Genomic DNA, 57671 nt, shown 5'->3' on the forward strand with positions numbered 1-57671 from the left:
TACCGCGGACGCAGGGCAGGTCTGCTCCATTATGGCTGCGCATCTCCTCGGTGGTGGCGCGTAGCGACGCCAACGACAGCGCCGCCGTTTCGGCCCCTGCGAACTTGGCCCGGTCGCGGGCCTCACGCGTCAGCGCCTCCATGATCGCGGTCAGGCGGGGGTGTTGCAGGTGATGCAGGTGATCGGCCTTGGTGGCGGCAAAGAGGATGCGCTCGACCCGTTTACCCAGCAGCAACTGGCTGAGCCATGCATTGCGACCCGGACGGAAGGCGGACAGAATATCGCCCATCGCGCGGCGCATATCCTCGACCGCCTGCGGTCCCCGGTGGATCGCACCCAGCGCGTCGACCAGAACCACCTGTCGGTCGATCCGGGCGAAGTGGTCGCGGAAGAACGGTTTGACGACCTGAGACTTATAGGCCTCGTACCGCCGCTCCATCTCACGCTGCAGTGTGTTGCGGCGCGAGGGGCCAGATATGCGCAGCGGCGCGAAAGTCAGAACAGGCGATCCCGCCAGATCACCGGGCAGCAGGAACCGCCCTGGGGTGCAGTCATAAAACCCGGCCTCACGCGCACTATTCAAGTAAGCGGTGAAGGCCGCAGCCAAAGCCTGCGCTGTTGGTTCGTCATGTGCGCTGGTTGGATCGGCCGCGCTCAGGGCCGACAGGAAGGCCTCCGCCTCGGCGCGCTGTTCAATGCGGGTCAGAGTTTCCTGCGACCACTCCGCGTAGGACTTGTCCAGCAAGGCGAGATCCAGCAGCCATTCGCCCGGATAATCCACGATATCCAGATGAACCGTGCGCGGCCCCTGCAACCCGGCCAGCAATCCGGCTGGGCGGGCTTTGAACGACAGGCGCAGTTCCGACACCGCGCGGGTGCTGTCAGGCCAATGCGGGTTGGGGCCAGTCAGGTCGGACAGGTGGGCTTCATAATCGAACCGGGGCACCGTATCGTCGGGCTGCGGTTGCAGGTAAGCGGCGTTGATCCGCCCCTCTTGTTGCGCGGCAAGACCGGTCATCCGGCCCCGGTCCAGCAGGTTCGCCACCAGCGACGTGATGAAGACGGTCTTGCCCGACCGCGCCAGCCCGGTGACGCCAAGACGGATGACCGGCTCGAAAAACGTCTCGGACACGCTGTCGCCGATGGACTCGACGCCGCGCACAAGACTGTCTGCCAGTGAGGAAATGACCAAGCTGTCGCCCCGCAATTATCGTTTTGCCCAAGATAGGTAGCGGGTGCACGACATACCAGCGCTTTCGCCCCCTTGCCCGTTCCCGCGCCGCGCTGTACCAGCGCCTCATGCCCAGATACGCGTTGAAAGTCGAATACCAGGGGGAGCCGTTTGCCGGATGGCAGCGGCAAAAGGAACTGCCGTCGGTGCAGGGTGCCATCGAACAGGCCCTGTCCCGCATCCAGCCCGGACAGCACACGATTGCCGCTGCCGGGCGCACCGATGCGGGCGTGCACGCGTTGGGGCAGGTCGCGCATTGCGACATGGCCAAGGACTGGGACCCGTTCCGCCTGTCCGAGGCGCTGAACTATCATCTCAAGCCGCAGCCCGTCGCCATTGTCGCGGCGGCGCAGGTCGAGGATGACTGGCACGCCCGGTTCTCGGCCATCGAGCGGCAATATCTGTTCCGCATCCTGATGCGCCGCGCACCTGCGACGCATGATCGGGGTCAGGTCTGGCGGATCAATCACCAGCTTGACGTGGGCGCAATGCAGGCAGGCGCGGATATGCTGATCGGGCGGCATGATTTCACCACCTTCCGCTCCTCGATCTGTCAGGCCGCCAGCCCGGTCAAAACGCTGGACGAGTTGCGGGTGGAACAGGTTGAGGATTTCTCGGGCCCCGAGGTGCATTTCCACGTGCGCGCCCGGTCGTTCCTGCACAATCAGGTGCGCAGTTTCGTGGGCACGCTAGAGCGGGTCGGTGCCGGGGCGTGGTCGCCTGAGGATGTGCGGGATGCGTTGGAAGCCGCCGACCGTGCGGCTTGCGGGCCGGTTTGCCCGCCGCAGGGTCTGTATCTGGCGCGGGTCGGTTATCCGGAACCGGTGTTTGACTGAGTCAAAGCGCCCGCAGCAGCAAGCCGCTGGCGATCACCACGATCAATAGCCCAGCCACCAGCTCGATGGTCGGAGCCAAAACGGACGCAAAACGCGTGGCAGAGGCCGACGCCAGCAGCCCCCCGCGCAAACCGAATGAGGTCCAGCCCACCAGCGTTGTGACCGTCGCCGTGCCAAGGGCCATCGCAAAGGCCCCGGCAATACCGACCATCGCGATGCCCATTTGCCATGTCAGGATCAACACGAACAAAGCGCCCGTGCAGGGGCGCGCGGCGATGCCTGCGATCAAGACCAGCGCCTCGCGCAGGGTTCCGACCTGTGCAACCTCTTCCGCGCTGGGGCCGTGGCGGTGGCCGCAGTCTGAGCAGGCCTCGCCTGAATGATGATGGTGATCATGATCGTGATGGGCATGGGTAGTTTGACTGCGGTGCCGCCGCGCGAAGCTGCGCATGGATCGGAACACCAGCCACAGGCCAATCACTGCAATCGCAGCGTAGCTGATCGGGGCCATGACCTGCTCGGTCGTGCCTACAAGGCTTTCGCGCGACATCCGGAAGATCAGCACCCCGGCATAGACCAGCACAACAGCCGTGACCGCCTGCCCAAGGCTGGACAGCACACTGATCGCGGACAAGCGCCAAAAGGCGACGCGGCGACCCAAACCGTAGCCTCCGATCAGAACCTTGCCGTGGCCGGGTCCGATGGCGTGAAAGAACCCGTAGGCGAAACAGACCGTCAGCAGGGTTGCGACGGCCTCGGGTTGTTCTGCACGGGCGGCACGCAGGGACCGGGCGATCTGGTTCTGAAACTCTCGCTGCTCACCGGCCGCCCAAGCGGCAAGGCTGTCAAAGCCGCCGCTGCCCCAGAACCACAGCAGCAAGGCTATGGCGATCGCGACCGGGAAAATCAGGTATTTGGACATGAAACGCGGATCTCGGTGGCAAATTTCTCACCCACCAGCGGGATATCGTTTTCCTCCAGATCGACATCCACATCCAGCGTGCGCAGAAACGCCTGCATCTGCGCCAGTTCCGCGTCGATATCGGGATCGACACGCTCAAGCTGACAGGTGACGGGGCCGGAAACGGTGACGGGCCGGTTTAGTTCGTAGGCGGTGTAAAGCGTCTCATCAAAGGCCTTGGCAGACAGGGCATTGGCCGGAATCGCGCCGCCTTCGACCGCGCGGAGGTGGGATGAGACGATGCGCCCGTCCTCGGTGGTCGCAACCGCCTCAAGCGGGCCGGACAGGGCAACGGGCGCGTCGTTTGCGGTGACCACCAGATCGCCGTTATAGCCTTCGATCCATTGCGCGTCGAAGCCGTTTAAAAACTGTTCCTCGGCCTCAGTCAGAATACCGTCGGCGTCCTGATCCAGCTTCATATCCTCAAGCAGCAGCAGAGAGTAGAATTCGTCATAGGCCCAGGTCACGCGCACATGGGTCAACTGGCCGGATTCGTCGACAATGAACTCAAGCCCCGTGTCGATGAAGACGTGCGGGTGCGCCAAAGCCGGGATCGGCAGGCAGCAGGTCAGAAGGGCGGTCAGCCAACGCATGCCCGCAAGATAGGGTGCGCGGGGTCCGGCGGCAACGCGTATCGCGATCACACTGCAGAATTCAGCCGACGAGATCACGCGGGCGGGAACAGGACAAGCGTCTGCAGCGCGGTTCCCACGGGACCTTGCGTGTCATAGAGCACCGATTGCGACATCCCGATCCCCGTGCCCTGCCAATGCGAGACTGAGTCCGAGGCCAGCCAGTCCGAAACAGGCTCTCGGTGGATTTGCACGGTTAGGTCGGTGTTCATGAACCCCATCTCGGACGTGGGCGCATTCCACGAGATACCGTTGCCGCAATCAGCCAGGGGGCAGAGCGACTGGATCGGCGACGGTCTCTCACCTTCCAGCAAGGCGGGCGTGCGCATCCATACAGCCTTGGGACCGGGTCCCTGATTGCCGCCTTCGGGGTACAGCACATCGACACAATGGGCGAATCCCGGCAGGTCGTGGCGCAGTTCGCCGATTGGGAAAGGCCCGTTTACCGTTGCTTCCAGCGATAAGGGGGCGGTTTTGACGTCGGGCACATCGGCCATTGATTTCCGGATCAGGTGCATCGTCGTTGCCGTCGCACACAGCGTGTCGTCAAGGTCATGCACCGTGACCTTCGTCGTCGCCAGCGTCTTGGTATGTCGCGTGGTTTCAGCCGCCACGCGCAGCCCGGCCAGCGGCAAGGGGCGTAGCAAATCTACCGTCAGACGAGTTAGCATCTTGTCGGGGCCGACCTCGGTTTCAGCCGCCCGCGCGATCAGCCCAGTCACAGGCCCGGCGTGGCAATGATCGGCGGACCAGGGGCCACGTGCCGGGTCGCGGCCGATGAACGCGCCATCTTCGGCAAGGTTGAAAAAGGGCTGCGCGTTACGATCCGCTGTCATCGGGGCTGTCATCCTGTCTCTGCGCCTCGTGGGCGCAGGCATCGGGGTTTTCTTTTGCACACCAAACGGCATAGTCACGACAAACGCCACCCAAAACCGCCGCCCGGATAGGGTGACGCGGTGTCCCGGAAGGAGCAGACCTTGGCCTTGTTGATAGATACCGGACTGTCCGACTGGATGAGCAACGCCGAAATCGCCGAGACGATTCTGCGACTGTCGCCCAGCGCCGATGTGCGCACGCCCGAGACACTCGGAAACCCGGACGAGATTTCGATGATCGCGGTCGTCGGCCTGACCGACAACCACCTTCACCAGTTCCCCAACCTTAAGCTGGTGCAGAAACTGGGGGCCGGGGTTGAGACCATCGTGGGCAACCCAAACCTGCCGCCTCATATCCGCGTGGCACGGCTGAAACCGGACGCCCCGGCGCGGGAAATTGCCGAGTGGTTTCTGGCCTAAATCCTGCGCACCCAGCGCCATATGGCATTTCATGAGGCCTCGCAGAAGCGTACCGAGTGGCTTCCGAAAGAACCGATCATCTCGCCTGAAACCGTGGTGGGCGTTCTGGGGCTGGGTCACATCGGAGACCGTACCGCCCGCATGCTGCACGCAGTGGGCTTTCAGGTCATCGGCTGGAGCCGCTCGGTCAAGAAAATCGACGGGGTAGAATGCTTACACGGGCAAGACGCCCTGCCCGACATGCTGGGTCGCTGCGATCACGTCTGCTCGATCCTGCCCTCAACCCCGCAAACCGAGGGGTTGTTCGATGCAGGCTTGCTGGCCGCCATGAAGCCGGGCAGTCAGTTGCTGAACGCAGGGCGCGGCGACCTGATCGACGAGGAAGCGCTGATCACTGCGCTAGACAACGGCACACCCGGCCATGCGGTTCTGGATGTGACTCGTCAGGAACCGCTGCCGCAGGACAGCCCGCTGTGGCAACATCCCGGCATAACGATCACGCCTCATGTGTCAGGCTGGCATCTGGGCGATGCTCTGTCCGATGTGGCCGAGAACTTCCAGCGGCTGACAACAGGCGCGCCGCTGGTGCATGAGGTGGACAGGGACCGGGGGTACTGAACCCGATGGCTCAGGGGGCCAGCACCCAGTTGCCCTCGGCATCCTTGCATCGGCGCGTCCGAACCTCGCGCGTCTGATCGCCCCCTTCGGGCTGAATAAAGTGCTGCAGGCGGACACAATTGCCGTCCACTCCGTTCACCCGGATCGTGCCTTTTGAGCCGGTGTCTTCATTCACCCACGACCGCTCGGCCCAATTGCTGGGCACACCGCTTGCAAAAAGCGAATCCGACGCCGCGTTCAGCACTTCGAAATCGGCGGGGCTCAGGCCCATTTCCGCAATGATTCGCGATATCGGCTTGGCTTGCGCGGCAATCGCAAAGCCCGCGACGCTCAGAACAACAACTGCAAAATAAATCCGGGCTTTCATGACGGCCTCGCTTGGCTAAAATCGGTTCGCCTTCAAGGATATACCTTGGCGCGGATGGGGCCAACCCCCGCGGCGGCCACCTTCAAAATATCCCGAACAAACCTATCGGAAGGCCACAGCTAGAGGCGCGCCGCCATTGCCCGCATAGTGCCGGGCGAAACGATCCAAAGGCCCGCGATGACACATCCAACCTACTATGCACCCGCCGGAGGGCACCCCGGTCAAGACCAGCTTCTGACCGACCGCGCCATGTTCACCGAGGCCTATGCGGTGATCCCCAAGGGCACCATGCGCGACATCACCACCAGTTCTCTTCCGTTCTGGGAGGGCACGCGGCTTTGGGTCCTGTCCCGTCCCCTCAGCGGTTTTGCCGAGACGTTTTCGCAATACATCATGGAGGTCCAACCCGGCGGCGGCAGCGACCACCCCGAAACCGACAGCCCCGCGCAAGCCGTTCTGTTTGTTGTCGAAGGGGCGGTCACGCTGACCTTGCAGGGCACGATTCACCATTTGGAAACAGGGGGCTACGCCTATATCCCACCAGGGTCGGACTGGACGCTACACAACAACAGCGATCAGACAGCGCGTTTTCACTGGGTCCGCAAGGCCTATCAGGCCGTCCCTGGCCTGCCCGCCCCGGACCCGATCATAGTCAACGAGCGTGACGTCGCCCCCATCCCGATGCCGGGCACCGAGGGTCGCTGGGCCACCACCCGCTTTGCCGACCCGCAGGATCTGCGCCATGACATGCACGTGAACATCGTGACGTTCGAACCCGGCGGCGTGATCCCCTTTGCTGAAACCCATGTGATGGAACATGGCCTGTACGTGCTTGAGGGCAAAGCCGTCTACCGGCTCAATCAGGACTGGGTCGAGGTCGAGGCGGGAGATTACATGTGGCTGCGCGCCTTCTGCCCACAGGCCTGTTACGCCGGAGGGCCCGGACGATTCCGCTATCTGCTCTATAAGGACGTCAATCGCCACATGCCGCTGACTTTGCCGACCGGCTGACGGGTAAATTACCGACAGTTTTAGGGATTCTCCACGGTCGGGGCTTCACACACGCCCCGGAATTTGCTGAAATCCAAGCAAATTCCATTTTCGAGTACCGGAGATTGATCCATGAAACTGCATATTCCCCTGATGGCTGCGGCGGCCTTTGCCGCGCTGGCGATTGCCCAACCCGCCCCGGTTGCCGCCAAGGAAGAAACCAAATCCGTCTTCGTGATGAGCCGCACTTGGGCGGTCACACAGGTCTCGGACGCGCCGGTGATTTACCGCGCCACGCGCGACAACAACAACCTCAACCCGTTCGGCCCGCCGCCGCGCCTGCGCACCATCCAGGCTATCGCCGCGATTCAGGCCGCAACAGGCTGCAGACCGATCGTGCCGAGCATGTATCAGAACATCTCGGGGCAGTTCTTTTCGCAGGTCAGTTGCCCCTGAAATTGGTACAATACTTTCGTTGAGGTCGCCTGATCTGCCTGCCATAGCTTGCGCATGAAACTCGCGATCAACGGATTCGGCCGCATTGGCCGCACGATCCTGCGGCAGGTGCTGGCCCTACCGCAGGGGTCGGATATCGAGCTTGTGCTGATCAACGACATCGCACCGCTTGAGACCTGCGCCTACCTGTTCAAATACGACAGCATCTTTGGCCCCTACCCCGGTCACGTGACCGTGGGCAACGGCGCGTTGATCGTGGACAGTCAAGCGATTGCGATGACGCACAGCGCCGATCTGGCGCAGGTCGATCTGTCGGGCGTGGACGTGGTGCTGGACTGTACCGGGGTTGCCCGTAGCTCGGATGTTGCACGCCGGGGGCTGACTGCGGGGGCAAGCAAAGTGCTGATCTCGGGCCCCTCACCCGCCGCCGAGGTGACGGTTGTTCTGGGGGCCAACGAGGATCAGTTAGGCGATGCCCGCGTCGTCTCGAATGCGTCCTGCACCACCAACGGGCTCGCGCCACTGGTCAAACTGCTGGATGGGATTGGAGGCGTTGCCTCGGGGCATATGACCACCATTCACTGCTACACGAACAGCCAGCCGATGGTTGATGCCCCGCGCGGTGACCTTGCCCGGTCGCGGGCGGGGGCGCTGTCGATGGTGCCCACGACCTCGAGCGCGACGCATCTGATCGACGTGGTGCTGCCACATCTGGCAGGTCGCATCTCGGGTGCCGCCGTGCGCGTCCCGACAGCGAGTGTCTCTGCGGTTGATCTGGTGGTGACGCTGGAGCGCGGCATGGGAACCGATGCCTTCGAAACCGCCCTGCGTCAGGCGGTCGACGCCTGGCCTGTTCTGGGGTGGACCGACCTGCCGCTTGTATCCTCAGACCTGCGATCCCGACCGGAGTCTCTGGTCATCGCAGGCCCCGAAACCCGCATGGTCGGCGACAACCAGATCCGGGTCTTCGGCTGGTACGACAATGAATGGGGCTTCTCGGCCCGCATGCTCGACGTCGCCCGCCTGATGGCCGACGGCTGATCTGACGATGCCGCAGCGGGCGGGCTTGCCCGCGCGCTGCCCGGCCCAACCGATCATGGTGCATCTTTGATGCGCCCTGATCGGGCGGGAGCGCATGGTTTCAGCTTTCAACCACCTCGAACGGCTCTTCGAACCAGAACTCCTCAAGGTTCGCCCCGTCCCCAATCCGGTCGACCACAGCAAACAGACCCGGTCCGTGCAACGGAGTCAGAACCCCATGCCAGGTGCCGCGATGATAATTCACCGCCTGCCCCGGCTTTGTGACAAAGGCGCGGGGTTGGCCGGGCTGGCCACCGGTGTCCGGAGCAACGACCACAAGGAACGGCTGGTGGGTCATCGGGATAAAGGCCTGACTGCCCTCGGGGTGCCGCTCGACCAAGTCCAGCCGGTACGGCAGGCTGCGCGGATTGGCGTCAAACAGGCTGATCCCAGCGCGTCCATCCGCAAAGTCCAGACGCGCCCGGTCGTGGAACCGTCCACATTGACCCTGATTGATGATCTTATCCGGCGCACCGGAAACCTCAATCACATCACCAAAAGTCGCGAAGGCGGCGGCGGTCAGCGGCTCGATCACGATCCGACGGCTCATGACGGCAGCAGGTCCCGCAGGCGAAATTCGGCGATGCGTTCGACCTGTCGGCACGCCTCGGTAAACTCGGTGTCGCGGTCCTGCCCGATCCGGCGCTGGAACGCCTGCAGGATCGAGGCCTTGTCGTGGTCCCGCACGGCGATGATGAAGGGAAAGCCGAACTTTTCCGTATAGCGCTGGTTTAGATCGGTGAACGTGGCACGTTCTTCATCCGTCAGCGCATCCAACCCGGCCGAGGCTTGCTCGGACGTGCTTTCCTGCGTCAACCGCTTGGCCTGTGCCAGCTTTCCGGCAAGATCGGGGTGGGCGGTCAGGACACCCAGACGTTCCTCGTCTGAGGCCGCGCGGAACATGCGCGTCAGCGCGTTGTGCAAGCCACCTGCTGTATTATGGGCGGGGCCAAGTTCCAGATCAAACGCGCGATCGGCGATCCAGGCGGAATGTTCGAAAATGCCGCCATAGGCCGCAACAAATTCCTCCCGCGCCATGCCTGACGGTTTCGGAGCCGACACAGGCGGATGGGTCTGCGCCCAATGCTGCGCAACCTGCAGCCGCGTCGCGAACCACACATCCGAGAAGCCCCGCGCATAGTCCAGAAACCGCTTCAAGGCCATCACCCGCCCCGGCCGCCCGACCAGGCGGCAATGCAACCCGATCGAGAGCATCTTGGGCGCGCCCGCCTCACCCTCGGCATACAGCGCATCGAAACTGTCCTTGAGGTAGGAAAAGAACTGATCGCCCGAGTTGAACCCTTGCGGCGTCGCAAAGCGCATGTCGTTGCAGTCCAGCGTGTAAGGTACGATCAACTGATCCTGCCCGCCGGTCTGCATCCAATAGGGAAGATCGTCGGCATAGGTGTCGGCAACGTAAGCAAACCCGCCCTCCTCGGCCACCAACCGGACGGTGTTTTCGGAACAACGCCCGGTGTACCAGCCGTGCGGGCGGGTGCCGACGACCTCGGTGTGCAGACGAATGGCCTCGGCGATCTGGGCGCGTTCCTCGTCCTCGGGCATGTCCTTGTGTTCGATCCATTTCAGCCCGTGGCTGGCGATCTCCCACCCGGCGGATTTCATGGCGGCCACCTGATCGGGGGATCGCGCCAACGCTGTCGCGACACCATAGACGGTAATCGGCAGGTCCTGCATCAATCGATGAAGCCGCCAGAACCCGGCCCGCGCGCCGTATTCATAGATCGACTCCATGTTCCAGTGGCGCTGCCCCGGCCATGGGGCGACACCCACGACTTCGGACAGAAACGCCTCGGACGCGTCATCGCCGTGCAGAATACAGTTCTCGCCGCCCTCTTCGTAGTTCAGCACGATCTGCACGGCCAGCTTCGCCCCGCCTGGCCATTGGGCATCTGGCGGGTTGGCACCGTATCCGATCATGTCGCGGGGGTAACGAGGGGGCTGCATGGCGTCTTCCATAGTTGAGCGTTTCGACAGGCTTAACGCAGAAATCGGTTCGGGATTATCAAATCAATCCGAACGCTGTTTCCGGTTCTTTCGGCATTTCCACTGTTTTGAAGTTTGTTCCACACTGTGGCAAACCGAAAAAGGCAAATCAAAGGAGATCGCCGTGGCTGGTTATCTGACGACCCATGTTCTGGACACGGCACGCGGCTGCCCTGCCGAGGGGCTGCGCATTGTTCTGTACAAAACATCGGGTGATGGGCGTGAAAAACTCGCCGAGATGCAGACCAATTCCGACGGGCGCACCGATGGCCCGATCCTGCCGCAGGACGCGTTCGAAACCGGATCATACGAGTTGATTTTCCATGCCGGGGGTTACCTGCGTGCGACAGGTCAGGCAGGCGAAGACCCTCTGTTTCTGGACGAGATTCCGATCCGCTTCGGCCTGTCGGACGCCAACGCGCATTACCACGTGCCGTTGTTGTTGTCGCCTTACGGCTATTCGACCTATCGCGGAAGCTAGGCGTCACAGTTCTGAACTGCGCACCACCCCGCTGATCCGCTCGATCATGAAATCCATGAACAGGCGCGCCTTAGGGTCCTGATGGCGGCGGTGGGTGTATAGACAGGCCATCTGTACCGAAACCGGCGGCGTGTCCGAGGCAACCGGCACCAGACGCCCCGCTTTCAAATGATCGGCCACTTCGAAAACCGGTTTCATCGCAATCCCCTGACCCGACAGCGCCCAATCCGTCAGCACATCCCCGTCATCGCATTCAAACCGTCCCGAGACCGCGAACCTCTTGGGGCCGTCGGGCGTTTCCAGCATCCACTGGAATTCGGTCGCACCGGGATAGCGCAGGTTCAGGCATTCATGTTTGTCCGAGATCAGTTCCGCCCCGGTCTGCGGCATCCCGCGACGTTTCACATAATCCGGGGCGGCGCAAAGCACGCGCTGGCAATCGGCGATCTTGCGGATGCGCAGGGTGCTGTCTTCGGGTTGGCCGATGAAAAACGCCAGATCCAACCCCTCGGTCGTCAGGTCGACGGAGCGGTCCGTCAAGCGCAAACGCACGTCGATCTCGGGATATTCCGCCAGAAAATCAGGCACATGCGGCGCAAGTAGCCGTCGCCCTACCCCCAGCGGGGCCGCCACAAAAAGCGATCCGCGGGGCGCTTCGGTCAGATGGGTCACCTGCGCCTCGGCGTCGTCCACCGCATCCAGAACCGCCACCGCGCCGGGATAGAACGCCTTGCCCTGCTCGGTTGGGGACAGGTTGCGGGTGGTGCGTTGAAACAATCGCACGCCCAAGTGATCCTCAAGCTGAGAAATCCGGGCCGAGGTCACGGCAGGCGATATGCGCAGGTCCCGGCCAGCGGCGGACATGCTGCCCAGATCGTAGACGCGGACAAAGGTGCGGATATTGTCGAGATAGGACATCTTATCGTTTTTTTTGATACAGTTTGACAATATACGGGAATACCGAAGAAAAGCCCGTTTGCCTAGTGTGACGGCAACGCAATCGGAGACCTCTGAAATGTACGACTTCGCCGTGTTCTGGGACTGGATGGCTTTTGCCGTGCGCTGGATGCACGTGATCACCGCCATCGCCTGGATCGGATCCTCTTTCTACTTCATCGCGCTGGACCTGGGCCTGAACCGCGATATCCCCGGCCCGGCAGATGGCGAGGAATGGCAGGTGCATGGCGGCGGCTTCTATCACATCCAGAAATATCTGGTCGCGCCCGAACGGATGCCCGAGCACCTGACCTGGTTCAAATGGGAAAGCTACGCGACGTGGCTGAGCGGTGCGGCGCTTTTGATGATCGTCTATTGGGTGGGCGGAGAGCTTTACCTGATCGACGCACAAAAGGCCGATCTGGCGCTGTGGCAGGGCATTTTGATCTCAGCCGCTTCGCTGACCGTCGGCTGGCTGGTCTATGATTTCCTGTGCAAGTCCGGTCTGGGCGAACGCCCAACGCTGCTGATGGTGCTGCTGTTCGCGCTGCTGGTGGTAATGGGCTGGGGCTATAACCAGATTTTCACCGGCCGCGCGATGATGCTGCATCTGGGCGCGTTTACCGCCACGATCATGACCGCCAACGTATTCTTCATCATCATGCCGAACCAGCGCATCGTGGTGGATGACCTGAAGAACGGGCGCACGCCCGATCCGAAATACGGAAAAATCGCCAAGCTGCGCTCGACCCATAACAACTATCTGACGCTGCCGGTCGTGTTCCTGATGCTGTCGAACCACTATCCGTTGGCGTTCGCCACGCAGTACAACTGGATCATCGCGGCGCTGGTCTTCCTGATGGGTGTCACGATCCGGCACTATTTCAACACCCGCCACGCCCGCACGGGCAATCCCACCTGGACGTGGCTCGCCACCGCCCTGTTGTTCATCGCCATCATGTGGCTGTCCACCGCACCGATGTACAAACCGCTGGAAGAGGCCGAGGCGCAGCCGCTGACGCCTTACGAGGAACGCTTCGCCTCTGCCGCCGGGTTTGAAGAGGCGCATGACATCGTGCTGGGCCGCTGCTCGATGTGCCACGCGCGCGAGCCGGTTTGGGAAGGTATCCTTTGGGCCCCCAAGGGCGTGTTGTTGGAGACCGAGGCCGACATCGCCCGCAATGCGGAACAAATCTATCTGCAGGCCGGTGTCACCCATGCCATGCCGCCCGCCAATGTCACCTATATGGAGCCCGAAGACCGCGACGCGATCATCCGCTGGGTGCGCAACGCCGGGCTATGAAACGACTATTCCCCGCAAATTACTGGGCTACGTGTTAATTTCCTTTCCCCGAGGGGATTCAGATGCTCTAACTGGAAATCAACCAGCCGCACAACAATGCGGCAAACATGATTTCGACTAGGGGCAGTTGGAGCCATCTGATGCAGGGGAACAAGCCGCAGGGCAGTCTTGGGCGCTGGCTTTTGGGCGCGCTGGCGGCTTTGATACCGACATCGGTCGCGGCGCTTGAAACCTCTCTGATCATACCCGGTGCATCCGAAGATCTGGTTGACCGGATCGAGGAAACATCCTCGGTAACCACCGCAGATTCCCGAGGGTTGAACACGCCGCTGGAAATTCTGTCCGGTGCCCTGTCGGATTACCGCACCATCGTGCAGATCCTCTATGACGAAGGCTATTTCAGCCCCGTTGTCAGCATCAAACTTGACGGTCGGGAAGCGGCTGACCTGAGTTCGCTCAGCGTGCCAACACAAATCAATCGCGCGGTCATTACCGTTGAAACCGGTCCAACGTTCAGGTTTGGCGAGGCCGTCGTTCAGCCGCTGGCCCCCAAAACCGTCCTGCCCGAGGAATTCGCCACCGGCAAACGGGCAACAACCGGGGCCATTCAACAGGCGGCCTCTGCCGGTGTTCAGGGCTGGCGGGATGCGGGCCACGCCAAGGCCGAAGTGGCCGGTCAGACGGTCATAGCCCGGCATGCGCAAAGGCGTCTGGATGCCGAGATCGATCTGGCCCCTGGCAGGCGGCTGACCTTTGGCAAGATGTTCATCCAGGGCGACACCGATGTGCGCCACCGGTCGATTGAAAAGATCGCCGGCTTTCCCAGCGGCGAGGTCTACTCTCCCGCCCAAATCCAGAAAGTCGGCACGCGCCTGCGGCGAACAGGCACCTTCAACGTGGTCTCGATTCAGGAGCGGGAAACGCCCAATCCCGACGGCACGCTGGATTTCGATGCCACGTTCGAGGATTTGCCCAAACGCCGCCTGACCTTCGGTGTGGAACTGGCCTCGCGCGATGGGATCGACGTGACCGCCACTTGGACCCACCGCAACGTGTTCCGGCGCGCCGAACGGCTGCGGTTCGAGGCGGCGCTGCGCAATATCGGCGGATCAGAGGCTTTGGACGGGCGTCTGGGTCTGCGTCTGGACCAACCCGACCGTCTGGGACCCGACGACAACACGTTCTGGAGCGCCCTGCTAGAGCAGCGCAACACCGACAACTACGACGTCACGGTCGCCTCTCTGTCCTATGGTGCGCGGCGCACGTTTTCGGACCGGCTCTATGCCGAAGCATCCGCAGGTTTCCAACTGTCGGATGCGGATGATGCCTTTGGCGACGGGCGCAAGTTCCGGTATTTCATCCTGCCCTTCCGGTCTGAATGGGATCGGCGCGACAGCCGGGTCAGCGCCACGCGGGGGTTTTATCTGGATTCGCAGGTGATGCCGTTTGTCGGGCTTTCCGGCACCGACACCGGCATTCGCCTGTTCTTTGACGGGCGCGCCTATACCAGCCTCAGAACAAACGGGCGCATCGTGCTGGCGGGGCGGGTGCAACTGGGCTCGGTCCTTGGCCCGTCGCTGGATGGGGTCACGCCGGACTTCCTGTTCTTCTCGGGCGGCGCGGGCACGGTCAGGGGCCAGCCGTTTGAAAGCCTAGGCATCCCGGTCGGCACCGGTGTTGCGGGCGGCAAGTCGTTTCTGGGCCTGTCGGGCGAGCTGCGCGGCAAGGTCACCGACACCCTGTCTTTGGTCGGGTTTTATGACTACGGTGTGGTCGACACGTCCTCGTTCGTCGGTAGCGGCGCGGCAGATCACGGCGGGGCCGGGCTTGGGGTCAGATATGATCTTGGCGGGTTCGGACCGCTGCGCTTTGATCTGGCATGGCCGGTGTCGGGCACAACCGGCAACGGGTTGCAGTTCTATATCGGGATCGGTCAGGCATTTTGATACAGCGTCTTTCATATCCTCTGCTGATCGGCACCCTGACCTGTGCCCCGCTGGCGGTGCAGGCGCAGGAGGATGGCGGCGGCAGTATGATCGAACGCTTCCTGCAGGATACCCTGTCGGGCGACGACCAGAACGTCACAGTCCGGGGTCTGCAAGGGGCGCTCAGTTCCCGCGCCACGATTCAGGAGATCACGGTTTCCGATGACGACGGCGTCTGGCTGACCATCAAGGATGCCGAGCTGGACTGGAACCGCCTTGCCCTGATCCGGGGCCGGTTTTCCGTCAACGCGCTGACCGCGCAGGAAATCGACGTCGCCCGCGCGCCGGGCACGACCACCAAGGACACGCCGCCACCTTCGGCGGAAACCACGCCGTTTCAGTTGCCGGAACTGCCCGTCTCCATCGAGATCGGAGAGATTCGGATTGATGAACTGTCGCTGGGCGAACCCCTGATCGGCGTCGCCGCTGATCTTGCCGTCAACGGCAACCTGTCGCTGGCGGATGGAACGCTGGACACCAATCTGGATATCACCCGGCTTGACCGCGCCGGGGATGAGATCAAACTGGCGGCGGGCTTTCAGAATTCCAACAGCCAGATCGATCTGGATTTGCAGGTGATCGAGGCCTCTGGCGGGCTGATCTCAACCGCTCTCAAAATACCTGACAGTCCACCAATCGGGTTAACGGCAAAAGGGTCCGGCCCCGTCACAGATTTCACGGCCGATATAGGCCTGAGCAGCGACAACCAGTTGCGCGTCACCGGTCAGGTGCGGTTGCGTGCAGCCCCGACCGCCGCGGCAAGTGCCGAAGACGGGATTGCCTTTACGGCCGATCTGGGCGGCGACCTGACACCCTTTATCGCAGACGATCTGGACACGTTCTTTGGCACCCAAACCCGCCTGTTCGTGGACGGGCTGACCAAGCCTGACGGTGCGCTGGATATCAGCGATCTGGAACTGACGACCGAAGCGCTGAACCTGAAAGGCGAATTGCAATTGGCCGCTGGCGGGACCCTGCAACTCGCCGCCCTGCAGGGTCGTATCACACCGCCCGAGGGGACATCGGTCGTGTTGCCGGTTTCGGGTGGCGAGACGTCGATTGAGGCAGCGCAGCTCTCGGCGCTGTTTGATCGGACGACCGGCAACCTTTGGGATCTGAGCCTGACGGCGAACGCGTTCAAATCGCCCCAGATCAGTCTGGACCGTGCGCAGATCACGGCGCAAGGTACGTTGGAACAGGGCGATATCCTGAAAGTCGACGGCGATCTGCAAGCCGCGCTTGACGGGATCGACATGACCGATCCGGCGCTGAATGCAGCCCTTGGGGAGCGGATCACGCTGGACGGTCTGTTCGATTATGGCAGCGACGAATCCCTGAACCTGTCGGGGTTCGAACTGGTCGGATCAGATTATGCGCTTGGTGTTGACGCGCTGATCAGCGGCCTGACCAGTGGGTTGCAGGTGGATGGCTCGGCCCGGCTTGAGGCGTCGGACTTGTCGCGGTTCTCGGATCTGGCAAAGCTCGAACTGGGCGGGAACGCCTCGGTCCGGGTCGAGGGCAACGGTTCGCCGCTTGAGGGCAGTTTCGACGGCAAGCTAGTTGTCGAGGGCAATGATCTGTCCACCGGGCGCGATGATATCGACCCGGTGATCAAGGGTGAAACCACGATCACAGTCGATGCCAAGCGCGGGGAAGATGGCGTGACATTGCGGGATTTCTCGGTGATCAACAACGCCCTGCGCGCGCAGGCGAGCGGCACGGTCACGACGCCTGACGGGAATGTTTCCATCGACGGTCAGGCCAGCGTCGATGCGCGCGATCTGTCGGTCTTTTCCGGCCTCGCGAAACGCGAACTGGGCGGGTCGTTGCAGGCAAAGCTGGACGGCAAAGGCACCATTCAGACGCTGGAATTCGACGGCACGGCAAGTGTTTCGGGCCGCAACATCCAGACCGGAATGGATGACATTGACCCGCTGCTGACCGGTCAGACCTCGGTCGAGTTTGACGGGGCCATCAGCCAAGATCAGATCGTCATCCGCGAGGCCAAGGTCAACGGGAACGCCCTGACCGCGCAGGTCGCTGCCACCATTGACGATCCGACCGGCGAGCTGGCGGTGGACGGCCAAGCGCAGGTCAACGCGCCGGACCTGTCGCTGTTTTCGGGGCTGGCCCAGCGCGATCTGGCGGGTTCGGTTCAGGCCGATCTGCAGGGCCAGGGGGCCATGGGCAGCAAGTATTTCGACCTGCAGGGCAACGTGACCGCAGACGACATTCAAACCGGCATAGACCTGGCCGACAAACTGATTCAAGGGCGCACGACGCTGAACGTGGACGCGGTGAATGATGATCAGGGGCTGAATATCCGTGCCTTCTCGCTGAAGGGCTCGGCCCTGTCGGCAAACGCGTCGGGACAGTTAGAGAAGGACTCTGTCGGGTTGGATTTCTCGGCCACGCTGGATGATGTAGGGCGCTTGTCAAACACCCTGTCCGGCCCGTTGCAACTGGACGGCAATGTGGCCCCCACCGGGTCGGGGCTTGAGGGCAACGCCCGGCTGCAAGGGCCCGACAGCTCCTACGCCAGCCTTGTCGGGACGGTGAACACGGACGGCTCTGCAGATGTGGATTTCGACGCCAAGTTCAACCGGATCGAGCGGTTCGCCCCCGATTTCCCCGGCAGCATTTCAGCCACCGGCAGCGCGCAGCGCGACGACGGCGTCTGGACCGTCGACGCCAAGGCCGAAGGACCGGCTGAGATCAGCAGCAATGTGAAGGGCACGTTCGACGAAACCTCGGGCATCGCCGATCTGACGGCAGAGGGCGGGGTCAATATCGGCATCGCCAACCTCTTCATCACGCCCAACAAAATCGACGGCACCGCCCGGTACAACCTTTCGCTAAAGGGCAAACCGGCGCTGGAAGCCTTAAGCGGTTCGATCACGACCTCGGGCACCTCGCTGGCAATTCCGACCGCAGGGCAGACCATTACCGGCATCAGCGGCTCGGTTGATCTGGCGCAAAGCCGGGCCACGATCTCGCTGAATGGCGGTATGCGTGCCGGGGGCAATTTCACGGTCAGCGGGCCGGTGGACCTGACGCCGCCTTTTAACGCGCAGATCACGACCGCGCTCAACAATCTGGTGCTGACCGACCAACTGCTTTACGAGACCACGCTGAACGGCCAGATCGCCATGACCGGGGCGTTGGCCGGGAACAGCGCGCTTTCGGGGCAGATCAATTTTGGCGAAACCAATATCAATCTTGCCGCCGCCTCGGGCGCTGTAGGAGCGGCCCCGATCCCCGAGATCGAGCATGTGAACGAAAGCCGCGCCAGCTTTGTCACCCGCGAACGGGCGCAACTGGTGGTGTCCGAAACCGAGGCGAAAGGCGATTCCCGGATTTCGCTGGATATCAGCCTGCTGGCCCCCAAGGCCGTCTTTGTCCGCGGGCGCGGTGTGAACGCGGAACTAGGGGGGCGTTTGTTTATCGGCGGCACAACGACCGCCGTTGTGCCCTCGGGCCAGATCGAACTGATCCGGGGGAACTTCGATATCCTCGGCCGCCGTCTGGCGCTGACCAAAGGGATTGTGACGCTGCAGGGCGACTTGACGCCTTATATCGAGTTTGAGTCCTCGACCAGCACCTCGGACGGGACGGCCACGATTGAAATCGCCGGGCCGCTGGATGCGCCCGAGGTCAACGTGTTCTCGGACCCCGAACGCCCGGCTGAGGAAGCGCTTGCCATGCTGCTGTTCGGAAACCGGTTTTCCGAGCTTTCGCCGTTTGTGATCGCGCAAATGGCGGCGTCACTGGCGCAACTCAGCGGCGCGGGCGGGGATGCCACCAAGGGGCTGCGCAGATCCACCGGGCTCGACACTGTCGATATCGGCGCGACCGAGGGCGGGGCCGGTCGTCTGGGCGCGGGCGCGTATCTGAGCGACAATCTCTACACTGATTTCACCGTCAATACCGAGGGCGATACCGAGGTCAATCTGAACCTGGACGTCACCGACAATTTCACCGTGCGCGGCACCGTCGACGGGCGCGGCGAAACCGGCATTGGTCTGTTCTTCGAGCGCGACTACTGAGCGCGGCGAATGCCGATGGGCTGGCCAATCTGCGGCGCAGGCTCCAACCCCTGATGATCCTGAACCATCCGGACCAGCCGTTTGACCGCCCAATCCGGGTAGGGTGCGGACCGGCCCGTCGCATGGCTGACATTCATGAACAGAGCCTCTTGCGTGGCACATATGCCGCCGTCAGAGTCCGAGATCATCTGCCCGAAATAGTGCCCCCGCTTCTGGTCCGAATCCAACATGCGGAACTGGAAGTGAAACGGGGTATCCGCTTTCACTTCACGCAGAAAATTCAGATGCGATTGCAGCACATACGGCCCCTGCCCTGCGGCCTGAACCTGTAACTCACCCAGCCCGAGATGTTCGACCAACAGCACCTCGAACGCCATGTCGAAGGCCACGCCGTAGTAACCGACATTCATGTGACCGTTATAGTCGATCCAATCAGGCTGCACTTCGATCCCGCGCACCTCAACCGGGGCCGGGTAAGGGCCATCATGCCCGCCAAAAGGGGTGTCTGACTGCATCTGTTTACCCGCCTTCCTGATCTTCGAATATGGCAACCGCCCGGACAAACCCGGCGGACGCGCCCTTGATCTTGAACGGAAAGCACGAGATTTCGAAACCCGTCGGCGGCAGGGCTTCCAGATTGGTCAGCTTCTCGATATGGCAATAGCCGATATCCATTGAGGCCCGGTGCCCCTCCCAGATGATCGAGGGGTCTTGAGTTGCGGCATAGGCCTGCGCCGTCAGAGGAAAGGGGGCATCCCAACTCCAGGCATCGGTGCCGGTCACACGCACCCCGCGTTCGGTCAGGTACAGCGTTGCATCACGCCCCATCCCGCAGCCTTTCATCAGGTAATCGGGTTTGCCGTAATGGGTTCCGGCGGCGGTGTTGACGACTACGATATCAAGTGGCTGCAGATCGTGCTCAATGCGCTTCAGTTCGGCTTCGACGTCGGCGGCGGTGGCGACATAACCATCCTCGAAATGCCGGAAATCCAGCTTCACACCGGGGTTCATGCACCACTCCAGCGGCACCTCATCAATGGTTATGGCCCGCTCGCCTTTGTTCATGGTCGAGTGATGATGATACGGCGCATCCAGATGGGTGCCGTTATGGGTAGCGATCTGCAGGCGTTCGATGGCCCAGCCTTCACCGCCCGGCAGGTCCTGTTTCTGCAACCCCGGAAAGAAGGCCATGACCTGTTCGGCGGTCTGGTCGTGGGTCATGTACTCGATCTCGGGCAGCATGATCGGCGGGTCCGATACGATGCCGGTTTCCAGCGGAACGGACAGATCGACAAAACGGCGCGGCATGCATTCCCCCTGGGCTGACTGCCGCCACAGGGTTGGCTGCGCGCATTGTGCTGTCAAGATACGAAACAGGCGACCCCGTCAGGGCCGCCTGTCTCAGCTTGGTGAGTGGTGGTGGTTTATTCCGCCGCGATGGCGTCTTCGATCTTTTCGACGCGGATGGCCGAGAACTTGAACTCGGGGATTTTTCCATAGGGGTCGATCGCCGAGTTGGTCAGGATATTCGCCGCCGCCTCGACATAGGCGAAGGGGATGAAAACCATATCCTCGGCAATGGCCCGGTCGGCACGCACCATGATCTCGATAGATCCGCGCCGGGTGGTCAGGCGGATGGTCTCGCCCGGTTCAATGCCCATCAGCTTTAGCGTTCGAGGGTTCATTGAACAGTTCGCCTCGGGTTCGACCGCATCCAGAACCTTGGCGCGGCGGGTCATCGACCCGGTGTGCCAGTGTTCCAGTTGCCGCCCCGTCGTGGCGATCATCGGATATTCGTCATCCGGGGCCTCGTCCGGCGGGATGACGCTGGCCGGGGTGAAGCGGGCCTTGCCATCGGCGCGCGGGAAACCGTCGCCGAACACGATGGACTGGCCCGGATCGGTCTCGGAGAGGGACGGATAGGTGATGGTTTCGTTTTCCAGACGCTCCCACGTGATGTTGTCCAGCGACTCCATGGTCAGCTTCATCTCGGCAAAGACCTGAGACACATCAGTGTAGTCCCAGCTCAGACCGATCCGTTGCGCCAGTTCGACGGTGATCGCCCAATCCTCGCGCGCCTCACCTGGAGGCGTCACGGCGGGGCGGACCCGCTGTACCTGACGGTTGGTGTTCGACACGGTACCGTTCTTTTCGTAAAGCGCCGAGGCTGGCAGGATGATGTCGGCATAGTTCGCCGTTTCGGTCAGGAAGATATCCTGCACGATCATCAGGTCGAGCTTGGCCAGCGCATCGCGGGCATGGTTCACATCCGGATCGGACATAGCCGGGTTTTCACCCAGAATGTACATGCCCTTGATATTGCGCGCATAAATTTGGTCGATGATCTCGGTGACAGTCAAACCTTTCTCGTTCGAGAAATCCTCGGACCCCCAGACATTGGTGAACTGCGCGCGAATGCTGTCATCGGTGACTGTCTTATAGTCCGGCAGGAACATCGGGATCAACCCCGCATCCGAGGCCCCCTGAACGTTGTTCTGCCCCCGCAGCGGGTGCAGACCCGCGCCCGGTTTGCCGACATTGCCGGTCATCAGAGCCAGCGAGATCAGGCAGCGCGAATTGTCCGTACCGTGGATATGCTGGCTGACGCCCATACCCCAGAAGATCAGACCGGCCTTGGCCTGCGCAAAGGTCCGCGCAACGCGGCGCAGCTGGTCGGGTTCGATACCGCAGATCGGGGCCATCGCTTCGGGCGTGAACTGGCGCAGATGCTCTTTCTCGGCCTCCCAGTTCTCGGTCCAGCGGTGGATGTACTGGCTGTCATACAGCTCTTCTTCGACGATCACGTTCATGATCGCGTTCAGCATCGAGACATCGGCACCGGGACGGAACTGCAGCATTTCATCGGCAAACTTGCGCATCCCGACGCCGCGCGGGTCCATCACGATCAGCTTGCCGCCGCGCTTTGCGAACTGCTTGAAATAGGTCGCCGCAACGGGGTGGTTTTCGATCGGGTTGGCCCCGATGATAATCGCCACATCCGCATCCTTGATATCGTTGAACGCCGCCGTCACCGCGCCCGAACCCACATTCTCGATCAACGCCGCCACGGACGAGGCGTGACACAGACGGGTGCAGTGATCGACATTGTTGTGGCCAAAGCCCTGACGGATGAATTTCTGGAACAGATAGGCCTCTTCGTTGGTGCATTTGGCCGAACCGAATCCCGCCACGCTGCGCGGGTCTTCGTCGCGCAGGGCTTTCAGCCGGGTGGCGGCCAGATCCATCGCCTCGTCCCAAGTCGCCTCGCGGAAGTGGGTCGACAAGTTCGCGGGATCGACGTTCAGGCCCTTGGCGGGCGCATCGTCCCGCCGGATCAGCGGCTTGGTCAGGCGGTGCGGGTGGTGGATATAGTCGAACCCGAACCGGCCCTTGACGCACAGACGGCCTTCGTTCGCCGGGCCGTTGATGCCCTCGACATACTTGACCTTGCCGTCCTTGACCTTCAGCGAAACCTTGCAGCCCACGCCGCAGAACGGGCAGACGCTTTCGGTCTCGCTGTCGTAATCCTTGCTGTCGCCGCGCTGCTGATCATCTAGCACCGTTGCTGGCATCAGCGCCCCGGTCGGGCAGGCCTGAACGCATTCACCGCAGGCCACGCAGGTGGACTCGCCCATGGGGTCGTTCTGGTCGAACACAACCTGAGACAGATGTCCGCGGCCAGCCATGCCGATCACGTCATTCACCTGCACGTCGCGGCAGGCACGCACACAGAGATTGCAGTTGATGCAGGCGTCTAGATTGACGCGCATCGCCACGTGGCTGTCATCCAGCAGCGGGATCTTTTCGGGCTCTTTCGCCGGAAAGCGGCTGTCGCTGAGGTCATTCAGCTTGGCCATGTCCCAGAAATGGCTCGAGGTGTCATGCGCCTGCTCGGGCTGATCGGCCAGCAGCAGCTCCATAACCAGCGCGCGCGATTTCTCGGCACGTTCGGTGTCGGTCTTGACCACCATCCCGTCCACCGCCGGACGGATGCACGAGGCGACCAGAGTGCGCTCGCCTTCGACCTCGACCATACAGGCCCGGCAATTGCCGTCGGGTTTGTAGCCCGGCTGAGGCTTGTGGCACAGGTGCGGGATGGTGAACCCCTGCCCCTTGGCGGCTTCCCAGATGGTCCAGCCTTCGGGCACGGTGACATCTTCGCCGTTCAGGTTGAAGGTGACGGTCTTGTTTGGGCTTGCGTCAAGCATGGCTCTGTCTCCCCTCAGATTTCGTCAGCGAAGTGTTTCATGACAAGGCGGATCGGGTTCGGGGCCGCTTGCCCCAGACCGCAGATCGAGGCGTCGCCCATGACCTGGCACAGATCTTCCAACAGATCGGTGTCCCACTTGTCGGCCTGCATCAGCTTCACCGCCTTTTCGCAGCCTGCGCGGCAGGGCGTACACTGTCCGCAGCTTTCGTCTTCGAAAAAGCGCAGCATGTTCAGCGCCGCATCGCGGGCGGTGTCCTGATCGGACAGAACCACCACGGCGGCCGAGCCGATGAAAGTGCCATGCGGCTGCAAGGTGTCGAAATCGAGCGGAATGTCGTCCATCAATGCAGGAAGCAGGCCCGAGGACGGACCACCCGGCTGATACGCCTTGAAGGTCTGACCGTCGACCATGCCACCAGCCGCGTCGATCACATCCAGGATAGTCGAGCCCGCAGGCAGCAGGTAAACTCCCGGCTTCGCCACACGGCCCGAGACCGAATAGCTGCGCAGGCCCTTGCGGCCATTCTTTTCTGTGCTGTTGAGGCATTCCGGCCCCTCGCGGCAAACCTTGGTGACCCAATACAGCGTCTCGACATTGTGCACCAAGGTCGGGCGGTTAAAGACCCCGACCTGCGCCACAAACGGAGGACGGTGACGCGGCAGGCCCTTCTTGCCTTCGATCGACTCGATCATCGCGGATTCTTCACCGCAGATGTAGGCGCCAGCGCCCCGGCGCAGATCGATATAACCGGGCTCAACAATCCCAGCCTGTTCCAGGGCGGCAATCTCGCAGCGCAGAATCTCCAGCACCGCCGGATATTCGTCGCGCATGTAGATGAAACAGGTCTCAGCCTCGACCGCCCAGGCAGCAATCAACATGCCTTCGAGGAACACGTGCGGCGTTCGCTCAAGATAGTAGCGGTCTTTGAATGTGCCGGGCTCGCCCTCGTCCCCGTTCACGGCCAGATAACGCGGGCCTTCGTTCATGCGAACAAAGCCCCATTTCTTGCCCGAGGGGAAGCCAGCACCGCCCAAACCGCGCAGGCCCGAGGACAGGATGTCTTCCTGCACTTTCTCCCAATCGCCGCCGTCGCGCAGCTCTTTCAGCTTGGCGTAACCGCCGTTCGCTTCATAGGCAGCGAAGGCTTGGTAGTCCGGCACATGGGCATGGGTGTCATCGGCGGCAATCGCAGCCTGCACCTTTTCCGGGGACGCATGGTCGATATGGTTGTGACCGATCTCCAGCACCGGAGCTGTGTCGCAGCGGCCCATGCAGGGCGCGCGCACCACGCGGACCTCGGACGGGTCCAAACCGTCTTCCAGCGCTTTCTGCAACTGTTGGGCACCCGCCATCTCGCAGGACAGGGAATCACAGACCCGGATGGTCAGCGCGGGCGGAGGCGTCTCGCCTTCTTTCACCACATCGAAATGGGCGTAGAAGGTGGCCGTTTCGTAAATCTCGGCCTGCCCGATCCGCATCTCGACGGCCAGAGCCGCAATGTGATCGGCGCTGATATGGCCGTGTTCGTCCTGAACCAAATGCAGGAATTCGATCAGGAGGTCACGGCGGCGCGGGCGATCGCCCAGCAGACGTGCGATTTCAGCCTGCGCCTCATCCGTGAACTGACGGCCTTTGGGCGTGTGCCGCCCCTTGCCTTTACCTGACTTCCAGACGCCCTTGGGTGCGCCTGATGGCTTGGTGTCTAATGGTGCCATGATGCCCTCCGATTGAGGCTCGGTCTCTCATCAGACTAGCATATCGTCAAATCGCATATTTCAATCGCACGATAACGACAGTTTATCACCGCAAAGACGTCACCACGGCGCGCAGGGCCTCGACCGTTGGCAACTCGGGGTCCCGGGTCAGCGTGGCCAGACAGATGGGTTTGCTGACAACAGGATCGATCAGAGGCAACACCTTCGTCCCTTTCAGATCGCCCAGCGCACGGACCAGAACGCGAGGCACAACGGTCGCGGCCAACCCCTCGCGCGCCATGACCATCGAGGCGGTAAAGCCGCTGGTTTCGGCCACCACATGCGGGTGCAGGCCCTGTTCGGCGAATATCCGGTCCAGGATACGCCGGTTCTGCATCTGCGGCTCAAGCAGGCTAATCGGGAATTCGGCAACCTGCGCCCAGGGGATCGGGCCGGTTTCCTCGGTCATATGGGACGGGATCAGCAGAACATAGGTTTCTTCGTACAACGGCTGAACATGCCGCAGATCAGTGCCGATGCTGTCGCCATATGTGATGCCCGCATCCAGGCTGCCTTCGTCCAGCCGGTGTTGAATGGCGGTGGCCGACATGGTCTCAATCCGCGACAGAATGCGCGGATGAGCCTGTTGTAAACGCTTGATCAACCGCCCGGTGAAGGCAATCGCCGTCGGGATCACACCGAGGATCAGGGTTCCGGTGATCTCACCCTTCGAGGCAAGAACCTGCTGCTCCAGCGCTTTGGTATCATCAAGGATACGCCGCGCCCGTTGGACGATCATCTCGCCTTCTTCGGTAAGACCCTGAAACCGGTTAGCTCGGCGGACGATGGACACCCCCAGCCGATCTTCAAGGTTGCGGATACGCATGGAAAAGGCAGGCTGTGAGATACCGCATTCCTCGGCCGCCTTGGCGAAATGGCGATGCCGCGCAAGGGCGCTGAGCAGTTGCAGGTCGCGGATTTCGATCATCAGAACTTTCCTACGCCGCGGTCGACAGCCAAGCTAGCCGCTTTTTTGTGTCCGCGAAATGTGCACCTTTCGACCGACGCGCGCTGTCCCATTCTATGCCCGAGCCGGATTTGTATGGTTCCAAGTGGTAGAACTGAATAGCCGTTTAGCTAGGCGCAGCCGCGGGTTCTAGGTTTTTTGTCAATACGCGAAAACCGCGTAACATACGCACAATATTGCGAAATAAGTTCTAGATTCTAGGAGATCCAAATGCAGTTCATGATCCATGTGAACGTAGACCCAGAAAACCGAGATGCCAATTACAAGCGCCTTAAGGAAAAAGAAGGGGCTGTAGATGTTCCCGGGACCAAGATTCTTGGTATTTGGTTTGCAGTTAGCCAACTGGAAGGTTGGACGATCGTTGAAGCTGAAAGTGCAGCAGCTTTAGGGAAACTCCTGCACGATTGGACCGACCTGAATGTCAACACCGTCGTTCCTGTTCTATCGCTCGAAGAGTTTACTGGTGAGTTTGAGGGTACTTAACTCTCCAGTTGGCGTGGACCGACCTTCGGGCTTGCATGTCGACGCTCTTTTCACTTTGGCAAAAAACTAACGCAAAACAGGGCATGTGTGTCATCCTGATACAACGGACCTCAATTGCCGATAGGCTTTTGTCAAAAGATAGAGCGTGGAGATTGCGATGCCTTCAATAGAGATTCAGGTGCTGGAAGGGGTGTTTTCCAAAGAGGAGAAAGGAAGAATCATTCAGAACGTCACTGAAGCTTTCGGCGACGTCGCCGGCCCAACGATCAAAGCAGGAACCTCTGTCCGAATTCTGGAGGTTGGCAGTGGGTCTTGGGGATATGCGGGGAACGTGCTGACGACAGAAGACGCATTGAAGATGCGTACAAAAAGCTAAGCAGGTGTACCGTTCAAGGTGAACGCGCAGTGTGCTGACGCCCTAAGAGTAGTGAAAGAAACCGGCCGCAATCCCCAGAAACAGTTTGCCGTCTTACGTATTGAAGAGGAAATGCATCACATCGCCATCCTTGACGATGTAGCCCTTGCCCTCGGCCCGCATCTTGCCCGCCTCTTTCGCGCCCTGTTCACCATTCGCGGCGATGTAGTCGTCATAGGCGATGGTTTCGGCGCGGATGAAACCCTTTTCGAAATCGCCGTGGATCACACCGGCGGCTTGCGGTGCGGCCGTGCCAGTGCGGATGGTCCAGGCGCGGGCCTCTTTCGGGCCGACGGTGAAATAGGTTTCCAGCTTGAGCAGGTCGTATCCCGCGCGGATCAGGCGGTCTAGGCCGGGTTCTTCCAGACCCATCTCTTCGAGGAACATCTGCGCTTCTTCGTCTTCCAGCAGGCTGATCTCTTCTTCGATCTTGGCGCTGATGATGACGTGGGAATTGCCCTGCGCGGCGGCCATTTCGGCGACCTCGGCGGAATATTCGTTGCCCTCTGCGGCTTCTTCCTCGGACACATTGCAGACGTAGAGCACCGGCTTGGTGGTCAGCAGTTGCAGCATCTTCCACGCTTTGGCGTCTTCGTCCGAAACCTCGACCAGACGTGCGGGCTTGCCGCTTTCCAGCATCGCCTGTGCCTCGGCCAGAAGACGATCCTGCTGCGCAGCCTCTTTGTCGTTGCCCTTCAGCTTGCGCACCAGATTGGCGCGGCGTTTTTCGATGCTTTCCAGATCGGCCAGCATCAGCTCGGTTTCAATCGTATCAGCGTCGGCCACCGGATCGACGCGGCCATCCACGTGGGTCACATCACCGTCTTCGAAACAGCGCAGCACATGGGCAATCGCGTCGGTTTCTCGAATGTTGGCCAGAAACTGGTTGCCCAGACCTTCGCCCTTAGAGGCTCCCTTCACCAGACCGGCGATATCCACAAAGGTCATGCGCGTCGGGATAATCTGTTTGGACGCAGCAATCGCCGCCAGCTTGTCCAGCCGGTCATCAGGAACAGCCACATCGCCCACATTCGGTTCGATGGTGCAGAACGGGAAATTCGCCGCCTGTGCGGCCGCGGTTTTGGTCAGCGCATTGAACAGGGTCGACTTGCCCACATTCGGCAGACCCACGATTCCCATTTTAAAGCCCATTGCGGCCTCCTGAAGCGATACGACGGCGTCTTCTATGCAGGTCGGGGAAAATGCGCAACCCGGCCCGCAAAAATGCCCGAGTCGCATTTGCAACATCACGGTTCCGTTATGACATTTGCACTTGCGTGAGTTGTATTTGCCGCCCAATGCTTACCAAGTGACAAGTGCCGCTTAAGTAATGACAAAGAAGTCCAATGAAATCACTATTCGTTTCCGTCGCTCTTTTCCTCGCCGCAACAACCGTTCAGGCCCAGTCCGTTGTTTTCGGCGCAGGCTATGCGGATTTTTCCAACAGTAATGGCGATGACCAAGCCGTATTCTCGCTGGAATACCAGCACCGCCCCTTCTACGAGGCAAACCGTTTCGATGCGAACTGGGGCACGGCGCTGACAGTGGATACCGATGGTGACACCCATATCGGCGCGGGTTTGATCGGCATCTATTCCTTCTCGGACCGCTGGTTCGCCGAGGTCAGCGTTATGCCGGGATACTACAACGCCTCGAATGACGACAATGATCTGGGCGGCAATTTCCAGATCCGCAGTCTTCTGGGAGTCGGCTATACGTTGAACGGCGGCAACAGCGTCTCGTTGGCCGTTACCCACGTGTCCAACGCCAGCACTGAAAGCTTCAACCCCGGTGCGAACGCGTTGTTCCTGCGCTATCACTACGGGTTCTGAGGCAATCTGGCCCTGCGGGATTGATTTCCGGTCAAAGTTTCTGCACATCAGGTTCAAACCTGACTGCAAGGACATCCGATGAGCCGTATCGACGCCAAATTCGCAGCCCTGAAAGCCGAAGGCAAAAAGGCTTTCGTTGCCTATGTCATGGCCGGAGATCCCGACTATGAAACCTCGCTTGAGATTGTCAAAGGCCTGCCCGACGCGGGCGTGGATGTGATCGAACTGGGCTTGCCCTTCACCGATCCGATGGCGGATGGCCCCACTATTCAGGCCGCCGGGCAACGGGCGCTGGACGGGGGCATGACCCTGCAGCGCACCCTTGATCTGGCCCGCACCTTTCGTCAGACCGATGACACCACGCCGATTGTTCTGATGGGCTATTACAACCCGATCTACAGCCGCGGGGTAGATCAGTTTCTTGCCGATGCAAAAGCCGCCGGCATCGACGGGCTGATCGTGGTCGACCTGCCGCCCGAGGAAGACGCAGAACTCTGCCTGCCTGCCCAGGCCGCTGGTCTGAACTTCATCCGTTTGGCCACCCCAACCACAGATGACAACCGCCTGCCGCGGGTGCTGCAGAACACCTCGGGTTTTGTGTATTACGTTTCGATCACCGGCATCACCGGAGCCGCCGAGGCGCAGGCCACGAATGTCGGCCCCGAGGTCGCGCGGATCAAAGCCAAGACCGACCTGCCGGTTATCGTTGGGTTCGGCATCAATACACCCGAGAAATCGCGCGCCATCGCCAGCGTTGCGGACGGGTCGGTCGTGGGCTCGGCCATCGTCAGCCAGATCGGCGCAGGCAAGCCTGTGACCGAGGTGCTGGATTTCGTAAAAACCTTGGCCGACGGGGCACATTCGGCCTGAACTGCGGAGGCTGACAATGCCCGTCATCACCACGATTGAAGACCTCCGTCAGATATATGAACGCCGCGTGCCTCGGATGTTCTACGACTACGCGGAAAGCGGCAGTTGGACCGAGCAGACGTTCCGCGAAAACAGCTCGGATTTCGAAAAAATCCGCCTGCGCCAGCGCGTCGCCGTCGATATGTCCGGGCGGTCCACCGCGTCGCAGATGATCGGCGAAGAGGTCTCAATGCCTGTGGCGCTTGCCCCGGTCGGCCTGACTGGCATGCAGCACGCGGATGGTGAGATGAAGGCCGCAAAAGCGGCTGAGGATTTTGGCGTGCCGTTTACGCTGTCCACCATGTCGATCAACTCGATCGAGGATGTCGCAGAACACACCGACAAACCCTTCTGGTTTCAACTCTACACCATGAAGGATGCGGACTATGTCAGCCGCCTGATCCAGCGTGCCAAGGACGCGAAATGCTCGGCCCTCGTGATCACGCTGGACCTGCAAATCCTGGGCCAACGCCACAAGGACCTGAAAAACGGCCTATCCGCCCCACCCAAGCTAACGCCCAAAACCATCGCCAACCTGATGACCAAATGGGCTTGGGGCATCGAGATGCTGCGGGCCCAACGGCGGGAATTCGGGAACATCGTTGGCCATGTCGATAGCATTTCGGACGCGTCCTCTCTGGGCGCCTGGACGGCCGAACAATTCGATCCCAGCCTCGACTGGAACAAAGTCGAAAAGCTGATGGAGGAATGGGGCGGCAAGGTAGTCCTGAAGGGTATTCTTGACGCCGAGGACGCCAAAATGGCCGTAAAGCTGGGCGCGGACGCCATCGTTGTGTCAAACCACGGCGGTCGGCAACTGGACGGGGCGCTCAGCTCGATCCGCATGCTGCCCGAAATCATGGATGCGGTCGGTGGCGATATCGAAGTGCATTTGGACAGCGGAATTCGCTCGGGTCAGGACGTCCTTAAAGCTTTGGCGCTAGGAGCGAAGGGCACCTATATCGGGCGCGCCTTTGTCTATGGGCTGGGTGCGATGGGACAAAAAGGTGTGACGACGGCGCTGGAGGTCATTCAAAAAGAGTTGGATACCACTATGGCTCTGTGCGGCGAACGCTCGGTCCGCGATCTGGGGCGCCACAACTTGCTGGTGCCCGAAGACTTCGGCGGTCGCTGGCAGAATTGACCGGTCGCATTGGGGGCTTTGCCCCAGCCGCCCTTCGGGCGACTCCCCCAGGATATTTTCGGCCAGATGAAGCAGGGGATCCTTTATTCATCTGGCCCTAAATATCCCGGAGCGCGAGGCAGAGCCTCGCAAAATTCCCGCCCCGCCAAAAAGCCCTTTCCAAACCCAATGAATCAAGATAAGGACGCGGCTTCACGCGGGCATACAGCCTTGGAGGATGCCCGCCCTAACATTGGAGAATTATCATGGCTGGAGAGATTCCTGATCTCGTAGCTCTGGAACGGACGGGGACAGGCAAGGGCGCCGCTCGTCAGGCACGCCGCGATGGCATGGTTCCGGGCATTGTGTTTGGTGGCGACAAAGACCCGCTGCCGATCCAGATCCCGTTCAACGTTCTGTTCAAGCGTCTGAAAGCCGGTCGCTTCAAGTCGACCCTCTGGAACCTGAAGGTCGACGGCCACGAAGACGTCCGCGTCATCTGCCGCGACGTTCAGCGTGATGTCGTCAAGGACCTGCCGACCCACCTGGACCTGATGCGTCTGCGCCGGACCACCAAGATCGCTCTGTTCATTCCTGTTGAGTTCATCAACGAAGAAGCAGCCCCCGGCATCAAGAAGGGCGGCGTTCTGACCGTTGTCCGCCCCGAGGTCGAACTGGTCTGCACCGCCGGCGATATCCCCGAGAAGATCACCGTCGATCTGACCGGCATGGAAATCAACGACGTTGTCACCATCTCGTCGGTTGACCTGCCCGGCGGCACCAAGCCGACCATTGATCGTGACTTCGTGATCGCCAACGTTTCGGCCCCCACCGGCCTGGCGTCCAGTGACGATGAAGACGGTGAAGAGGGTGAAGTCGCTGCTGATGAAGTTGAAGTCATCGGTCAGGACGAAGCTGAAGAATAAATTCGGAACCTATCCGGGTTTTGTGACGGGGCTCCAGCGGGGCCCCGTTTTTCTTTTCGCGCTGTCGGGGTGGCGTTTTCATGCAAAACCGTGCAATCACGGCGCAACGCGACGCAGAGGCTGAACGATGAAACTGTTTGTCGGATTGGGAAATCCCGGATCGAAATACGCCCGCAACCGGCACAATATCGGCTTTATGGCCATTGACCGGATTGCCGAGGATCACGGGTTTGGCCCGTGGAAATCCAAGTTTCAGGCCGAGATTGCCGAGGGCCGTCTGGGCCGCGAAAAGGTTCTGCTGATCAAGCCGCAGACCTTCATGAACCGCTCCGGTCAGTCCGTGGGTGAGGCGATGCGCTTCTACAAGCTGGACTCCACCGACGTTACCGTGTTTCACGACGAACTGGACCTCGCCCCCGGAAAGGTGCGCGTCAAGGCCGGGGGCGGCCATGCCGGGCACAACGGCTTGCGGTCGATCCACGAGCATATCAGCCCGGCGTATGATCGCGTTCGGCTGGGCATCGGGCATCCGGGCCGCAAGGAAATGGTCTCGCCCTATGTGCTAAGCAATTTTGCCAAGGCCGATGCGGACTGGCTGGAGGATGTGCTGCGCGGTGTATCGGACGGAGCCGCCCATCTGGCCGATGGGGATGGCGGCAAGTTCATGAATGCGGTCGCCCTACGCACCGCCCCACCGAGATCGTCCAAGACGCCCGCAAAACCGGATGCCCGGGGCCCGGCACCCAAGGAACAGGCGGAGTCAGCCCCTGACAACAGGTCAGCCATGCAGAAGCTTCTGGACAAGTTTAAATAGGTTTATCCCGCCCTTCCGCAACGTTGCGATTGCGGTTCAGAGGCACCCGCGCCAATCTCTGCCAGAGAGAGGTAAAGCATGAGAACAGTGTTCAAGTGGCTGCTGCGCATCGTTCTGGCGCTGGTCTTGGCGGCAGTCGTGGTCGGTTTCTGGAAACGCGAAGAGGTTCAGCGGCTGATGGCCGTGAACTCGCTGTTTGCGCCCGACAAGATCGTCCAGAATTTCTCGCATATGGATGACGCCTTTCTGACCGTCACCCTGCCGCGCGGGGATGGCCCAACCTCGGAGCTACCCTACGGACCGGGCTTTGAATTGCCGGACGGCACTGACCTGTGGGTTGACGAAAGGGCGGTTACCTCACTGCTGGTGCTGCAGGACGGCGAGATCCGGTTCGAGGAATACTACCTCGGCACCGGCCCTGATGACCGGCGAATTTCATGGTCCGTCGCCAAAAGCTACCTATCAGCTCTGTTCGGCATTCTGATGGAGGAAGGCGCAATCGAGTCATTGGACGACCCGGTCGTCAAATATGCGCCTAAACTGACCGGCAGCGCCTACGAGGGCGCCACAATCCGCAATGTTCTGAACATGGCCAGCGGCGTTGTCTTCGACGAGGACTATCACGACCCCAAATCCGACATCAACCGGATGGGCCGGGTGGTCGCGCTGGGGGGCGAGTTGGACGATTTCTCGGCTTCTCTGCAGGACAGTTTCGCGACGCCCGGAGAGACATGGCAGTACGTCTCGATCGACACCCATGTGATCGGCATGGTGATACGTGGCGCGACAGGGCGCAGTGTGTCCGAGTTGATGACCGAGAAGATTGTGCAGCCCTTGGGTCTGGAACACGACGGATACTACATCACCGACGGGGCCGGTGTTGCCTTTGTGTTGGGGGGCCTGAATTTCACCACGCGGGATTTTGCCAGATTTGGTCAGATGATCCTGCAGAATGGCGTACATGACGGGCAACAAATGGTCCCCGCGGACTGGATTCACGAATCCACGCAACCCAGCGCCCCGACCGCTCAGGGCAAGATCGGCTATGGCTATCAGTGGTGGATTCCCCTCGGCGCGCATGAGGGTGAGTTTCTTGCGCGGGGCGTATATGGCCAATACCTGTATTTCGATCAGCCTCGCGGCGTTCTGATCGTGACGACCGGCGCGGACCGCAAGTTTCGCGACCCGGGCATCAATGACCTGAACATCGAAATGTTCCGCAAGATCGCACAAAGCCTGTAAAGTGCCCTTATGCAAAAGCAAGACAGTATAAACGTTCTGGGGGGCGTTCTGGCCCCCTGCTCGCGCGATCCGCTGACCGGGTTCTTTCGGGACGGGGCTTGCAACACCTGCCCCGAAGATCAGGGCAGCCACACCGTCTGCGCGGTCATGACGGCCGAGTTTCTGGCGTTTTCGAAATATGTCGGTAACGACCTAAGCACCCCGCGCCCCGAGTTCGACTTTCCCGGCCTGAAGCCCGGTGATAGCTGGTGCTTGTGTGCCGCGCGCTTCCTTCAGGCGCATGACGAAGGCTGCGCCCCGAAAGTGCATCTGGGGGCCACGCATCAACGGGCGCTGGAGATTGTGCCGCTAAAGCTGTTACGAAAGCACGCGGCGTAAGGCTGAGCCTGCTCGGATTAAAAGGCCATCTGCCAGGTCAGGCTGACCGAATAGCTTTCGAACCCGCTTTCGCCGATACCGTCGTAGAACAGATCAGCCGCAAGCGAACTGGTGTTTTCCAGCCGGTAGTCAAAGCCCAGGTCGACGCGCCCACGGGCGGTATCTCCGATTGGGGTGACGCCCGGTGCAGTGCCTGTGCCCGAGGTGCTGCTCCAGATCCCCGAGAGACCGCCGGTCAGCTGCATCTGCCCCCGCTTCACTGCAATCGGATGGCTGAAATCCATGCCGAGCCTTGCGGTGGTCAGGCTGAAATCCTGCTGCGGGATCAGGTTCCCGAGGCTATCCGTGTAAGCCTCCTGATCATCACTGGCGTAGCTGACATCGAGCAGCGGCATCAGCGTCAGATCGCCCCGTTGCAGCTCGCCGGTCACGCGCGACTGAACCAGCCAGCGGTCGCTGTCGAAACTGTCTTCATACGTGCCAAAGGGTGAAATATCGTTGTCCGCTTGCCCATAGAGCACCCGGCCTTCGAAGAACACCGGCTGGCTTGGAAGTTTCGCCACCACGTAAGGCCCGACCAGCCAACCCGTTCCATCCACGCTGGATGCGCCGTTGTCGGTTTCGGCATAGTCGACCTGCAACATCGCGCCGATCAGCAGGTTTTGATTGATCCGCCGATGCGCGCCCAGAACCGCAAGCGCATAGGAGGTATCGAAATCGTCCTGCGAGCTCCAGTTGCCCGTCAGGTTGAACCACACCGGGAATGAAGGATCGCTGGCAAAGTTCAGATACCCGGCGCCTTGCGTCACTGTGGAGTCGAACGCCCCAGAGCCTGAGTTCTGCAGGAACCGGGTCAGTTCGGGCTGGTTGGTCACAAGGCTGTTCGCGCGGGCGTTCTGAAAAGCCTGGATCAGTTGCTGCGTGTTCACTACCGCCTGCACCGTGCTGACCGTGTTGGACGCGAGGTTCGTGTTGCCAGCGGCGTCGGTAAAAACACCCGCCGGGACAAAGAGTTCGAGGGTGCCGTTATTCTGGGGCGTCAGCGTCGCCACATAGTTCGTTCCCGATCCGGTCAGGATGGCAGTGGCATTGGTGACCGAAAGATCGCTTGCAGTGAAATCCGTGCTGGGCTCGCTCAGGGTGATCGTCGCCTCGAATGTCCCGCTTCCGGTTAGGGTAAGCGGCCCGATTGTTGCCGTGGGCTGTGTGTTGTCCACGATGACCCGGGTGTCGATGAACTGCGTACTTGTGACCCCGGACAGCGCGAATTCATACTGGAACAGCGGGCCGCCGACGGTTTCACGTGCGGTGAACACGATCCCAAGGTAATCGTCCGCCGCATAGGTCGAATCCGCCCCGTTCTGGCTGATGATCGTCGGATCCAGATAGCCAAGGCTGGTCAGAACCGCCGGTGTGATCGCAGCACCCGGCGTGCTCGCATTGTTGAAATAGAACGACCCGCCCGGGAACGCACCGGGGGCACCCAATGATATAAACGCGGTTGAGATGCCAGCGTTGTTGCTGACCGCCGCAGGTCCGCCACCTGGCGTCGAAATAGGTGTGAACGGGATAAAGCCATCGAGGGCCGACGCCTCTTTGCCGCTGCCGATCAGACCAGCAGCAACCACACAGATCAGGTACAGAAACCTGCGGATGACGGACCAGAACATTCATACCTCCTACTGCACCGATCAGATGCGACACATCGGGGCGCTCGGGTTACACGGTCCCCGAACGGCAACAGTTTACGTTCCACAAAAATGGAAACTCCCCTGATCCAGCTGGTGAGAACAGCCGGTTAACGGAACGTTAATAAAATTCAAAAGCGCTGTATAGAAGGGGGCGCGATACAACCGATGGATGTAGATCAGACCCAGCAGTACCGGCGATGGCCAGACAGGTGCAGGCCAGCGCGATACCGCCAAGTTTTTATGGGTCAGAGGGCTAAAACGGGTGCAGACAGGCCTCTGAAGGAAGGCTGTTTGTGCTGTTCGAAACACCACGTTTCGACGGCGATTGCATACATTCCAGCAACAGTTTGCGGAAAAAGTCGTGACTAAGCGGCAAGCGGAAACCGAACCCTGACACGTAAAAAGACGGCACCCGATTCCTCGGGTTGACGCCTGCAGTGTAGTAAGTCCTGAGAACCGTTGACCCGCGTCAGTCGATCTCACGACCTTCGGTATCGGACATGTCAAAGTTCAGGTACTTTGCAACCGTCTGCACGTCCTTGTCGCCCCGCCCGCACATGTTCATGCAGATCAGGTGATCCTTCGGAAGGTCCGGCGCGATTTTCATGACATGCGCCAGCGCGTGGCAGGGTTCCAGCGCCGGGATGATGCCTTCGGTGGCGCAGCAGAGCTGGAACGCTTCCAGCGCCTCTTTGTCAGTGATCGACACATATTGGGCGCGGCCAACGTCGTTCAGCCAGGAATGCTCGGGACCAATGCCCGGATAATCCAGCCCGGCGGAAATCGAATAGCCTTCGAGAATTTGTCCGTCATCATCCTGAAGCAGATAGGTCCTGTTGCCATGCAGCACACCCGGACGGCCACCGGTCAACGAGGCGCAATGCTCCATCTTTTCGTTCACGCCTTTGCCACCGGCCTCAACACCGATGATGTTGACGGATTTGTCGTCGAGGAACGGATAGAACAGGCCCATTGCGTTCGAGCCACCGCCGATGGCAGCGATGATTGTGTCGGGCAGACGGCCCTCGGCCTTCATCATCTGCTCTTTGGCTTCCTTGCCGATGATCGACTGGAAGTCTCGGACCATCGCCGGATACGGATGCGGGCCGGCCACGGTGCCAATGCAGTAGAACGTGTCGCGCACATTGGTCACCCAATCGCGCAGCGCGTCGTTCATCGCGTCTTTCAGGGTGCCACGGCCGGAGGTCACCGGGATCACCTCAGCCCCCAGCAGCCGCATGCGGAACACGTTCGGGGCCTGACGCTGCACGTCATGCGCGCCCATGTAGACCACACACTTCAGACCGAACTTGGCGCAGACGGTGGCGGTGGCCACGCCGTGCTGTCCGGCTCCGGTTTCCGCAATGATCCGGGTCTTGCCCATGCGCCGCGCCAGAATGATCTGACCCAGCACGTTGTTGATCTTATGCGCGCCGGTATGGTTCAGCTCATCGCGTTTGAGGTAAATCTTCGCCCCGCCCAGATGCTCGGTCAGGCGCTCAGCGTAGTACAGAGGCGAAGGGCGACCCACATAGTTCGCCCACAGATCGTTCATTTCGGCCCAGAAAGTGGGATCATCCTTGGCCTTCTCATATTCCTCTTCCAGCGACAGGATCAGCGGCATCAGCGTTTCGCTGACAAAGCGCCCACCGAAGATACCGAAACGGCCCTGTTCGTCGGGGCCGGACATGAAGGAATTGAAAAGATCGTTGGCCATGGGTGTCTCCATCGTCGTACCCGTCGTTCATAGGAGGTGACGCGCGGATTTGCCATGGCAAAACGCATCACTCCGCAGCCTGAGTTTGCAGCTTCCACATATTCAGCGCCTGCTGCGTGGTCGGGATGCCAACGCAGGAAAAGTGGCAGAACCGGTTGATATGCGCCAAGCGCGACGAGGCCTGCACCACGCGCCGGTGCGGGCCGGACTGGGCAAAGGTCAGCATCGCCTCAGTGTCCTGCCAAACCGACAGGGAGAAATACAGGCCCTCATACGGAAAGACACTGGCATGAAAGCACAACGGATCGCCGCGGGCCTGCCGCAAGGCCTGCCTGGCGCGCCAGAAAAATTCCGGCGCATAGTACCAGTGTTTCAGAGAAACGCCGCCAATTGCCGCCAACATAGTCCATCCCCTTTTTCGGGGATACGCTGGGCGGACCGGATCAGATCACCCAAGCGCGCCCGCAAAGGCGCGGATCAGCGCGGCATCCTTGACGCCCGGCGCGCTTTCGACGCCCGAGGAAACATCGACCTGCCGCGCGCCGGTCATGCGCATAGCCTCGGCCACGTTCTCGGGCGTAAGCCCACCGGCCAGCATCCATGGCTTGCGCCAGTACTTCCGCCCGGCCAGCAACCGCCAGTCAAAGGCCAGACCGTTGCCGCCTGGCAGTTCGGAATTGCGGGGCGGTTTGGCGTCGATCAGCAACTGATCGGCTGTTTCCGAATAAAGATCGATGGCCGCCAGATCCTCGGCCTCAGCCACGCCGATGGCCTTCATCACCGGCAGGCCGAACCTGTCGCGTACCTCGGCCACGCGCTCGGGGGTTTCTTTGCCGTGAAGCTGCAACATGTCCAGCGGGACGACGGACAGGATGCGGTCCAGTTCCTCGTCCAAGGCATTCACGGTCAGAGCCACCTTGGCGATGCCTGCGGGCACCAGATGCGCCAGTTCCGATGCGGCTGCGATTTCCAGATGCCGGGGCGATTTCGGGAAGAATACGAAACCAACATAGCCTGCCCCTGCCTCAGCAGCAGCGCGCACATGTTCTGCGGCGGTCAGGCCGCAAATCTTGAACCTTAGATCGGACATTTGTGCGCCTTAGCTGGCTTCGTCCAGAATGGCGAGGACTTCGTCCTGACCTTCGTTCTGCTTTCTCTTGAGCTTCTTGACTTCACGCTCAAGCTTGCGAACCTCGCCCTTGTTGACGGTGGCGTCGCGGCGATGCTTGTGCTCGCGCAGCCATTCCCACAGGAAACCGATAACCAGACCGGCAACAACGCCGCCCAGAACCACCAGAAACAGCGGCAGGGTTGTGTTCAGGTTAAAGCCCAGCAACTCGGACAGGGCGTCCGGCATCAGCTTCAGCTCAACCGCTTCCAGATTGGCCAGCGAGATTGAAACAAGAACGATCCCGAGGGCCGCCATAAAAGCATATCGAATGTAACGCATCATGACGTCAGGCTTTACCGTTCAATCGGTCCCTAAGCAACTTGCCGGTCTTGAAAAACGGAACACATTTTTCTTCGACCTGCACGGTCTCGCCGGTGCGCGGATTGCGCCCGACACGGGCGTCGCGCTTTTTCACCGAAAAGGCCCCGAACCCGCGCAGTTCCACCCGGTCGCCACGGGCCATGGCATCTGTGACTTCTTCAAAAACGGTATTCACGATTCGCTCGACATCGCGCTGATAGAGATGCGGATTTTCGTCGGCGATTTTCTGAATCAGTTCTGAACGAATCATGCGTGATACCCTCCCAGGCGACCGGTGTGACTTGTCTACTGTTCTGACAGTATAGGAAAAAAGCCGGATTGGGGGAACGGAGGTTCTGGGCCGCGAGGGTTCATTTTACGGCAATCTCACGCGAATTTTTGCCTGTATCCCGGATTTCCACACTTAATGCGCGAACGACAGCGTGATTAAGCCGGGTATTTGGAACATATTGATTCGCAACAAAAACGGCCCCGCACTTGCGTGCGAGGCCGAAAATCTTGGCTTGGGTGCGCCCGGGTTTAGTCGCCCGACTTCAGCGCTGCACCCAGAATGTCGCCCAGCGATGCGCCCGAGTCGGAGGAACCGTACTGTTCCACGGCCTCTTTCTCTTCGGCGATTTCGCGTGCCTTGATCGACAGGCCCAGACGGCGGGTCTTGCTGTCGACATTGGTAACGCGGACGTCGACCTTGTCGCCAGTGTTGAACCGTTCGGGGCGCTGCTCGGCACGGTCACGGCTCAGGTCCGAACGACGGATGAACGACTTCATGCCTTCGTACTCGACCTCGATGCCGCCATCTTCGATTGCGGTCACTTCAACGGTCACGATCGAGCCACGCTTCACGCCGCCCACGGCTTCGGCGAACTTGTCACCGCCCAGGGCTTTGATCGACAGCGAGATACGCTCTTTCTCGACGTCCACTTCCGAGACAACCGCCTGAACGACGTCGCCCTTGCGGTAGTTCTGGATCGCATCTTCGCCACGCTCGTCCCAGGACAGGTCGCTGAGGTGAACCATGCCGTCGATGTCGCCGTCGAGGCCAATGAACAGACCGAATTCGGTGATGTTCTTGACTTCGCCTTCGACCTCGGTGCCCTCGGGGTGTGTTTCTGCAAACACTTCCCACGGGTTGCGCATGGTCTGTTTCAGGCCCAGAGACACGCGGCGCTTGGCGCCGTCGATTTCCAGAACCATGACGTCGACTTCCTGGCTGGTCGAAACGATTTTGCCGGGGTGGACGTTTTTCTTGGTCCAGGACATCTCGGACACGTGCACCAGACCTTCGACACCGGCTTCAAGCTCGACGAACGCGCCGTAGTCGGTGATGTTGGTGACGCGACCCTGATGGACCGAGCCCAGCGGGTACTTGGCAGCAACCAGATCCCACGGATCTTCCTGCAGCTGCTTCATGCCCAGGCTGATCCGGTGGGTCTCTTTGTTGATCTTGATGACCTGAACCTTGATGGTTTCACCGATCGTCAGGATCTCGGACGGGTGGTTCACACGACGCCATGCCATGTCGGTGACGTGCAGTAGGCCGTCAACGCCGCCCAGGTCAACAAATGCACCGTATTCGGTGATGTTTTTGACAACACCCTCGACGGTCTGACCTTCGGACAGGTTGCCGATAACTTCGGCACGCTGTTCGGCACGCGATTCTTCCAGGATTGCGCGACGCGAAACAACGATGTTGCCGCGACGACGGTCCATTTTCAGAATCTGGAACGGCTGCTTCAGACCCATCAGCGGGCCAGCGTCGCGCACGGGGCGCACGTCAACCTGCGAACCGGGCAGGAACGCAACTGCGCCACCCAGATCGACGGTGAAGCCACCTTTGACGCGGCCAAAGATTGCACCTTCGACGCGCTGGTCGTCGGCATATGCTTTTTCCAGACGGTCCCATGCTTCTTCACGACGGGCCATCTCGCGCGAGATGACGGCTTCGCCACGGGCGTTTTCTGCAGCGCGCAGGTAAACTTCGACCTCGTCGCCTACGGCGATTTCAGGGGCTTCGCCGGGATTTGCGAATTCTTTCAGATCAACGCGGCCTTCCATTTTGTAGCCTACGTCGATGATGGCTTGGCCGGCTTCAACCGCCAGAACCTTGCCTTTGACAACAGAACCCTCTTCGGGCGTGTCCATTTCGAAGCTTTCATTCAGGAGGGCTTCGAATTCCTCCATGGATGCGTTAGCCATGTGGCGTTGTTTTCCTTTACATACGTTTTTGCTGGCCGAGCGGTTGTTTCCGCCGGTCTTGTTTCATGATGTCTTAGGGCGTGACCCGGTGCGCATCCGACTACACAAACACAAAAGGCCGAGGTAACCCGGCCCTGCTCAGATACGTCATCCGGACGTTAACCGCCCTTGTTCAGACAGCGCGCGTATAGGCGGATTCCCTGACCGGTGCAAGCAGAAAGCCGGTTTTTAAAGGGGATTGGCCTTACCTGCCCCATTTCAGCGCGCTTTCGCGGCCCAAACCCGCGCATCCTTCCGCAGCATCGCGCGTTCAATTTCATCGAGCCACGAGATCGCGGCATCCGGGTTGTTGGGGCCACCCGCCCGGCTCCAGACTTTCAGGGCGGATTCCGGGCTCCACGGCAAACAGGCCGAGGCCAGCCAGATGCGCAAGTCACGAGGCAACGCATCGAAAGCCCGCATACGGGACCCGCCCCTGCGGCGGGTCTTCATTGACGTTCTCAGGTTCCGCCCGGATGTGCTGCTACGCATGGCGGCCTCGGGCCCACATGGGCTTGATGATTGTCCGCAGCCAGATAGGCGCAAGGGTTTTGGTCAGGGCCGTACATTTCATAATATGTTATTTCATAACAAATGATAGCTGGACACAAAACCCCTTTTTGAACGCACATCCACCGATGGGCCCGTCAGCTCGCAGTGTCTTTCAGTCAAAACCCGCCAACCCAGGCGCGCTTTGGAAAAATGGTGTAGGCTGCACTTCAATTGGAGGGACACGAAATGACAATTTACCAAAGCCCATTACCACCTGTTGAATTAACCTCGCAAACAATCACCCAACGTGTGTTCGATGGGATCGTGCTGGACAGGCCGGTCCTGATCGACGGCCCGACGGGACGAGAAATGACGGGCGAGGAATTTGTCTCAGCCGTCAAAAGCTTTGCGGGCGGGCTTGCCGCGCAGGGGTTTGGACCGAACTGCCGCGTGGCCCTGATGGCCCCCAACATGCCGGAATATGCGGTTGTTTTTCACGGGGTCTGCTGGGCCGGGGGCACCATCACCACGATCAATCCCACCTACACCGCGCCCGAAGTCACCCAGCAATTGTCAGATGCCGAGGCGGAACTGCTGATCACCATCGCACCGTTTTACGATCTGGCTACGGTGGCGGTACAGGGCACCAAAGTTCAGCAGATCGTCGTGATTGGCGACGCGCCCGAAGGCGCGGCGTCTCTGGCCGATTTCATGGGCCCGCCGCAGGAAGATCAGGTGCCGGTGGATATCGAAAACCACATCGCCATTCTACCCTATTCGTCGGGTACAACCGGCTTGCCCAAGGGCGTCATGCTGACCCACCGCAATCTGGTGGCGAACACGGATCAGGTGATGGGATACGCGGCGTTGGAACCGCATGAAACCACCGTCGCGTTCCTGCCGTTCTTTCACATCTTCGGGCTGCAGGTCGTTATGAACCTGTATCTGGCCGCCGGGGGCTGCGTCGTGACCCTGCCGCGCTTTGATCTGGAGATGTATCTGGACCTGTGCAGCCGCTACAAAACCCCCAAACTGTGGGTCGTGCCTCCGGTGGCTCTGGCGCTCGCCAAACATCCGCTGGTGGATCAGTTTGACCTGAGCGCGACAACGCAAATGCTCAGCGGGGCGGCACCTATGGGTGGCGACATTTCGGATGCAGTGGCAGAACGGCTGAACCTGCGCGCCGTGCAAGGCTACGGGATGACCGAGCTTGCCCCGGTCAGCCATCTGACCCCGCCCAATGCCGACAAAAGCGGGGCGTCCGGCGTCACCGCGTCCAGCACAGAATGCAGGATCGTGAACCCCGAGACGCTGGAAGACGTCGCAGTGGGGGAAGAAGGTGAATTATGGGTGCGCGGCCCGCAGACCATGAAGGGCTATCTGAACAACCCGACGGCCACGGCGGAAACCCTGCTTCCCGATGGATGGCTGCGCACCGGCGACATCGCCCGGATTGATGCGGATGGCTTCATGTTCATCACCGACCGGCTGAAAGAACTGATCAAGTATAAGGCCTTTCAGGTCGCCCCTGCCGAGTTGGAAGCCCATCTTGTGACACACCCGGCAATTACAGACGCCGCCGTGATCGGCAAACCCGACCCCGAGGCCGGAGAGTTGCCGATGGCCTTCGTCGTCCCCGCCCCGGATCAGGCCCTGCCGCCACTGGAGGACCTGCAGGCCTATCTGGCCGAGCGTCTGGCCCACTACAAACAGGTCCACGTCGTCGAGGTCGTCGATGAAATCCCCAAATCCCCGTCGGGCAAAATCCTCAGACGGTTTCTACGGGACAGGCTAGCATCGGCATAGGCGTCGGGTCTGGGTGTTTGCCACCCAGCCCAACGCGCCCGCTTCCTCGGCCCGCGCAGTCTGCAGAAAGTAAAAGAACGTCTAGAACAGCTGCAAATCCTTCTTGCCGCTTTGGATTTCGGCAAGGTTTGGCATGTTCTGAACTTCTACGGGTTCCGGCTTCGCGCCCGGCATCGCCACTGTGGGTTTCACCGCCTTCGCCATGACAAAGGCCGGTTGCTTCAATTCACCCCGGATGTCGCGCAGCAGCGTTTTGTGATCCGGCATCGCTTTGACGATTTGCGCAAGATCGGCTTTCGCGTGCTTCATACCCTGAGCCCAAACCGCTTTCTTCAGCGGCCGCAGGCGATCGCGGATGCCGGTCCCATAGCCGGTATCATAGGATTGCTTGCCCAAAAGAACCGTCTGATAAACCCGGTGGTCGAACAGTGTGACGAACTCGACATCGTGTTGCATCGGCAGGCGGTGCTGCCACAATTCCAGGTTCTCGGCCAGCCTGTCCGGAATCTTCATCTGGGTACGCGCGTCGATCCAATATGGGTCATCGGTGCGGTTGCCCAGACGATAGTGCAGACAGATGAATTCGAGCACCTCGTTGTAAAGCTTGTCCATCTGGCGGTTATATCTGGCCCGCAGCGCGGGCTCGATGTCCTGCGTGGGCAGATGTTCCGCAAACCAGCGCACCGCGTGGTCGATCATGTGGATCGCGGTACTTTCCAGCGGCTCAATAAACCCGCCGGACAGGCCGATTGCGACACAGTTTTTGACCCAGGCATTGCGCACACGCCCGACGCGCATCGGGATCACGCGCGGTGTCAGACCCTTGCCGCTGTCACCCAGCCATTCAAGATATTCATCCGCCGCCTGATCATCGGTACGATGCGCGGACGAAAACACATAGCCCGTGCCCACCCGATTGTAGAGTGGCACCCGCCAAGTCCAGCCCGCACCAAGCGCTGTGGACCGCGTAAGGCTTTCGATCTTCCTTGGATTCGGATGCTCGACCTGCAGTGCCATCGCACGATCGTTGGGCAGGTAGTCCGAGTAATCCATGAACGGCTCACCCAGAGCCTGATTGATGATCAGCCCGCGGAAACCGGTGCAATCCACCACCATCTCAATGTCATGACGACCGGCACGCTCTAGCTTCAGGTGGCTGACGTTGCCCTGTTCGTCCAGTTCAACCGCCTGCACCTCATCCCGGATATGCTCGACGCCGCGCCCGGTGCAGACCTTGGTCAGCATGCCGGCAAATTTCACCGCATCCAGATGGTAGGCGTAGCCAAAGCGCTGCTCGAACTCGGGCTGACCCAACTGCCGCGCGCCTTTGCACATACGGCCCAGATGATCATGCGGCGAGATCGACTGCGTGAAATCCCGATCCCCGTTGCCAAAGCGCAGGAAATATTCGGCGGCCTCCAGCCCCTCGATCATCTGGCCGTGGGCAAAGGGGTTCACATAGTCGATGCGCTTACCCTTGGCATCCTTGTTCCAGTTACAGAACTTCACGCCCAGTTTGAACGACGCGTTGGTTTCGCGAAAAAAGTCCCGCTCGGAAATCCCCGCCTGACGCAGCGTGACCGGCATGCGCGGCACCGTGGCCTCACCCACGCCGACGGTCGAGATATTGGGGCTTTCGATCAGGCAAATCTGCGGCCGGTCGTTCGGCCCTGACGTCCGGGAAAACACCATGTCCAGGATCAGCGCGGTCATCCAGCCAGCCGTGCCGCCACCAACGATGGTGATTTTGTTCAAACGATTACTCATGTGGTTCTGTCCCTGTTGGCTTGCGGGATTTTATAGCTGCGGTCCCCTTTTGATTTTGGGGTTTGTATCGCGGCTTTCCCTTTTTGCTTGCCGGAGACTATAACAGCTTTCCTGCGACCAGCCAGAGCTTATGACGCCCTGACGCGCACATCGTGCTTGGCATCAAAACCTATGCAAAACGGGCTGGCATCAGGTCCTTCGTCGCTTCGGGACGAGGATCAGATTTCCTCGCCCTTCTTCAAAAGGTCTTCGATTAGTTCGCGTTGAAGATCGGTGCTGTCACCCCCTCCGAATTCGGCCGCGCCACCGGAATAGAGCGTGCCGTAGGTCTTGGTGATGTTCACCGTCTGCGCCAGCCCCGAGATCAGTTGTTCTTTGTCCAGCCGGGACAGCGGGTGAATGAACGCGGCCCACAGGGTGCCGTTGGCGATAGCATAACGCGCGTCCAGGGTACTGTCGAAATTCGCCTGCATCATCCGCCGCATCTCGTCGGCGGTCAATTCCTCGGAACTGCGGATCGGTACCATTGCCCGCATACGATCCGCGTTTGCGTCGGCAATGACCAGAACGGGAACATCCGCGACCGTCATCGAAAACCCCGGACCACTTGGCTCGGCCTCGGGGTCGAGCGCGAAGATGATCTTGCCCAGACGCTCATATGTCATCGGAGGCTCAGCTTCCGGGGCCTCCTGCGCGGCCAGACTTCCGGCCAGAAAAATCAGGGAAAGGGCTAGTCGGATCATGGCGTCGCTCCTGCAGGTTGCCCGCTTACCATAGGCGTCGCGCTGCCCTCTGGCCAAACAAAGCTTGGTGAAGAGTATTCCCAGAAAAGACATCAATTTGAACGATCTGCAAGGTTTGTCGTTGCATCTGGAATGGTCCGTTCAGAACCAGCCCCCTAGCTTTGTTTCAGCGGCTGGCAATCTGCCCGCCCCAAACCTGAATACGGAAGGAAACGCAATGAAATCTCTGGTCCTGACCACCCTGATCGCAACCCTGCCCCTGATCGCCGCCCCGGCCTTTGCGGCGGATGAGATCAACGTCTCGAACGGTATCTCGGCGGGCGGTGCGCCGCTTGCCGCGCATGGCGTCGATCTGGTGGCGCTGGTTACAAGCGGCAACCCGGTTGAAGGCTTAGCCAACCACTCTGCCACCTATGATGGCGCATCCTACTATTTCACGAGCTCCGAGAACCGCGAAGCGTTCGAGGCCAACCCCGCCGCCTATCTGCCCCAGCATGGCGGGTTCTGCTCTTTCGGCGTGTCGGTTGGCAAGAAATTCGACGGCGACCCGGATCAGTACCTGATCGCGGATGGCAAGCTGTACCTGTTCCTGAACGGCGAAACCCGCGCGGCCTTCCTGAAGGATGTCACCGGCACTGCAAAAACTTCAGACGACCAGTGGGCCAACATCAAGAGCATCGCTGTCGGCGAGTTGTAATCGCTTCACCGGGTACCCGCGGCGTCACGGCGTCGCGGGTATTGCTTTTCGATGATCGAAATCGCCGTGGCCAGCGCGTCGTCAATGTTCAGGTCCGAGGTGTCCAGCAACACGGCATCCTCCGCCGGTTTCATCGGCGCGGTACTGCGTTCGGCATCACGCGCATCGCGCTCACGCACGTCGGCCAGAACCTGATCACGCGTGACATCCCCGCCTTTCGCGCTGAGTTCCAGAAACCGCCGTTCCGCCCTAACTTCGGCGCTGGCGGTGACGAATAGCTTTACCTCGGCCGCCGGGCAGATCACGGTGCCGATGTCGCGACCGTCCAGAACGGCCCCTCCTGCCCGTCGGGCAAAGCTGCGTTGAAAATCCACCAGTGCCGCGCGCACCTCGGGGACGACGGCAACCCGGGATGCCGCCTGAGCGATCTCAGCCGTGCGCAGGTCGCCTTGCTCCAATTCCTCCGCCGTCAGGGACTGCGCGGCCTCGACCGCATCAGCTCCGTTCAGCGTACGTCGCCCGACTGCCCGGTAAAGCAGCCCGGTGTCCAGATGGGCAAAGCCAAAATGCGCGGCAACGCCCTTTGAGATCGTGCCCTTGCCCGCCGCAGCCGGGCCATCGATGGCAACCGTAAAGCTCACGTGCGTTCGACCTTTGCGCCCAGTGACGCCATCAGGGGCTCGAAGATCGGGAAAGAGGTCGCAATCGGACCACCGTCATCGACCGAGACCGGGGTTTTCGCGCCCATCCCCATCACCATGAACGACATGGCAATGCGGTGGTCCAGAAAGCTTTCGCAGGTTCCACCACCGGGCACACCGCCGATACCAAGGCCATCGACCGACCACCAATCCTCGCCCTCGTCCACCGTCACGCCGTTTGCGCGCAGCCCGCGCGCCATCGCGTCGATCCGGTCGCTTTCCTTGACGCGCAGCTCTTTCACCCCGCCCATCATCGTGGTGCCGGTGGCATTGGCCGCAACGACGGACAGAACCGGATATTCGTCGATCATCGACGCGGCGCGGTCCGGCGGCACGGTGATCCCCTTCATGTTGGGCGAATACTTCGCGCGCAGATCGGCCACCGGTTCACCGCCCTCTTCGCGCTCGTTCTCATAGGTCAGGTCGGCCCCCATCTCGCGCAGCGTGGTGAACAGACCCGCACGGGTCGGGTTCAGACCGATTCCGGGCACCAGCACATCCGATCCAGGCGTGATCAGCGCCGCACAAACCGGGAAAGCCGCGCTGGACGGGTCGCGCGGAACTGCGATGACCTGCGGCTTCAACTCGGGTTGACCGGTCAGAGTGATGACGCGGCCCTCATCGGTGTCCTCAACTGTGATTTCCGCGCCGAAACCGGCCAGCATCCGTTCGGAATGATCGCGGGTTGCTTCTTTCTCAATGACAACGGTCTTGCCGGGGGCATTCAGACCGGCCAGCAGCACGGCAGATTTAACCTGCGCCGAGGGTACGGGCACCTCGTACCGCACCGGAACCGGGTCCGCCGCGCCGACGATGGTCATCGGCAACCGCCCGCCCTCGCGGCCCACCGCCTGCGCCCCGAATAGAGCAAGCGGATCGGTCACACGCGCCATCGGGCGCTTGTTCAGACTGGCATCGCCAGTAAAGGTCGCCGTGATCGGGCAAGTCGCCATCGCACCCATGATCAACCGCACGCCGGTCCCCGAGTTTCCGCAGTCGATCACTTGATCAGGCTCGGCAAAGCCACCAACGCCGACACCGTGCACCGTCCATTTTCCGCCACCATGATCGGTGACCTCGGCCCCAAAGGCGCGCATGGCCTTGGCGGTGTCCAGCACATCCTCACCTTCCAGCAGGCCCGAAATTCTCGTCTCACCCACCGCCATCGCGCCCAGAATCAGCGACCGGTGCGAGATGGACTTGTCGCCCGGCACCTCTGCCGTGCCGGTCAGCGGGCCGCAAGGATGCGAGGTCATCGGGATGGGCGTGCCGTGTCCGGACATGGGGGCTCCTGTTTTCGCTATCAGTTCAGGGCGGATTAGCGAATTGGGGCCGGTTGGTCCAGCCGCAATCAGCCGGTGCGGCGGAAGGTCAGGTAATGCGGCGTGCGCCCTTCGCGCAGGGCCTTTTGTTCGTAGCGGGTGGAAATCCAGTCATCCCACGGCTCGCGCCAGTCGGCGGGGCGCTCGGCCAGCCATTCGAAGCCAGCCTGCGGAACTTCTTCCAGCGTTTGGCGGACGTAATCGGGGATGTCGGTGGCCACCCGGAAAATCGACCCCGGTTTCAGGACCCGCGCCAGAGGTTCCAGATGTTCCCTCGTCACAAACCGACGGCGGTGGTGACGCTTTTTGGGCCATGGGTCGGGGTAGAGCAGGAAAGCGCGCGAGATGCTGGCATCGGGCAGAACATCGAACAGGTCCCGCGCATCGCCGGGATGTACGGCCAGATTCTCAACCCCCGCGCGGCGGATTTTACCCAACAGCATGGCAACGCCGTTAATGTAAGGCTCGGCCCCGATAATACCGATATCAGGGTTGCTTTCGGCCTGGTGCACCAGATGCTCGCCACCGCCAAAGCCGATTTCAAGCCACACCGGCTTGCCACCGAACAAACCATCCAAATCCAGCGGCAGGCGTTCGGGGTTGCTGTCCCAGTCCACGTCACCGGGCGACAACGCGGCGAGGTCTTCATTCAAATAGGCCCTCTGGCTGGGCTTGAGGGTCTTGCCCTTGAACCGGCCATAGAAGTTTCTGCGCGGGCGTTGTGGTGTCTCGGTGGTCATGCCGGTGCCCATACTGTGACGCTGGGCCTGTGGCAAGGGGTAGGAGGTGGGGGCCAGCCCCCACACCCCCGAGGTGTTTTTCAACAGAAGAAGAGCGCGCCCGTCAGGGCGCACCTTTGGATCACCTCTGTCAAACGGCTTTTTTCAGCGCGTTCGTCAGATCCGTTCGTTCCCAGCTAAAGCCGCCGTCCGCATCCGGTTCTCGGCCAAAATGGCCATAAGCGGCGGTGCGCTGGTAGATAGGCTTGTTCAGTTGCAGATGCTCGCGAATGCCGCGCGGGGTCAGGTCCATCACCTGCCCGACGGCCTTTTCGATGGCCGCATCCGCGACCTGACCGGTGCCATGGGTTTCAGCATAGATCGAAAGCGGCTTCGAGACACCAATCGCATAGCTCAACTGGATGGTGCAGCGTTCCGCCATGCCCGCGGCAACAACATTCTTCGCCAGATAGCGCGCAGCATAGGCCGCCGAGCGGTCCACTTTGGTCGGGTCTTTACCCGAGAACGCACCGCCGCCATGGGGCGCGGCACCGCCATAGGTGTCCACGATGATCTTGCGCCCGGTCAGACCGGCATCGCCATCCGGGCCGCCGATCACGAATTTGCCGGTCGGGTTCACGTGCCATTCGGTTTCCGCCGACAACCACCCGTCGGGCAGAGTCTCAGAGATATAGGGCTCGACAATGGCGCGGATGTCGTCTGATGTCAGCGCCTCATCCAGATGCTGGGTCGACAGAACGATCGAACTGACGCCCACCGGCTTGCCATCGCGATAGATCACCGAAAGCTGAGACTTTGCGTCCGGACCCAAAGCCGGTTCTGTTCCGTTCTTTCGGACCTCGGCCAGACGGCGCAGGATCGCGTGAGAATACTGGATCGGCGCGGGCATCAACGCGGGCGTTTCGGTGGTTGCGTAGCCGAACATGATACCCTGATCACCGGCGCCTTCGTCCTTGTCATCCGACGCATCTACACCCTGCGCGATATGGGCGGATTGCTCGTGCAGCAGGTTCGTCACCTCGACCGTCTGGTGGTGAAACTTGTCCTGCTCGTAGCCGATATCCTTGATGCAGGCGCGCGTGATCTCGTCGATGCGCCCCATGTAGTCGTGCAGCTTTTCCTGATCCGACAGACCGACCTCGCCCCCGATCACGACCCGGTCGGTCGTGGCAAAGGTTTCGCACGCCACGCGTGCTTCGGGCTCCTCGCTCAGAAACGCGTCGAGTACGGCATCGGAAATACGATCACAGACCTTATCCGGGTGGCCCTCGGAAACCGATTCCGAGGTAAAAATGTAGTTCTGTCGGGACATAAATGTGCTCCATTAAGATTTCTCTGCCACGCCAGGAAGCCGTTGTGACAGGCATAGGCCCGGATACGCGCAGAGTGGGGCAGGGTCAATCGGTAAATGCGCTACGCCCGTCGGGTGGTGCGCCAGAGCATCGCAAACAGGGCCAGTAGGACTATGAAAACCGGACTGTCCCCCGTGCGCGAATAAAGTGTCGCGGTCTGCGGCAGAGAGAGCGTGGCATCCACATAGCCCGCCTGCCCCAATGGCAATTGGGCTGTAATCCGCCCCAGCGGGTCGATCATGGCCGAAACCCCGGTATTGGCCGAGCGCATCATCGGCACGCCCTGTTCGATCGCCCGCATCTGCGCCTGTGCCAGATGCTGATACGGGCCCGACCGGGTTCCGAACCAGGCATCATTGGTGATCTGCACCAGAAAATCGGCGCGCTCGGGGGCACCGTTTACGTCCTGCGTGAACACGGCCTCGTAGCAGATCAGGGGCAAGGCCCGACCCAATTCACCTGCGTCAATCAACTCGGGCCCCGGCCCGGCGCTGAACCCGTTCCCGGTGGTCGCGGCTAGGCCGAAAACTCCGAACCGGGCCATCAGGTTGCCTAGCGGCACGTATTCGCCAAAAGGGGCCAGATGGTGCTTGTCGTACACGGCCTGCTGCTGGCCCGTCTGATCCAGATAGACCATTGAGTTATAAATGCGCGGCCCCTCGGCCCGCTGGATACCCAGCATCACCGGCGTGCCCTGCGCGGCTTCTGCAATGGCCTCGAGATATGGCTGGGCGCTTCCCAACCATGCGGGGACAGAAGTCTCGGGCCAGACGATCAGATCGGGTCTGGGCTGGGCAGCGGTGAATTCGATCTGCCGCGCAAAAAACAGCGGGGCATAATCCGGGTGCCATTTCTGGTGCTGCGGCGCGTTGGGCTGCACCAGACGGACGATATGATCACCTTCGACAACTGGCGGGCGGGATGCGGCGTAGACTAAGGCCAGAATCGCAGCGCCCAAAGAAAAAGCGATGGAGCCGATCCTGGCTTTTGCACCTGCGCTTTCGGACAAAACTGCGCCCAAAGGCAGGGTCACACCCAGGGTCAATGCGCCCAAGCCATAGGGCCCCACGAGCGACAGCAGCTGAGCGACCGGCGAGTTCACCCATACCTGCGCCAGCCCGGCCCACGGAAAGCCAGTCAGGACGTAGCCCCGGGCGAACTCGGCCAAGGACAACGTTATCGCCAAAAACGCGGCTTGAAGAACTGGCGGTGCCTTCGGCCTCCGAGCCAGCCAAAAGGCCAAACCCCAAAACAAAGCCAACCCGCCTGCCATAAAAACCAGCGCAAAAGGGGCCATCCACGCGTTCCGCTCAGCATCGACCTGAAACGGTTCGATGATCCAGCTCAGGGCGTGGGCGAAATACCCGGTCGCAAAGAACCACCCGACCCAAGCCGCCCGCGCACGCGTTTCGCTGACTAAGAACAGAGGCGCGATCAGAATCAGGGCCACCAGAGTTGCCGCCCAATACCCGAACGGGGCCAGACCAAACGCGCCGAGCGCGCCCAGCAGCGCCGCCACGACAAGCCTCAGGCCAAAAGGCCGGCCCCGGGCAGGGTTCATGCAGCGATATCCGGCAGCATGACGCGCAACCGCTTGATCCGGCGCGGGTCGGCGTCAATCACTTCAAACTCGGCCCCTTCGGGATGGCAGACAACCTCACCCCGCGCGGGAACGCGACCGGACAACATGAAGACCAGACCGCCCAGCGTGTCGATCTCTTCTTCGTCCACATCTTCGTGGCTGGTCAGAGAGCGCCCGATCTCGGCCTCGAAATCCTCAAGCGGGACACGGGCCTGAACCACGTAGCATCCCGGTTTTTCCTGCACCCAAAGCTGATCTTCATCGGCGTCGTGTTCGTCGGCAATCTCGCCCACGACTTGTTCAATCAGGTCTTCGATGGTCAGCAGACCGTCCACACCACCGTATTCGTCGATCACCAAGGCCATATGCCGACGCTCGGTCTGCATCTTGGTCAGCAGAACGCCAATCGGCATCGAGGGCGGCACGAACAGCAAGGTGCGCAGCATAGGCACCAGGTCGAACTCGGTCGATCCACCATTGAACCCATGTGTCAGAGCAAAATCCTTAAGGTGAACAAAGCCCAGAGGCGTGTCCAGCGTGCCCTCATAAACCGGAACACGCGACAGGCCGCTTTCGCGGAACAGCTGGACCAGTTCATCCTTTGCGACCGTCGACGGCACCGATACGATTTCCGCGGTCGGGATCGCGACATCCTCGACCCGCATGCGGCGCAGGTTGATCATGCCGCGCGGCTGTACGCTTATGGCATCGTGCCCATTGGTCAGCCCGGTCTGGTCGTCGTCCGAGCCCGAGAACGCATCAAAAATTCGGGAAAAGAAACCGCTTTTCTCTTCTATGTCGTCATTGCCGTCCTGTGGTTGCGCGCTGTGCGCCGCCCTAGAACTGCCGTCTGTATCGCCCATTTTCCTGTTCCAATTGATCGGGTGAGATAACCCGCTTCATAACCTATATGGGTCATCAATACCCATTTTGCCAAGTATCTTGACCTCGACCGCCTCCATCAGCGTGGCGTCGGGGTCGCGGATGTGATCATAACCCAACAGATGCAACGTTCCGTGAACGAGCAAATGGGTCACGTGATCGTCCATGTCCTTGCCCGCCTCCGCGGCCTCGCGCGCGCAGGTTTCATAGGCAATCGCGATGTCGCCCAAGGGAATTTCGCCGGTGAAATCCGGTTCCGGTAGCTCTGGCACATGTCCGGCCATTTCCGGAGCCAGGTCCTCGGCAGGCCAACTGAGCACGTTCGTCGCCGTGGCTTTGGCGCGGAAGTCGGCATTCAGGTCTGCGATGCGGGTATCGTCGCAGCCTAAAACGCTGACCTCGCACAGGTCCGGATCCAGCCCGCAATGTTGCAACACGGCGCTGATCGCCTTTTGGCACAGGGGTTCCAACCCCGCCCAGCGTGGGTCGTCGACAGTTAACTCCAAATTCATGACGCCATTCCAAAACCCCAAGTGCGGGCCCGGAAATCAACCTGTTTCGCGGCCCGAGTCGGCCTCATACGCTTCGATGATGGCGGCGACAAGCGGGTGGCGCACCACATCTTTCGAAGTGAAGTAGTTGAAACTGATGTTGGGGATGGTTTTCAGCAACCGCTCAGCATCAGCCAGCCCCGACTGAACACCACGCGGCAGATCGACCTGAGACCGGTCGCCGGTGATCACCATGCGACTGCCCTCGCCCAGGCGGGTCAGGAACATCTTCATCTGCATGGTGGTGGCATTCTGCGCTTCATCCAGCACCACAAAGGCATTGGCCAATGTCCGCCCCCGCATAAAGGCTAGCGGAGCAATTTCGATGCGTTTTTCTTCAATCAGCTTGGCGAGTTGCTTGCCCGGCAGAAAATCATTCAGCGCATCGTAGAGCGGCTGCATGTAAGGATCGACCTTGTCCTTCATGTCGCCCGGCAGATAGCCCAGCTTCTCACCAGCCTCGACCGCCGGACGGCTGAGGATGATCCGGTCCACATGCCCGCCGATGAACATCGAGACCCCAACGGCCACCGCCAGATAAGTTTTGCCGGTCCCAGCCGGGCCGATGCCAAAGGCCAGTTCGTTGTTGAACAGCGACTGCACATAGGCTTTTTGCGCATCCGTGCGGGGCTCAACAAGCTTCTTGCGGGTCTTGATCTCGACCGTGCCGCCCTTGAACATCTCAAGCTGGTCGCCGTCGCGGCTGCCAGTTCCCTTCTCGGAATCACCCATCCGAAGTTCGCGGTCGACATCCGCGGCCTCAACCTCGCGGCCGCCTTCCAGACGGGTGTAAAGGGCCTGCAGAACATCAATCGCCTGTTTCTGGGCGTGTTCTTCCCCCATCACCACCAGTTGATTGCCCCGGCGAATGATCTGAACAGAAAGCTTTTGTTCGATCTCGGCCAGATTGCGGTCGTATTCGCCGCAAAGATCAATCAACAGTCGGTTGTCGGGAAACTCTACAAATGCCTCTTGTTGCGGCATCTCGTCTTGCGGTGGGGTCAGGGCACCGATGGCCAATCCGTTCTCCTGTCTTGGCGTTTCATCTTGAGCGTAGACAACAAAACTTGGTGGGCGCAAGGCACAGTTTTAAAAAATCTGGTGTAGACGACAAATCGGACAACAGGTGCCGGAAACCTTGTCCTTTCCGGGGATTGATCAGAACGTGTAGTTCAGCCCGAAACGCAAGCCCCGATAGTTTGGCGTGGACTTGGTCGAAAAGCCTGATTCGAACTGAATTACCTCGGACTCGAATTGCACGTACTCGTATTCGCCCGTGATCGACCAGTTTTCGTTCAGCCGGTGTTCGGCCCCGATGCTGGCCGAAAATCCGTTGCGGGTGTCGGTATCGCGGAACGCCTGAAAGGTGGGACCCGACCCGAAGCTGTTGGTTGTTTCCACATCCCCGTGCACATAGCCGATGGTCGCGAAGTAAAGGATGCTCTTGCTGCGATTCGTGAAGCCGCTGCGCAACCGAAGCGACAGCACGTCCGAGACCCGAGACCCACCCTGCACTGGGATTCCGCTGACCTGAGTTGACACGTCATCCTCAAGCGATCCGAAATCATACCCGACCTCAACGCCATAAACATAATCGCGCCCGCCAAAAAACGGCAGAATTCCGCGCCAGCCGCCGCGAATGCCGCCGTAGTTCCCTGTCAGGTCCTGTTCGCCAATCGCAAAGGTTCCACCCGGTGTGGTCAGTCCAAAACGATCATCACCACCCAGGCCGTAAGCCCCGCTTACCCCAAGATAAAAGGCGCTCACGTCGCTGCCGATCCGGTTGGGGCTGACCACTTCGGGGTCCTGAATGGTGCCTTTCAGGTCTCCGGCTATGGTGGCGCTTGCAAAGAAAGTCATGACCGAGGCCGCTGGCACCGCGCGCCGGAACTTCGACAAACTGAGTCTTTCCACAATTGTCACTCGCACCCTCCATCGCTTTCACCCCAAGTCGGATCAGCGCAGACTGAAACCCCAAAGGCGTAAAACCACACCCGGAATAAGACTGGCTCCCCTCGGAACATAGTTCCAAAGGATAAATCAAGGGTAAATTTCAGAAACAAACACCAACGATGGTATCTGAAGCGCAGCTAAAGGCGGGATTAAATCAGTTCACCCGCCAAGGAGTTTGCGCCGGATTCGACAATCCGAACCTGTTTCAGGTCACCTGTTGCGATGTCCGGACCAGCAACATGGACCGAGTGCAGATATTCCGATTTTCCAACCATTTGCCCTGGCAAACGACCCGGTTTTTCAAACAGAACCTTGACAGTGCGGCCCACCATCGCGTCCTGAATTTCCCTTTGATGTCGGGTGATCAAAGCCTGCAGACGCTGCAGGCGGTCATCTGCCGCTGCGGGATCAACCTGCGCCCGCTCGGCCGCCGGGGTTCCCGGACGCGTCGAGTATTTGAAGGAGTAGGCATAGCCGTATTTGACCTGCTCGACCAAATCCAGCGTGGCCTGAAAATCTTCTTCGGTTTCCTCGGGAAAGCCGACAATGAAATCGCCCGACATGACAATGTCGGCGCGCGCCGCACGGATGCGTTCAATTAGGCGCAGATAGCTCTCCGCCGTGTGACTGCGGTTCATCCTTTTCAGGATTTTGTCCGAGCCCGACTGAACCGGCAAATGCAGGTAAGGCATCAGCTTTTCGCAAGTCCCGTGCGCCTCGATCAGATCATCGGCCATGTCGTTGGGGTGCGAGGTGGTAAAGCGGATACGTTCCAGCCCGTCCACCTTGTTCAACGCCCAGATCAGACCGGCCAGCGTCATGTCACCGTTCGGCCCTGCCCCGTGATAGGCGTTTACGTTCTGGCCCAGCAGAGTGATCTCGCGCACGCCGCGTTCGACCAGATCCTGTGCCTCGCGGATGATACGATCCGCCGGGCGGCTGACCTCGGCCCCTCGCGTATAGGGCACAACACAGAAGGCACAGAACTTGTCACACCCTTCCTGCACGGTCAGGAACGCGGTCGGGCCGCGCTTGGCCTTGGGCCGGTTCTTCAGCTTCTCGAACTTATCCTCTTCCGGGAAATCGGTATCCAGCGCCTTTTCACCCGAACGGGTCTTGGCCTCCATCTCGGGCAGGCGATGATAGCTTTGCGGCCCCACCACCAGATCGACCAGAGGCTGCCTGCGCATGATCTCTTCACCCTCGGCCTGCGCCACACAGCCCGCAACGCCGATCTTCAGATCGGGCTTTTCGGCTTTCAGACCTTTGAAACGGCCGAGTTCGGAATAGACCTTCTCCGCCGCCTTTTCCCGAATATGACAGGTGTTCAGCAGAATCATGTCCGCATCATCGGCGGATTTGGTTTCCACATAGCCCTGCCCGCCCAGCGCTTCGGCCATCCGCTCGCTGTCATAGACATTCATCTGACAGCCATAGGTCTTGATAAACAGCTTCTTCGGTTCGGACATTGGGCGGGCCTTTGCATTCGCTGGATCGGCGTCATCTATATGCAACGAACGCCGCTTGCAATGGTGGCGCAATTACCCGAATTTGGCGGCAGTTTCCAGCAAGGCGGCACCGATAACAGGCGATGCAATACGAATCCCCCGACCATTTTCTGAACGCAGGCCTTGCCGCACTGGCAAAGGGCCCCGTCGCGCTGATTTTCTCTG

The 57671-nt window shown here is 60.6% G+C and carries 56 protein-coding genes and 1 riboswitch (2 of these 57 running past the window's edge); of the genes, 22 read left to right on the plus strand and 34 right to left on the minus strand.

The window, feature by feature from the left end; all coding sequences use genetic code 11:
- Positions 1-1192 carry the 5' portion of a YcjX family GTP-binding protein gene (locus ACR0JN_RS07170; protein ID WP_480884911.1) on the minus strand. 224 nt of this gene lie to the left of the window's left edge, so the window shows 1192 of its 1416 coding nt (coding positions 1-1192); the start codon lies at positions 1190-1192; the stop codon falls past the left edge of the window.
- A 107-nt stretch (positions 1193-1299) separates the two neighbouring features.
- Between ACR0JN_RS07170 and truA the strand changes: the two genes are divergently transcribed.
- On the plus strand, positions 1300-2067 hold the full coding sequence (gene truA / locus ACR0JN_RS07175; protein ID WP_480884912.1) for a tRNA pseudouridine(38-40) synthase TruA: 768 nt from the start codon (positions 1300-1302) through the stop codon (positions 2065-2067).
- Position 2068: 1 nt separating this feature from the next.
- Here truA and ACR0JN_RS07180 read toward each other — a convergent pair whose 3' ends face one another.
- From ACR0JN_RS07180 to ACR0JN_RS07190, 3 genes are all read right to left on the minus strand, one after another.
- Complete coding sequence (locus tag ACR0JN_RS07180; RefSeq protein ID WP_480884913.1) at positions 2069-2989, minus strand: nickel/cobalt transporter; 921 nt, start codon at positions 2987-2989, stop codon at positions 2069-2071.
- On the minus strand, positions 2974-3621 hold the full coding sequence (locus ACR0JN_RS07185; protein ID WP_480884914.1) for a DUF1007 family protein: 648 nt from the start codon (positions 3619-3621) through the stop codon (positions 2974-2976). The genes ACR0JN_RS07180 and ACR0JN_RS07185 overlap by 16 nt, the downstream gene beginning before the upstream one ends.
- Positions 3622-3695: 74 nt before the next feature.
- Positions 3696-4496, minus strand: a complete 801-nt coding sequence (locus ACR0JN_RS07190) for a thioesterase family protein (protein ID WP_480884915.1) — start codon at positions 4494-4496, stop codon at positions 3696-3698.
- 141 nt (positions 4497-4637) lie between these two features.
- Between ACR0JN_RS07190 and ACR0JN_RS07195 the strand changes: the two genes are divergently transcribed.
- Entirely contained in the window at positions 4638-4955 is a 318-nt protein-coding gene (locus ACR0JN_RS07195; RefSeq protein WP_480884916.1) for a hypothetical protein, read from the plus strand.
- A 3-nt stretch (positions 4956-4958) separates the two neighbouring features.
- Entirely contained in the window at positions 4959-5573 is a 615-nt protein-coding gene (locus ACR0JN_RS07200; RefSeq protein ID WP_480885018.1) for an NAD(P)-dependent oxidoreductase, read from the plus strand.
- Between the two features lie 10 nt (positions 5574-5583).
- Here ACR0JN_RS07200 and ACR0JN_RS07205 read toward each other — a convergent pair whose 3' ends face one another.
- Positions 5584-5940 (minus strand): hypothetical protein, encoded by a 357-nt coding sequence (locus ACR0JN_RS07205; RefSeq protein WP_480884917.1) that lies wholly within the window; start codon positions 5938-5940, stop codon positions 5584-5586.
- Between the two features lie 177 nt (positions 5941-6117).
- Here ACR0JN_RS07205 and ACR0JN_RS07210 point away from each other — a divergent pair, with 177 nt between their 5' ends.
- The 3 genes from ACR0JN_RS07210 (at position 6118) to ACR0JN_RS07220 (ending at position 8427) form a co-directional block, all read left to right on the plus strand.
- On the plus strand, positions 6118-6951 hold the full coding sequence (locus ACR0JN_RS07210; protein WP_480884918.1) for a bifunctional allantoicase/(S)-ureidoglycine aminohydrolase: 834 nt from the start codon (positions 6118-6120) through the stop codon (positions 6949-6951).
- A 111-nt stretch (positions 6952-7062) separates the two neighbouring features.
- Complete coding sequence (locus ACR0JN_RS07215) at positions 7063-7386, plus strand: hypothetical protein (protein ID WP_480817181.1); 324 nt, start codon at positions 7063-7065, stop codon at positions 7384-7386.
- A 54-nt stretch (positions 7387-7440) separates the two neighbouring features.
- Positions 7441-8427: a type I glyceraldehyde-3-phosphate dehydrogenase gene (locus ACR0JN_RS07220; protein ID WP_480884919.1), complete on the plus strand. Its 987-nt coding sequence runs from the start codon at positions 7441-7443 to the stop codon at positions 8425-8427.
- 100 nt (positions 8428-8527) lie between these two features.
- Here the strand turns inward: ACR0JN_RS07220 and ACR0JN_RS07225 are convergent, their stop codons facing one another.
- On the minus strand, positions 8528-9016 hold the full coding sequence (locus ACR0JN_RS07225; RefSeq protein ID WP_480884920.1) for an ureidoglycolate lyase: 489 nt from the start codon (positions 9014-9016) through the stop codon (positions 8528-8530).
- On the minus strand, positions 9013-10431 hold the full coding sequence (gene puuE, locus ACR0JN_RS07230) for an allantoinase PuuE (protein WP_480884921.1): 1419 nt from the start codon (positions 10429-10431) through the stop codon (positions 9013-9015). Before puuE ends, ACR0JN_RS07225 begins: the two co-directional genes overlap by 4 nt.
- A 163-nt stretch (positions 10432-10594) precedes the next feature.
- On the opposite strand from puuE, the gene uraH reads away from it, so the two are divergent.
- Positions 10595-10951, plus strand: coding sequence for a hydroxyisourate hydrolase (gene uraH / locus ACR0JN_RS07235; protein ID WP_480884922.1), 357 nt, complete (start codon positions 10595-10597; stop codon positions 10949-10951).
- 3 nt (positions 10952-10954) lie between these two features.
- Here uraH and ACR0JN_RS07240 read toward each other — a convergent pair whose 3' ends face one another.
- A complete protein-coding gene (locus ACR0JN_RS07240; protein ID WP_480884923.1) occupies positions 10955-11869 on the minus strand; it encodes a LysR family transcriptional regulator in 915 nt (304 codons plus the stop codon).
- 97 nt (positions 11870-11966) lie between these two features.
- Here ACR0JN_RS07240 and ACR0JN_RS07245 point away from each other — a divergent pair, with 97 nt between their 5' ends.
- From ACR0JN_RS07245 to ACR0JN_RS07255, 3 genes are all read left to right on the plus strand, one after another.
- Positions 11967-13190: a urate hydroxylase PuuD gene (locus ACR0JN_RS07245; RefSeq protein WP_480884924.1), complete on the plus strand. Its 1224-nt coding sequence runs from the start codon at positions 11967-11969 to the stop codon at positions 13188-13190.
- Positions 13191-13330: 140 nt separating this feature from the next.
- A complete protein-coding gene (locus ACR0JN_RS07250) occupies positions 13331-15136 on the plus strand; it encodes an autotransporter assembly complex protein TamA (protein WP_480884925.1) in 1806 nt (601 codons plus the stop codon).
- Positions 15133-19221, plus strand: coding sequence for a translocation/assembly module TamB domain-containing protein (locus ACR0JN_RS07255; protein ID WP_480884926.1), 4089 nt, complete (start codon positions 15133-15135; stop codon positions 19219-19221). Before ACR0JN_RS07250 ends, ACR0JN_RS07255 begins: the two co-directional genes overlap by 4 nt.
- Here the strand turns inward: ACR0JN_RS07255 and ACR0JN_RS07260 are convergent.
- From ACR0JN_RS07260 to ACR0JN_RS07280, 5 genes are all read right to left on the minus strand, one after another.
- On the minus strand, positions 19215-19736 hold the full coding sequence (locus ACR0JN_RS07260) for a thioesterase family protein (protein ID WP_480884927.1): 522 nt from the start codon (positions 19734-19736) through the stop codon (positions 19215-19217). The genes ACR0JN_RS07255 and ACR0JN_RS07260 overlap by 7 nt on opposite strands.
- A 4-nt stretch (positions 19737-19740) precedes the next feature.
- On the minus strand, positions 19741-20529 hold the full coding sequence (locus ACR0JN_RS07265) for a cyclase family protein (RefSeq protein ID WP_480884928.1): 789 nt from the start codon (positions 20527-20529) through the stop codon (positions 19741-19743).
- 116 nt (positions 20530-20645) lie between these two features.
- The gene (fdhF, locus tag ACR0JN_RS07270) at positions 20646-23429 is read right to left on the minus strand and encodes a formate dehydrogenase subunit alpha (RefSeq protein WP_480884929.1); all 2784 of its coding nucleotides are present in this window, start codon (positions 23427-23429) and stop codon (positions 20646-20648) included.
- Between the two features lie 14 nt (positions 23430-23443).
- A complete protein-coding gene (locus ACR0JN_RS07275) occupies positions 23444-25147 on the minus strand; it encodes an NAD(P)H-dependent oxidoreductase subunit E (protein ID WP_480884930.1) in 1704 nt (567 codons plus the stop codon).
- Between the two features lie 85 nt (positions 25148-25232).
- On the minus strand, positions 25233-26114 hold the full coding sequence (locus tag ACR0JN_RS07280) for a LysR family transcriptional regulator (protein WP_480884931.1): 882 nt from the start codon (positions 26112-26114) through the stop codon (positions 25233-25235).
- Between the two features lie 249 nt (positions 26115-26363).
- On the opposite strand from ACR0JN_RS07280, the gene ACR0JN_RS07285 reads away from it, so the two are divergent.
- Both ACR0JN_RS07285 and ACR0JN_RS07290 read left to right on the plus strand, forming a co-directional pair.
- Complete coding sequence (locus tag ACR0JN_RS07285; protein ID WP_480884932.1) at positions 26364-26636, plus strand: DUF3303 domain-containing protein; 273 nt, start codon at positions 26364-26366, stop codon at positions 26634-26636.
- Positions 26637-26781: 145 nt separating this feature from the next.
- Positions 26782-27012, plus strand: coding sequence for a tautomerase family protein (locus ACR0JN_RS07290; RefSeq protein ID WP_480817166.1), 231 nt, complete (start codon positions 26782-26784; stop codon positions 27010-27012).
- Between the two features lie 93 nt (positions 27013-27105).
- Here ACR0JN_RS07290 and ychF read toward each other — a convergent pair whose 3' ends face one another.
- Entirely contained in the window at positions 27106-28203 is a 1098-nt protein-coding gene (gene ychF / locus ACR0JN_RS07295) for a redox-regulated ATPase YchF (RefSeq protein WP_480884933.1), read from the minus strand.
- A 194-nt stretch (positions 28204-28397) separates the two neighbouring features.
- Here ychF and ACR0JN_RS07300 point away from each other — a divergent pair, with 194 nt between their 5' ends.
- The 7 genes from ACR0JN_RS07300 (at position 28398) to ACR0JN_RS07330 (ending at position 34275) form a co-directional block, all read left to right on the plus strand.
- The gene (locus ACR0JN_RS07300) at positions 28398-28883 is read left to right on the plus strand and encodes an acyloxyacyl hydrolase (RefSeq protein ID WP_480884934.1); all 486 of its coding nucleotides are present in this window, start codon (positions 28398-28400) and stop codon (positions 28881-28883) included.
- A gap of 78 nt (positions 28884-28961) precedes the next feature.
- A complete protein-coding gene (trpA, locus tag ACR0JN_RS07305; protein WP_480884935.1) occupies positions 28962-29753 on the plus strand; it encodes a tryptophan synthase subunit alpha in 792 nt (263 codons plus the stop codon).
- A gap of 16 nt (positions 29754-29769) precedes the next feature.
- Complete coding sequence (locus tag ACR0JN_RS07310) at positions 29770-30936, plus strand: alpha-hydroxy acid oxidase (protein WP_480884936.1); 1167 nt, start codon at positions 29770-29772, stop codon at positions 30934-30936.
- 245 nt (positions 30937-31181) lie between these two features.
- Complete coding sequence (locus ACR0JN_RS07315) at positions 31182-31841, plus strand: 50S ribosomal protein L25/general stress protein Ctc (protein WP_480817161.1); 660 nt, start codon at positions 31182-31184, stop codon at positions 31839-31841.
- A 127-nt stretch (positions 31842-31968) separates the two neighbouring features.
- Complete coding sequence (gene pth, locus ACR0JN_RS07320; protein WP_480884937.1) at positions 31969-32655, plus strand: aminoacyl-tRNA hydrolase; 687 nt, start codon at positions 31969-31971, stop codon at positions 32653-32655.
- Positions 32656-32733: 78 nt separating this feature from the next.
- Positions 32734-33897: a serine hydrolase domain-containing protein gene (locus ACR0JN_RS07325; RefSeq protein WP_480884938.1), complete on the plus strand. Its 1164-nt coding sequence runs from the start codon at positions 32734-32736 to the stop codon at positions 33895-33897.
- Between the two features lie 9 nt (positions 33898-33906).
- On the plus strand, positions 33907-34275 hold the full coding sequence (locus ACR0JN_RS07330; protein WP_480884939.1) for a DUF2237 family protein: 369 nt from the start codon (positions 33907-33909) through the stop codon (positions 34273-34275).
- 17 nt (positions 34276-34292) lie between these two features.
- Here ACR0JN_RS07330 and ACR0JN_RS07335 read toward each other — a convergent pair whose 3' ends face one another.
- From ACR0JN_RS07335 to ACR0JN_RS07370, 8 genes are all read right to left on the minus strand, one after another.
- Positions 34293-35945, minus strand: coding sequence for an Ig-like domain-containing protein (locus ACR0JN_RS07335; protein WP_480884940.1), 1653 nt, complete (start codon positions 35943-35945; stop codon positions 34293-34295).
- Positions 35946-36435: 490 nt separating this feature from the next.
- Positions 36436-37683, minus strand: a complete 1248-nt coding sequence (gene trpB / locus ACR0JN_RS07340) for a tryptophan synthase subunit beta (protein WP_480884941.1) — start codon at positions 37681-37683, stop codon at positions 36436-36438.
- Between the two features lie 67 nt (positions 37684-37750).
- Entirely contained in the window at positions 37751-38086 is a 336-nt protein-coding gene (locus tag ACR0JN_RS07345; protein WP_480884942.1) for a hypothetical protein, read from the minus strand.
- 45 nt (positions 38087-38131) lie between these two features.
- Positions 38132-38773 (minus strand): phosphoribosylanthranilate isomerase, encoded by a 642-nt coding sequence (locus tag ACR0JN_RS07350; RefSeq protein ID WP_480884943.1) that lies wholly within the window; start codon positions 38771-38773, stop codon positions 38132-38134.
- A gap of 9 nt (positions 38774-38782) precedes the next feature.
- On the minus strand, positions 38783-39133 hold the full coding sequence (locus ACR0JN_RS07355) for a lipopolysaccharide assembly protein LapA domain-containing protein (protein WP_480884944.1): 351 nt from the start codon (positions 39131-39133) through the stop codon (positions 38783-38785).
- Between the two features lie 7 nt (positions 39134-39140).
- The gene (gene ihfB / locus ACR0JN_RS07360) at positions 39141-39425 is read right to left on the minus strand and encodes an integration host factor subunit beta (RefSeq protein WP_050603110.1); all 285 of its coding nucleotides are present in this window, start codon (positions 39423-39425) and stop codon (positions 39141-39143) included.
- Between the two features lie 269 nt (positions 39426-39694).
- A complete protein-coding gene (gene rpsA, locus ACR0JN_RS07365) occupies positions 39695-41371 on the minus strand; it encodes a 30S ribosomal protein S1 (protein WP_480884945.1) in 1677 nt (558 codons plus the stop codon).
- A gap of 258 nt (positions 41372-41629) precedes the next feature.
- On the minus strand, positions 41630-41902 hold the full coding sequence (locus ACR0JN_RS07370; RefSeq protein ID WP_480884946.1) for a DUF6525 family protein: 273 nt from the start codon (positions 41900-41902) through the stop codon (positions 41630-41632).
- Positions 41903-42148: 246 nt separating this feature from the next.
- On the opposite strand from ACR0JN_RS07370, the gene ACR0JN_RS07375 reads away from it, so the two are divergent.
- On the plus strand, positions 42149-43708 hold the full coding sequence (locus ACR0JN_RS07375; protein ID WP_480884947.1) for an AMP-binding protein: 1560 nt from the start codon (positions 42149-42151) through the stop codon (positions 43706-43708).
- 81 nt (positions 43709-43789) lie between these two features.
- Here ACR0JN_RS07375 and ACR0JN_RS07380 read toward each other — a convergent pair whose 3' ends face one another.
- Both ACR0JN_RS07380 and ACR0JN_RS07385 read right to left on the minus strand, forming a co-directional pair.
- Complete coding sequence (locus ACR0JN_RS07380) at positions 43790-45475, minus strand: tryptophan halogenase family protein (protein ID WP_480884948.1); 1686 nt, start codon at positions 45473-45475, stop codon at positions 43790-43792.
- 218 nt (positions 45476-45693) lie between these two features.
- Complete coding sequence (locus ACR0JN_RS07385; protein ID WP_480884949.1) at positions 45694-46218, minus strand: hypothetical protein; 525 nt, start codon at positions 46216-46218, stop codon at positions 45694-45696.
- Between the two features lie 217 nt (positions 46219-46435).
- On the opposite strand from ACR0JN_RS07385, the gene ACR0JN_RS07390 reads away from it, so the two are divergent.
- Complete coding sequence (locus tag ACR0JN_RS07390) at positions 46436-46915, plus strand: YHS domain-containing (seleno)protein (RefSeq protein ID WP_480884950.1); 480 nt, start codon at positions 46436-46438, stop codon at positions 46913-46915.
- Positions 46916-46920: 5 nt separating this feature from the next.
- Here the strand turns inward: ACR0JN_RS07390 and ACR0JN_RS07395 are convergent, their stop codons facing one another.
- The 10 genes from ACR0JN_RS07395 to miaB form a co-directional block, all read right to left on the minus strand.
- On the minus strand, positions 46921-47556 hold the full coding sequence (locus tag ACR0JN_RS07395) for a (d)CMP kinase (RefSeq protein WP_480884951.1): 636 nt from the start codon (positions 47554-47556) through the stop codon (positions 46921-46923).
- Complete coding sequence (aroA, locus tag ACR0JN_RS07400; protein WP_480884952.1) at positions 47553-48899, minus strand: 3-phosphoshikimate 1-carboxyvinyltransferase; 1347 nt, start codon at positions 48897-48899, stop codon at positions 47553-47555. Before aroA ends, ACR0JN_RS07395 begins: the two co-directional genes overlap by 4 nt.
- A 68-nt stretch (positions 48900-48967) precedes the next feature.
- On the minus strand, positions 48968-49678 hold the full coding sequence (gene trmB / locus ACR0JN_RS07405) for a tRNA (guanosine(46)-N7)-methyltransferase TrmB (RefSeq protein WP_480884953.1): 711 nt from the start codon (positions 49676-49678) through the stop codon (positions 48968-48970).
- Positions 49679-49808: 130 nt separating this feature from the next.
- Positions 49809-50990, minus strand: a complete 1182-nt coding sequence (metK, locus tag ACR0JN_RS07410) for a methionine adenosyltransferase (RefSeq protein ID WP_480884954.1) — start codon at positions 50988-50990, stop codon at positions 49809-49811.
- Between the two features lie 5 nt (positions 50991-50995).
- Positions 50996-51044: riboswitch (SAM-SAH riboswitch) on the minus strand.
- Positions 51045-51091: 47 nt separating this feature from the next.
- Positions 51092-52591: an apolipoprotein N-acyltransferase gene (lnt, locus tag ACR0JN_RS07415; protein ID WP_480884955.1), complete on the minus strand. Its 1500-nt coding sequence runs from the start codon at positions 52589-52591 to the stop codon at positions 51092-51094.
- Positions 52588-53475, minus strand: a complete 888-nt coding sequence (locus ACR0JN_RS07420) for a hemolysin family protein (RefSeq protein WP_480817141.1) — start codon at positions 53473-53475, stop codon at positions 52588-52590. Before ACR0JN_RS07420 ends, lnt begins: the two co-directional genes overlap by 4 nt.
- A gap of 36 nt (positions 53476-53511) precedes the next feature.
- Positions 53512-54006 (minus strand): rRNA maturation RNase YbeY, encoded by a 495-nt coding sequence (ybeY, locus tag ACR0JN_RS07425; protein WP_480884956.1) that lies wholly within the window; start codon positions 54004-54006, stop codon positions 53512-53514.
- 36 nt (positions 54007-54042) lie between these two features.
- Positions 54043-55065, minus strand: a complete 1023-nt coding sequence (locus tag ACR0JN_RS07430; RefSeq protein ID WP_480817139.1) for a PhoH family protein — start codon at positions 55063-55065, stop codon at positions 54043-54045.
- 138 nt (positions 55066-55203) lie between these two features.
- Complete coding sequence (locus tag ACR0JN_RS07435) at positions 55204-55968, minus strand: outer membrane protein (RefSeq protein ID WP_480884957.1); 765 nt, start codon at positions 55966-55968, stop codon at positions 55204-55206.
- A gap of 179 nt (positions 55969-56147) precedes the next feature.
- Positions 56148-57467: a tRNA (N6-isopentenyl adenosine(37)-C2)-methylthiotransferase MiaB gene (gene miaB / locus ACR0JN_RS07440; protein WP_480884958.1), complete on the minus strand. Its 1320-nt coding sequence runs from the start codon at positions 57465-57467 to the stop codon at positions 56148-56150.
- Between the two features lie 122 nt (positions 57468-57589).
- Between miaB and ACR0JN_RS07445 the strand changes: the two genes are divergently transcribed.
- On the plus strand, positions 57590-57671 hold the beginning of the coding sequence (locus ACR0JN_RS07445; RefSeq protein WP_480884959.1) for a hypothetical protein. The gene runs 782 nt beyond the window's last position; 82 of the gene's 864 nt are visible here — the first part of the coding sequence; its start codon is at positions 57590-57592; its stop codon lies beyond the right edge, outside the window.

It is taken from the genome of Ruegeria sp. G12 (genome assembly GCF_056533565.1).

Coding starts and splice junctions, on each gene's coding strand:
- ACR0JN_RS07310 (WP_480884936.1), top strand. CDS start 29,770: ATGCCCGTCATCACCACGATTGAAGACCTCCGTCAGATATATGAACGC.
- ACR0JN_RS07330 (WP_480884939.1), top strand. CDS start 33,907: ATGCAAAAGCAAGACAGTATAAACGTTCTGGGGGGCGTTCTGGCCCCC.
- ACR0JN_RS07420 (WP_480817141.1), bottom strand. CDS start 53,475: ATGGGCGATACAGACGGCAGTTCTAGGGCGGCGCACAGCGCGCAACCA.
- fdhF (WP_480884929.1), bottom strand. CDS start 23,429: ATGCTTGACGCAAGCCCAAACAAGACCGTCACCTTCAACCTGAACGGC.
- pth (WP_480884937.1), top strand. CDS start 31,969: ATGAAACTGTTTGTCGGATTGGGAAATCCCGGATCGAAATACGCCCGC.
- ACR0JN_RS07375 (WP_480884947.1), top strand. CDS start 42,149: ATGACAATTTACCAAAGCCCATTACCACCTGTTGAATTAACCTCGCAA.
- ACR0JN_RS07250 (WP_480884925.1), top strand. CDS start 13,331: ATGCAGGGGAACAAGCCGCAGGGCAGTCTTGGGCGCTGGCTTTTGGGC.
- ACR0JN_RS07225 (WP_480884920.1), bottom strand. CDS start 9,016: ATGAGCCGTCGGATCGTGATCGAGCCGCTGACCGCCGCCGCCTTCGCG.
- ACR0JN_RS07380 (WP_480884948.1), bottom strand. CDS start 45,475: ATGAGTAATCGTTTGAACAAAATCACCATCGTTGGTGGCGGCACGGCT.
- lnt (WP_480884955.1), bottom strand. CDS start 52,591: ATGAACCCTGCCCGGGGCCGGCCTTTTGGCCTGAGGCTTGTCGTGGCG.
- puuE (WP_480884921.1), bottom strand. CDS start 10,431: ATGCAGCCCCCTCGTTACCCCCGCGACATGATCGGATACGGTGCCAAC.
- ACR0JN_RS07190 (WP_480884915.1), bottom strand. CDS start 4,496: ATGACAGCGGATCGTAACGCGCAGCCCTTTTTCAACCTTGCCGAAGAT.
- miaB (WP_480884958.1), bottom strand. CDS start 57,467: ATGTCCGAACCGAAGAAGCTGTTTATCAAGACCTATGGCTGTCAGATG.
- ACR0JN_RS07180 (WP_480884913.1), bottom strand. CDS start 2,989: ATGTCCAAATACCTGATTTTCCCGGTCGCGATCGCCATAGCCTTGCTG.
- ACR0JN_RS07240 (WP_480884923.1), bottom strand. CDS start 11,869: ATGTCCTATCTCGACAATATCCGCACCTTTGTCCGCGTCTACGATCTG.
- ihfB (WP_050603110.1), bottom strand. CDS start 39,425: ATGATTCGTTCAGAACTGATTCAGAAAATCGCCGACGAAAATCCGCAT.
- ACR0JN_RS07355 (WP_480884944.1), bottom strand. CDS start 39,133: ATGCGTTACATTCGATATGCTTTTATGGCGGCCCTCGGGATCGTTCTT.
- ACR0JN_RS07345 (WP_480884942.1), bottom strand. CDS start 38,086: ATGTTGGCGGCAATTGGCGGCGTTTCTCTGAAACACTGGTACTATGCG.
- ACR0JN_RS07260 (WP_480884927.1), bottom strand. CDS start 19,736: ATGCAGTCAGACACCCCTTTTGGCGGGCATGATGGCCCTTACCCGGCC.
- ACR0JN_RS07205 (WP_480884917.1), bottom strand. CDS start 5,940: ATGAAAGCCCGGATTTATTTTGCAGTTGTTGTTCTGAGCGTCGCGGGC.
- ACR0JN_RS07285 (WP_480884932.1), top strand. CDS start 26,364: ATGCAGTTCATGATCCATGTGAACGTAGACCCAGAAAACCGAGATGCC.
- metK (WP_480884954.1), bottom strand. CDS start 50,990: ATGTCCCGACAGAACTACATTTTTACCTCGGAATCGGTTTCCGAGGGC.
- ACR0JN_RS07275 (WP_480884930.1), bottom strand. CDS start 25,147: ATGGCACCATTAGACACCAAGCCATCAGGCGCACCCAAGGGCGTCTGG.
- ACR0JN_RS07350 (WP_480884943.1), bottom strand. CDS start 38,773: ATGTCCGATCTAAGGTTCAAGATTTGCGGCCTGACCGCCGCAGAACAT.
- ACR0JN_RS07370 (WP_480884946.1), bottom strand. CDS start 41,902: ATGCGTAGCAGCACATCCGGGCGGAACCTGAGAACGTCAATGAAGACC.
- aroA (WP_480884952.1), bottom strand. CDS start 48,899: ATGTCCGGACACGGCACGCCCATCCCGATGACCTCGCATCCTTGCGGC.
- ACR0JN_RS07280 (WP_480884931.1), bottom strand. CDS start 26,114: ATGATCGAAATCCGCGACCTGCAACTGCTCAGCGCCCTTGCGCGGCAT.
- ACR0JN_RS07220 (WP_480884919.1), top strand. CDS start 7,441: ATGAAACTCGCGATCAACGGATTCGGCCGCATTGGCCGCACGATCCTG.
- ACR0JN_RS07185 (WP_480884914.1), bottom strand. CDS start 3,621: ATGCGTTGGCTGACCGCCCTTCTGACCTGCTGCCTGCCGATCCCGGCT.
- ACR0JN_RS07300 (WP_480884934.1), top strand. CDS start 28,398: ATGAAATCACTATTCGTTTCCGTCGCTCTTTTCCTCGCCGCAACAACC.
- ychF (WP_480884933.1), bottom strand. CDS start 28,203: ATGGGCTTTAAAATGGGAATCGTGGGTCTGCCGAATGTGGGCAAGTCG.
- ACR0JN_RS07315 (WP_480817161.1), top strand. CDS start 31,182: ATGGCTGGAGAGATTCCTGATCTCGTAGCTCTGGAACGGACGGGGACA.
- ACR0JN_RS07385 (WP_480884949.1), bottom strand. CDS start 46,218: ATGATCCGACTAGCCCTTTCCCTGATTTTTCTGGCCGGAAGTCTGGCC.
- ACR0JN_RS07325 (WP_480884938.1), top strand. CDS start 32,734: ATGAGAACAGTGTTCAAGTGGCTGCTGCGCATCGTTCTGGCGCTGGTC.
- ACR0JN_RS07210 (WP_480884918.1), top strand. CDS start 6,118: ATGACACATCCAACCTACTATGCACCCGCCGGAGGGCACCCCGGTCAA.
- ACR0JN_RS07335 (WP_480884940.1), bottom strand. CDS start 35,945: ATGTTCTGGTCCGTCATCCGCAGGTTTCTGTACCTGATCTGTGTGGTT.
- ACR0JN_RS07265 (WP_480884928.1), bottom strand. CDS start 20,529: ATGCCGCGCCGTTTTGTCGATCTGTCCGTTCCGCTGGAAACCGGCATC.
- ACR0JN_RS07245 (WP_480884924.1), top strand. CDS start 11,967: ATGTACGACTTCGCCGTGTTCTGGGACTGGATGGCTTTTGCCGTGCGC.
- ACR0JN_RS07215 (WP_480817181.1), top strand. CDS start 7,063: ATGAAACTGCATATTCCCCTGATGGCTGCGGCGGCCTTTGCCGCGCTG.
- trpA (WP_480884935.1), top strand. CDS start 28,962: ATGAGCCGTATCGACGCCAAATTCGCAGCCCTGAAAGCCGAAGGCAAA.
- rpsA (WP_480884945.1), bottom strand. CDS start 41,371: ATGGCTAACGCATCCATGGAGGAATTCGAAGCCCTCCTGAATGAAAGC.
- truA (WP_480884912.1), top strand. CDS start 1,300: ATGCCCAGATACGCGTTGAAAGTCGAATACCAGGGGGAGCCGTTTGCC.
- trmB (WP_480884953.1), bottom strand. CDS start 49,678: ATGACCACCGAGACACCACAACGCCCGCGCAGAAACTTCTATGGCCGG.
- trpB (WP_480884941.1), bottom strand. CDS start 37,683: ATGGCCAACGATCTTTTCAATTCCTTCATGTCCGGCCCCGACGAACAG.
- ACR0JN_RS07390 (WP_480884950.1), top strand. CDS start 46,436: ATGAAATCTCTGGTCCTGACCACCCTGATCGCAACCCTGCCCCTGATC.
- ybeY (WP_480884956.1), bottom strand. CDS start 54,006: ATGAATTTGGAGTTAACTGTCGACGACCCACGCTGGGCGGGGTTGGAA.